At 73.1% G+C, this 51,235-nt stretch carries 51 protein-coding genes and 1 pseudogene (1 of these 52 running past the window's edge); 33 read left to right on the top strand and 19 right to left on the bottom strand.

Going from position 1 to position 51,235, the window contains the following annotated elements; all coding sequences use genetic code 11:
- The 6 genes and pseudogenes from IF47_RS31340 to IF47_RS0101735 all read left to right on the top strand — a co-directional run.
- Positions 1 to 187: pseudogene (locus IF47_RS31340) on the top strand (peptide ABC transporter ATP-binding protein); the annotation flags it as partial.
- A 243-nt stretch (positions 188 to 430) separates the two neighbouring features.
- Positions 431 to 1,393: an ABC transporter permease gene (locus IF47_RS0101755; RefSeq protein ID WP_245640950.1), complete on the top strand. Its 963-nt coding sequence runs from the start codon at positions 431 to 433 to the stop codon at positions 1,391 to 1,393.
- A gap of 43 nt (positions 1,394 to 1,436) precedes the next feature.
- On the top strand, positions 1,437 to 3,227 hold the full coding sequence (locus IF47_RS0101750) for an ABC transporter substrate-binding protein (RefSeq protein ID WP_051716789.1): 1,791 nt from the start codon (positions 1,437 to 1,439) through the stop codon (positions 3,225 to 3,227).
- A gap of 117 nt (positions 3,228 to 3,344) precedes the next feature.
- On the top strand, positions 3,345 to 4,322 hold the full coding sequence (locus tag IF47_RS0101745) for an ABC transporter permease (protein WP_031506110.1): 978 nt from the start codon (positions 3,345 to 3,347) through the stop codon (positions 4,320 to 4,322).
- Between the two features lie 14 nt (positions 4,323 to 4,336).
- Entirely contained in the window at positions 4,337 to 5,434 is a 1,098-nt protein-coding gene (locus IF47_RS0101740) for an ABC transporter ATP-binding protein (protein ID WP_051716786.1), read from the top strand.
- Positions 5,435 to 5,442: 8 nt separating this feature from the next.
- Entirely contained in the window at positions 5,443 to 6,564 is a 1,122-nt protein-coding gene (locus tag IF47_RS0101735; RefSeq protein WP_078591484.1) for an ABC transporter ATP-binding protein, read from the top strand.
- Positions 6,565 to 6,649: 85 nt separating this feature from the next.
- Here IF47_RS0101735 and IF47_RS0101730 read toward each other — a convergent pair whose 3' ends face one another.
- Positions 6,650 to 8,863, bottom strand: a complete 2,214-nt coding sequence (locus IF47_RS0101730; RefSeq protein ID WP_245640949.1) for a S9 family peptidase — start codon at positions 8,861 to 8,863, stop codon at positions 6,650 to 6,652.
- Positions 8,864 to 9,254: 391 nt separating this feature from the next.
- Between IF47_RS0101730 and IF47_RS0101725 the strand changes: the two genes are divergently transcribed.
- From IF47_RS0101725 to IF47_RS0101710, 4 genes are all read left to right on the top strand, one after another.
- Complete coding sequence (locus IF47_RS0101725) at positions 9,255 to 9,449, top strand: hypothetical protein (protein ID WP_031506105.1); 195 nt, start codon at positions 9,255 to 9,257, stop codon at positions 9,447 to 9,449.
- 28 nt (positions 9,450 to 9,477) lie between these two features.
- Positions 9,478 to 10,395: an N-acetyl-1-D-myo-inositol-2-amino-2-deoxy-alpha-D-glucopyranoside deacetylase gene (gene mshB, locus IF47_RS0101720; RefSeq protein WP_031506104.1), complete on the top strand. Its 918-nt coding sequence runs from the start codon at positions 9,478 to 9,480 to the stop codon at positions 10,393 to 10,395.
- Positions 10,392 to 10,775, top strand: coding sequence for a DUF6113 family protein (locus tag IF47_RS0101715; protein WP_051716785.1), 384 nt, complete (start codon positions 10,392 to 10,394; stop codon positions 10,773 to 10,775). Before mshB ends, IF47_RS0101715 begins: the two co-directional genes overlap by 4 nt.
- Before the next feature lie 227 nt (positions 10,776 to 11,002).
- Complete coding sequence (locus IF47_RS0101710) at positions 11,003 to 12,979, top strand: peptidoglycan binding domain-containing protein (protein ID WP_031506102.1); 1,977 nt, start codon at positions 11,003 to 11,005, stop codon at positions 12,977 to 12,979.
- Positions 12,980 to 13,102: 123 nt separating this feature from the next.
- On the opposite strand, the gene IF47_RS0101705 is transcribed toward IF47_RS0101710, so the two are convergent.
- Together IF47_RS0101705 and IF47_RS0101700 are read right to left on the bottom strand one after the other, a co-directional pair.
- A complete protein-coding gene (locus IF47_RS0101705; protein ID WP_051716780.1) occupies positions 13,103 to 13,969 on the bottom strand; it encodes a transglutaminase family protein in 867 nt (288 codons plus the stop codon).
- Between the two features lie 36 nt (positions 13,970 to 14,005).
- The gene (locus IF47_RS0101700; RefSeq protein WP_031506099.1) at positions 14,006 to 15,055 is read right to left on the bottom strand and encodes a GNAT family N-acetyltransferase; all 1,050 of its coding nucleotides are present in this window, start codon (positions 15,053 to 15,055) and stop codon (positions 14,006 to 14,008) included.
- Between the two features lie 144 nt (positions 15,056 to 15,199).
- Here IF47_RS0101700 and fdxA point away from each other — a divergent pair, with 144 nt between their 5' ends.
- Together fdxA and dapC are read left to right on the top strand one after the other, a co-directional pair.
- Positions 15,200 to 15,526, top strand: coding sequence for a ferredoxin (gene fdxA / locus IF47_RS0101695; RefSeq protein WP_031506098.1), 327 nt, complete (start codon positions 15,200 to 15,202; stop codon positions 15,524 to 15,526).
- Between the two features lie 89 nt (positions 15,527 to 15,615).
- Complete coding sequence (dapC, locus tag IF47_RS0101690; protein ID WP_031506097.1) at positions 15,616 to 16,713, top strand: succinyldiaminopimelate transaminase; 1,098 nt, start codon at positions 15,616 to 15,618, stop codon at positions 16,711 to 16,713.
- A 109-nt stretch (positions 16,714 to 16,822) separates the two neighbouring features.
- On the opposite strand, the gene IF47_RS0101685 is transcribed toward dapC, so the two are convergent.
- Entirely contained in the window at positions 16,823 to 17,314 is a 492-nt protein-coding gene (locus IF47_RS0101685) for a hypothetical protein (protein ID WP_031506095.1), read from the bottom strand.
- Positions 17,315 to 17,675: 361 nt separating this feature from the next.
- Positions 17,676 to 18,599, bottom strand: a complete 924-nt coding sequence (locus tag IF47_RS0101680) for a VldE C-terminal domain-containing protein (protein ID WP_031506094.1) — start codon at positions 18,597 to 18,599, stop codon at positions 17,676 to 17,678.
- Positions 18,600 to 18,692: 93 nt separating this feature from the next.
- On the opposite strand from IF47_RS0101680, the gene dapE reads away from it, so the two are divergent.
- Together dapE and IF47_RS0101670 are read left to right on the top strand one after the other, a co-directional pair.
- Entirely contained in the window at positions 18,693 to 19,844 is a 1,152-nt protein-coding gene (gene dapE, locus IF47_RS0101675) for a succinyl-diaminopimelate desuccinylase (RefSeq protein WP_078591482.1), read from the top strand.
- Positions 19,845 to 20,025: 181 nt separating this feature from the next.
- The gene (locus IF47_RS0101670) at positions 20,026 to 20,823 is read left to right on the top strand and encodes an LOG family protein (protein ID WP_051716778.1); all 798 of its coding nucleotides are present in this window, start codon (positions 20,026 to 20,028) and stop codon (positions 20,821 to 20,823) included.
- A 19-nt stretch (positions 20,824 to 20,842) separates the two neighbouring features.
- On the opposite strand, the gene folP is transcribed toward IF47_RS0101670, so the two are convergent.
- A complete protein-coding gene (folP, locus tag IF47_RS0101665; RefSeq protein WP_031506091.1) occupies positions 20,843 to 21,703 on the bottom strand; it encodes a dihydropteroate synthase in 861 nt (286 codons plus the stop codon).
- Between the two features lie 145 nt (positions 21,704 to 21,848).
- Here folP and IF47_RS0101660 point away from each other — a divergent pair, with 145 nt between their 5' ends.
- Both IF47_RS0101660 and IF47_RS0101655 read left to right on the top strand, forming a co-directional pair.
- Positions 21,849 to 22,226 carry a DivIVA domain-containing protein gene (locus IF47_RS0101660; protein WP_031506090.1) on the top strand — a complete coding sequence of 126 codons (378 nt, stop codon included), beginning with the start codon at positions 21,849 to 21,851 and terminating at the stop codon, positions 22,224 to 22,226.
- Positions 22,223 to 22,822 carry a DNA-3-methyladenine glycosylase I gene (locus IF47_RS0101655; RefSeq protein WP_031506089.1) on the top strand — a complete coding sequence of 200 codons (600 nt, stop codon included), beginning with the start codon at positions 22,223 to 22,225 and terminating at the stop codon, positions 22,820 to 22,822. The genes IF47_RS0101660 and IF47_RS0101655 overlap by 4 nt, the downstream gene beginning before the upstream one ends.
- A 111-nt stretch (positions 22,823 to 22,933) precedes the next feature.
- Here the strand turns inward: IF47_RS0101655 and chcB are convergent, their stop codons facing one another.
- Positions 22,934 to 23,722 (bottom strand): 2-cyclohexenylcarbonyl CoA isomerase, encoded by a 789-nt coding sequence (gene chcB / locus IF47_RS0101650; RefSeq protein WP_031506087.1) that lies wholly within the window; start codon positions 23,720 to 23,722, stop codon positions 22,934 to 22,936.
- Positions 23,723 to 24,000: 278 nt separating this feature from the next.
- Between chcB and IF47_RS29095 the strand changes: the two genes are divergently transcribed.
- On the top strand, positions 24,001 to 24,168 hold the full coding sequence (locus IF47_RS29095; RefSeq protein ID WP_014137929.1) for a DUF3117 domain-containing protein: 168 nt from the start codon (positions 24,001 to 24,003) through the stop codon (positions 24,166 to 24,168).
- A 161-nt stretch (positions 24,169 to 24,329) separates the two neighbouring features.
- Here the strand turns inward: IF47_RS29095 and IF47_RS0101640 are convergent, their stop codons facing one another.
- On the bottom strand, positions 24,330 to 25,019 hold the full coding sequence (locus tag IF47_RS0101640) for an O-methyltransferase (RefSeq protein WP_078591481.1): 690 nt from the start codon (positions 25,017 to 25,019) through the stop codon (positions 24,330 to 24,332).
- A 153-nt stretch (positions 25,020 to 25,172) separates the two neighbouring features.
- Between IF47_RS0101640 and sigE the strand changes: the two genes are divergently transcribed.
- The 5 genes from sigE to IF47_RS0101615 all read left to right on the top strand — a co-directional run bounded on the left by sigE (position 25,173) and on the right by IF47_RS0101615 (position 29,985).
- Positions 25,173 to 25,943: an RNA polymerase sigma factor SigE gene (sigE, locus tag IF47_RS0101635; RefSeq protein WP_078591480.1), complete on the top strand. Its 771-nt coding sequence runs from the start codon at positions 25,173 to 25,175 to the stop codon at positions 25,941 to 25,943.
- Positions 25,940 to 26,890, top strand: coding sequence for an anti-sigma factor family protein (locus IF47_RS28525; RefSeq protein WP_051716775.1), 951 nt, complete (start codon positions 25,940 to 25,942; stop codon positions 26,888 to 26,890). Before sigE ends, IF47_RS28525 begins: the two co-directional genes overlap by 4 nt.
- Positions 26,891 to 27,034: 144 nt before the next feature.
- Positions 27,035 to 28,561, top strand: coding sequence for a S1C family serine protease (locus IF47_RS0101625; protein WP_037731695.1), 1,527 nt, complete (start codon positions 27,035 to 27,037; stop codon positions 28,559 to 28,561).
- Positions 28,562 to 28,718: 157 nt separating this feature from the next.
- Positions 28,719 to 29,183, top strand: a complete 465-nt coding sequence (locus IF47_RS0101620) for a sec-independent translocase (protein ID WP_031506082.1) — start codon at positions 28,719 to 28,721, stop codon at positions 29,181 to 29,183.
- Between the two features lie 160 nt (positions 29,184 to 29,343).
- Positions 29,344 to 29,985: a hypothetical protein gene (locus IF47_RS0101615; RefSeq protein ID WP_031506081.1), complete on the top strand. Its 642-nt coding sequence runs from the start codon at positions 29,344 to 29,346 to the stop codon at positions 29,983 to 29,985.
- Between the two features lie 155 nt (positions 29,986 to 30,140).
- Here the strand turns inward: IF47_RS0101615 and IF47_RS0101610 are convergent, their stop codons facing one another.
- From IF47_RS0101610 to IF47_RS0101600, 3 genes are all read right to left on the bottom strand, one after another.
- Complete coding sequence (locus IF47_RS0101610; protein ID WP_031506080.1) at positions 30,141 to 31,307, bottom strand: Mrp/NBP35 family ATP-binding protein; 1,167 nt, start codon at positions 31,305 to 31,307, stop codon at positions 30,141 to 30,143.
- A gap of 128 nt (positions 31,308 to 31,435) precedes the next feature.
- The gene (locus IF47_RS0101605; RefSeq protein ID WP_031506078.1) at positions 31,436 to 32,035 is read right to left on the bottom strand and encodes a DUF1003 domain-containing protein; all 600 of its coding nucleotides are present in this window, start codon (positions 32,033 to 32,035) and stop codon (positions 31,436 to 31,438) included.
- On the bottom strand, positions 32,025 to 33,329 hold the full coding sequence (locus IF47_RS0101600) for a magnesium transporter MgtE N-terminal domain-containing protein (protein WP_051716773.1): 1,305 nt from the start codon (positions 33,327 to 33,329) through the stop codon (positions 32,025 to 32,027). Before IF47_RS0101600 ends, IF47_RS0101605 begins: the two co-directional genes overlap by 11 nt.
- Before the next feature lie 266 nt (positions 33,330 to 33,595).
- Here IF47_RS0101600 and IF47_RS0101595 point away from each other — a divergent pair, with 266 nt between their 5' ends.
- Entirely contained in the window at positions 33,596 to 34,360 is a 765-nt protein-coding gene (locus tag IF47_RS0101595) for a hypothetical protein (protein WP_031506075.1), read from the top strand.
- Between the two features lie 18 nt (positions 34,361 to 34,378).
- Here the strand turns inward: IF47_RS0101595 and IF47_RS0101590 are convergent, their stop codons facing one another.
- Positions 34,379 to 34,957, bottom strand: a complete 579-nt coding sequence (locus IF47_RS0101590; RefSeq protein ID WP_051716770.1) for a hypothetical protein — start codon at positions 34,955 to 34,957, stop codon at positions 34,379 to 34,381.
- Positions 34,958 to 35,112: 155 nt separating this feature from the next.
- Here IF47_RS0101590 and IF47_RS0101585 point away from each other — a divergent pair, with 155 nt between their 5' ends.
- Positions 35,113 to 36,093: a DMT family transporter gene (locus tag IF47_RS0101585; protein WP_425423542.1), complete on the top strand. Its 981-nt coding sequence runs from the start codon at positions 35,113 to 35,115 to the stop codon at positions 36,091 to 36,093.
- Positions 36,094 to 36,106: 13 nt separating this feature from the next.
- Here the strand turns inward: IF47_RS0101585 and IF47_RS0101580 are convergent, their stop codons facing one another.
- Positions 36,107 to 37,237: a magnesium and cobalt transport protein CorA gene (locus IF47_RS0101580; protein WP_031506071.1), complete on the bottom strand. Its 1,131-nt coding sequence runs from the start codon at positions 37,235 to 37,237 to the stop codon at positions 36,107 to 36,109.
- 466 nt (positions 37,238 to 37,703) lie between these two features.
- Here IF47_RS0101580 and IF47_RS0101575 point away from each other — a divergent pair, with 466 nt between their 5' ends.
- The 4 genes from IF47_RS0101575 (at position 37,704) to IF47_RS0101560 (ending at position 40,837) form a co-directional block, all read left to right on the top strand.
- Positions 37,704 to 38,306: a suppressor of fused domain protein gene (locus IF47_RS0101575; RefSeq protein WP_031506070.1), complete on the top strand. Its 603-nt coding sequence runs from the start codon at positions 37,704 to 37,706 to the stop codon at positions 38,304 to 38,306.
- Between the two features lie 208 nt (positions 38,307 to 38,514).
- Positions 38,515 to 39,168: a DUF6758 family protein gene (locus IF47_RS0101570; RefSeq protein ID WP_031506069.1), complete on the top strand. Its 654-nt coding sequence runs from the start codon at positions 38,515 to 38,517 to the stop codon at positions 39,166 to 39,168.
- 160 nt (positions 39,169 to 39,328) lie between these two features.
- Complete coding sequence (locus IF47_RS0101565) at positions 39,329 to 40,174, top strand: PHP domain-containing protein (RefSeq protein WP_031506068.1); 846 nt, start codon at positions 39,329 to 39,331, stop codon at positions 40,172 to 40,174.
- Positions 40,175 to 40,228: 54 nt separating this feature from the next.
- Complete coding sequence (locus IF47_RS0101560; RefSeq protein WP_031506066.1) at positions 40,229 to 40,837, top strand: MarC family protein; 609 nt, start codon at positions 40,229 to 40,231, stop codon at positions 40,835 to 40,837.
- On the opposite strand, the gene IF47_RS0101555 is transcribed toward IF47_RS0101560, so the two are convergent.
- Both IF47_RS0101555 and IF47_RS0101550 read right to left on the bottom strand, forming a co-directional pair.
- Positions 40,818 to 41,711 carry an alpha/beta fold hydrolase gene (locus tag IF47_RS0101555; RefSeq protein WP_031506065.1) on the bottom strand — a complete coding sequence of 298 codons (894 nt, stop codon included), beginning with the start codon at positions 41,709 to 41,711 and terminating at the stop codon, positions 40,818 to 40,820. The genes IF47_RS0101560 and IF47_RS0101555 overlap by 20 nt on opposite strands.
- A gap of 60 nt (positions 41,712 to 41,771) precedes the next feature.
- Positions 41,772 to 43,346 carry a DEAD/DEAH box helicase gene (locus tag IF47_RS0101550; protein WP_245640948.1) on the bottom strand — a complete coding sequence of 525 codons (1,575 nt, stop codon included), beginning with the start codon at positions 43,344 to 43,346 and terminating at the stop codon, positions 41,772 to 41,774.
- A 573-nt stretch (positions 43,347 to 43,919) separates the two neighbouring features.
- On the opposite strand from IF47_RS0101550, the gene IF47_RS0101545 reads away from it, so the two are divergent.
- Positions 43,920 to 44,657 (top strand): ferritin-like fold-containing protein, encoded by a 738-nt coding sequence (locus IF47_RS0101545; RefSeq protein WP_031506063.1) that lies wholly within the window; start codon positions 43,920 to 43,922, stop codon positions 44,655 to 44,657.
- Between the two features lie 45 nt (positions 44,658 to 44,702).
- Here the strand turns inward: IF47_RS0101545 and IF47_RS0101540 are convergent, their stop codons facing one another.
- The 4 genes from IF47_RS0101540 to IF47_RS0101525 all read right to left on the bottom strand — a co-directional run bounded on the left by IF47_RS0101540 (position 44,703) and on the right by IF47_RS0101525 (position 46,573).
- Entirely contained in the window at positions 44,703 to 44,981 is a 279-nt protein-coding gene (locus tag IF47_RS0101540; protein ID WP_031506061.1) for a hypothetical protein, read from the bottom strand.
- A gap of 160 nt (positions 44,982 to 45,141) precedes the next feature.
- Entirely contained in the window at positions 45,142 to 45,369 is a 228-nt protein-coding gene (locus IF47_RS0101535) for a DUF3107 domain-containing protein (RefSeq protein WP_031506060.1), read from the bottom strand.
- A gap of 171 nt (positions 45,370 to 45,540) precedes the next feature.
- Complete coding sequence (locus IF47_RS0101530; RefSeq protein ID WP_031506059.1) at positions 45,541 to 46,167, bottom strand: TetR/AcrR family transcriptional regulator; 627 nt, start codon at positions 46,165 to 46,167, stop codon at positions 45,541 to 45,543.
- 175 nt (positions 46,168 to 46,342) lie between these two features.
- Positions 46,343 to 46,573 carry a hypothetical protein gene (locus IF47_RS0101525; protein WP_031506058.1) on the bottom strand — a complete coding sequence of 77 codons (231 nt, stop codon included), beginning with the start codon at positions 46,571 to 46,573 and terminating at the stop codon, positions 46,343 to 46,345.
- Between the two features lie 123 nt (positions 46,574 to 46,696).
- Here IF47_RS0101525 and IF47_RS0101520 point away from each other — a divergent pair, with 123 nt between their 5' ends.
- From IF47_RS0101520 to IF47_RS0101505, 4 genes are all read left to right on the top strand, one after another.
- Complete coding sequence (locus tag IF47_RS0101520) at positions 46,697 to 47,671, top strand: alpha/beta fold hydrolase (RefSeq protein ID WP_031506056.1); 975 nt, start codon at positions 46,697 to 46,699, stop codon at positions 47,669 to 47,671.
- A gap of 399 nt (positions 47,672 to 48,070) precedes the next feature.
- Complete coding sequence (locus IF47_RS28520; RefSeq protein ID WP_245640947.1) at positions 48,071 to 49,090, top strand: DUF3152 domain-containing protein; 1,020 nt, start codon at positions 48,071 to 48,073, stop codon at positions 49,088 to 49,090.
- 263 nt (positions 49,091 to 49,353) lie between these two features.
- The gene (locus tag IF47_RS0101510) at positions 49,354 to 51,207 is read left to right on the top strand and encodes a DUF3492 domain-containing protein (protein ID WP_051716765.1); all 1,854 of its coding nucleotides are present in this window, start codon (positions 49,354 to 49,356) and stop codon (positions 51,205 to 51,207) included.
- Positions 51,204 to 51,235 carry the 5' end (the start) of a hypothetical protein gene (locus tag IF47_RS0101505; protein WP_051716762.1) on the top strand. Its footprint extends 1,114 nt past the window's final position, so 32 of the gene's 1,146 nt are visible here — the first part of the coding sequence; its start codon is at positions 51,204 to 51,206; the stop codon falls past the right edge of the window. Before IF47_RS0101510 ends, IF47_RS0101505 begins: the two co-directional genes overlap by 4 nt.

Here is a 51,235-nt window from a genome sequence, read left to right as displayed (position 1 = left end):
GGATCCGCCGTCGGGGTGTCGGTTCCGGACGCGGTGTTGGAAGGCGCAGGAGCGGTGTGCGCGGGAGGTGCCGGTGTTGGCGGTGCCGGAGCGGTTCGTCGGGCGGGACACGCCGGCCGCGCATCCGTCGGCCTGCCACTTCGCCGAAGAACGGGACCGTGTCGTGGCGGGGGAGACGGCGGGCTGAGAAACGGCCTTCGGACCCGGCCGAATCGCCCCGTCCGACACCGGCGCACATGATTCTTTCTGCGCTTATGTCGAGGTTTACGGAAAGCTGTCAAGGGCTTGTCCGGCCTTTTTCCGAGAATGCCTCGGGTAGCATATCAACAGCCAGTGGTCTACACCAGTTTTGCCTCTTGACCCGGGCTCGATCTATTGCGAAAGTCCCCGCATCCGAAAAGCTTTCCAGACGTCCGGGGGTGGGTGCGCGATGGCCGGTGCGCGGCGGACCGAGCCGGCCGGCAGGTCGCCGGGACAACTGATGTGGCGGCGCTTCAAGCGCGACCGCACGGGTGTCGTGTCCGCCTGCGTCGTGGTGTTCTTCTTCGCCGTCGGCCTGCTCGCCCCCGTCATCTCCTGGCTGTACGGAAAGGACCCGTACACCCGTTACGGACAGGAACGCGAGGGGCTTCTCAACGAGTACGGCTATCCCGTCAAGCCGAATGGGGGCATCGACGGGGAATTCTGGTTCGGGCTCGAACCCATCCTCGGCCGCGACGTGCTCACCCAACTCGTGTACGGCATCCGCACCTCGCTGTTCATCGCCGTCGTGGTGACCCTGGCAGCCGTCCTGACGGCCATGGTGCTGGGCGTGCTCGCCGGCTACCTCGGCGGCGTGGTGGACTACGCCATCGGCCGCGTCACCGATTTGCTGATGGCGTTCCCCAACCAGCTCTTCTTCGTGGCCTTCATGCCGATCGTGGTCGCCCTCTTCGTCGACCCCACCGACGAGACCCCCACCTACGTCCGGGTGGTGGCGCTGGTCCTGGTGCTCTGGTTCCTCGGCTGGATGTCCCTGGCCAGAATCCTGCGCGGAGCCACGCTGGCGCTGCGGGAGAGGGAGTTCGTGGAGGCGGCCAAGGTCAGCGGGGCATCACCCTGGCGCATCGTCCGCAAGGAGCTGATGCCCAACCTGGTGACCCCCATCCTGGTGCAGGCGACCTACATGCTCCCGAACTTCGTCACCACGGCCGCCGCGCTCTCCTACCTCGGCGTCGGCATCGTCGAACCCACCCCCGACTGGGGCCGGATGTTCGCCACCGGTGCCGAGGTCTACCAGGACGACATCACCTACATGTTCTTCCCCGGCGGCGCGATGGTCCTGTTCATCGTGGCCTTCAACCTGCTGGGGGACTCGGTCCGGGACGCCTTCGACCCCAGGGCCGCACGTTGATCACGTTCCACCCGCGAGACGGACGAGCAGGGGGCACAGAACGATGAGAAGCCGGCGAATACGCAGAGCACGTCCCGTGGCCGTGACGCTCGCGGTGGGAGCGCTGCTCCTGGGAGGGTGCAGCGCGGGCGGGGGCGGCGCGTCGGACGACCGCGGCGGCGGCGAGCCCGCCGAGCAGCGGTCGCCGATCGAGTTCGCCGACGCCGAGGCGTCGACCGGCCCGGCCGAGGACGTCCCGGGCGCCCGGAAGGGCGGCACCCTGCGGGTCTACCAGCGCGACAGCTACGCCCACCTGGACCCGGCGCAGATCTACGTCCAGGACGAGATGGCCCTCGCCCATCTGATCCACCGCAAGCTCACCCACGTCAAGCTGGACAACGACGGCACCTACTCGGTGGTGGGCGACCTGGCCACCGACAGCGGCCGGCCCTCCGACGACGGGCGCACCTGGACCTACACGCTGAAGGACGACATCAGGTTCGAGGACGGCTCGCCGATCACCTCCAAGGACGTCCGGCACACCTTCGAGCGCCTCTTCGCCCCCTTCATCACCCAGGGGCCCACCTTCGTCCAGCAGTGGATGGCGAACAAGACCGGCGCCGCCTACCGCGAACTGCTGCCCGACGGCCCCTACGAGGGCGACCACCTGCCCGACTCCGTGCTGGAGACCCCGGACGAGAAGACGATCGTCTTCCACTTCTCCGAGCCGCGCAACGACCTGCCCTACGCCCTGGCCATGAGCGGCTACGCCGTGGTCTCCGCCGAGAAGGACACCCGGCAGAAGTACGACAAGGACCCGCTCGCCAGTGGCCCGTACAAGATCGAGTCCTTCCGGTCCGGCAAGTCGATGAAGCTGGTGCGCAACCCCGAGTGGGACCCGAAGACGGACGCCGCCCGCCACCAGTACGTCGACGGGTTCGACATCACCTTCAACCACCAGTACGAGGACTCCACCAAGCGGCTGCTCAACGACAGCGGCGAGGCGCGGACCGCCGTCAGCTTCACCAACGCCGTGGACGCGGGCAGTTACCAGCGGGTGATGCGCGAGGCGAAGGACCGCACCGTCTCCGGCTACCAGTCCTTCGTCGCCCAGTTGGCGATCAACACCGACCGCGTCGAGGACGTCAGGGTGCGGCAGGCCATCGCGTACGCCTTCCCCTCCAAGCCCTACCTGGCCCCGTACGGCGGACCGTCCGGCGGTGAACTGGCCGGTGGCCTGATCAGTCCGCTGCTGCCCGGCTACGAGAAGGACTACGACCCGTTCGGCAAGCTGAAGAAGCCGGGCGGCGACCCCGAGAAGGCCCGCGAACTGCTGGAGAAGGCGGGCAAGGTGGGGATGAAGCTCACCTACGCCTACCGGAACAGCAACGAGGAGCAGAAGGCGTCCATCGCGGTCGCGGACGCGCTGGAGAAGGCCGGCTTCGACGTCCAGCGCAAGGAACTGCCCACGGACACCTACTACGACCTCATCGGCGACGTCGACAACGGATACGACATCTACGTCAACAACTGGGGCCACGACTGGTCCAGCATCTCCACCGTGATCCCGCCGCTGTACGACGGCCGGGAGATCCAGGACGGCGGGTCCAACTACGCGCACGTCGACGACCCCGAGATCAACTCCAGGATCGACGAGGTCCGCGGCATCGCGGACCCGGAGAAGTCGGCGAAGGAGTGGTTCGAGCTGGGCAAGTACATCCTGGAGGAGGTCACCCCGGCCGTCCCGATCTTCTACTACAAGCACACCCAGATCGCCGGTTCCAAGGTCGGCGGGCTGGTCTACAACAACGACATGAGCAACCTCGACGTGACCAAGCTCTACCTCAAGCAGTAGTCGCGTCCCACCGCGGGGCGTGCCGGGACACACGGACCGGACACGCCCCGCCTCCCCCCGCGGCCGTGCGCCGCGCCGCGTCGCCTCCCTGCCTCCCCGCGTGAGGGCCACCCGACCATGCTGCGCTTCCTGATGCGCCGGACACTCGGCGCCGTCGTCATCCTGCTGATCATCAGCGCCTGCACGTTCTTCCTCTTCTACGCCATCCCGCGCGACCCGGCGCTGCTCCACTGCGGAAAGACCTGCGACCCCGAGTCGCTGGAGATCATCCGCAGGAACCTGGGCCTCGACAAGCCGCTGACGGAGCAGTACTGGGCGTACATGGCGGGCATCTTCACCGGCCGAGACTTCGCCGTGGGGCCCTGTCCGGCGCCGTGCTTCGGCTACTCGTTCGCGAGCAACGAGCCGGTCTGGGGCACCATCCTCGACCGTCTCCCCACCACCGTCTCGCTCGCCCTGGGCGGCGCCGTGGTCTTCCTCCTCCTCGGTCTGGGCGCCGGGATGCTCGCCGCGTGGAGGCGCGGCGGGTTCGTCGACAAGTTCCTCAGCTCGGTGTCGCTGGTCCTCAGCTCGCTGCAGATCTACTTCGTCGGCCCGCTGGCCATCGCCCTGCTGGTCTACCAGTTGGACCTGTTCCGGCAGCCCGAGTACGTGCCGATCACCTCCAGCCCGGTCGACTGGTTCGCCGGACTGCTCATCCCCTGGGTCGTGCTGTCGCTGATCTTCACCGCCCAGTACACCCGCATGTCGCGCTCCACGCTGATCGAGCAGCTCGGCGAGGACCATGTGCGCGCGGCCAGGGCCAAGGGGCTGAGCGGCCGCACGGTGTTCTTCCGCTACGCCTGGCGGGGCTCGCTCATCCCCATCGTGACCATCTTCGGCATCGACCTCGGAGCGCTGTTCGGCGGGGCGATGGTCACCGAGTTCACCTTCACCCTGCCCGGGCTCGGACGGCTGGCCGTGGACTCGGTGCTCGACACCGACCTGCCCATGCTGATGGGCGTGATGCTGTTCGCCGCCACCATGATCGTCCTCTTCAACATCCTGGTGGACGCGGTGTACGCGCTCATCGACCCCCGCGTACGACTGTCCTAGGAGGAGTTCGACCGGTGAGCACCTGGACCGAGACCGCGGGCTTCGAGGCCCCGCCCGACGGGGACGCCTTCCTGTCCGTGCGGGACCTGCGCGTCCGCTTCTCCACCGAGGACGGCACCGTCCACGCGGTCGACGGGATCTCCTTCGACCTCGCCCGCGGCCGGACCCTCGGCATCGTCGGCGAGTCCGGCTCGGGCAAGTCGGTCACGGGCCTGTCCGTCCTGGGACTCCACGACCCGCGCACCACCGAGGTCACCGGGCGCGTCCTGCTGGACGGGCAGGAGGTGATCGGCGCCCGGGAGAAGACGCTGGAGAGGCTGCGCGGCGACACGGTGGCCATGGTCTTCCAGGACTCGCTGACCGCGCTCTCGCCCTACCACACCGTGGGGGAGCAGATCGCCGAGCCGTACCGCAAGCACAAGGGCGCCTCCCGGCGCGAGGCCCGACGCCGGGCGATCGAGATGCTCGACCGGGTCGGCATCCCCAACCCCCGGCTGCGGGTCGACGACCACCCCCACCAGTTCTCCGGCGGCATGCGCCAGCGGGCGATGATCGCGATGGCGCTCGTCTGCGACCCCGACCTGCTGATCGCGGACGAACCCACCACCGCGCTCGACGTGACCGTGCAGGCGCAGATCCTCGACCTCCTGAAGGACCTCCAGCAGGAGTTCGGCTCGGCCATCGTCCTCATCACCCACGACCTCGGGGTGGTCGCCGAGACCGCCGACGACGTGCTGGTGATGTACGCGGGACGGGTGGTCGAGCGCGGCCCCGCCGCCGAGGTGCTGCGCTCCCCCCGACACCCCTACACCCGGGGGCTGCTGGGCTCCGTGCCGCGACTGGACGGCGACGTCGAGGAGGACCTGGTGCCCATTCCCGGTTTCCCGCCGAACCTGCTCGACCCGCCGACGGGCTGCGCCTTCCACCCGCGGTGCGCCTTCGTCGGGGAGGTCGGCGGAACGCGCTGCGTCGACGAGCGGCCCACGCCGCCCGCCGGGCGCGGCGCCGCCTGCCACCTCACGGCGGACCGGCGGCGCGTCCTCTTCGCCGAACAGACCGACGAGCAAGCCGCCGAGCAAGCCGCCGAACAGACCGAGCCCCGACCGAGGTGAGGCAGTCCATGACCGTGGAGACCGGAGCCGGCCCGCGTCCCGCCGCGTCCCGCGAGGGCGGCGAACCGTTGCTGACCGCCGAGGGGTTGACCAAGCACTTCCCGATCAAGGGCGGCTTCCTCTTCGGGCGGCGGGTCGGCACCGTCCGGGCGGTCGACGGGATCGACCTCACCGTGCACGAGGGCGAGAGCCTCGGCCTCGTCGGGGAGTCGGGCTGTGGGAAGTCCACCACCGGACGGCTCCTCGCCCGGTTGCTGGAGCCCTCCGGCGGCCGGATCACCTACCGGGGCCGGGACATCACCCACGCCTCCCGCACACAACTGGCGCCGATCCGGACCGAGATCCAGATGATCTTCCAGGATCCGTACTCGTCGCTGAACCCCCGCCAGACGGTCGGCACGATCATCGGCGGGCCCATGGAGATCAACGGGATCGACCCGCCCGGAGGCCGCGAGCGGCGCGTGCGGGAACTGCTGGAGACCGTGGGCCTGGGCGCGGAGCACTACAACCGCTTCCCGCACGAGTTCTCCGGCGGCCAGCGGCAGCGCATCGGGATCGCCCGGGCCCTGGCCCTCGACCCGAAGCTGATCGTGGCCGACGAACCGGTCTCGGCCCTGGACGTCTCCATCCAGGCGCAGGTCGTCAACCTCCTGCGGCGGGTGCGGCGCGAGATGGGCATCGCGTTCGTCTTCATCGCCCACGACCTGGCGGTCGTCAGGCACTTCTCCCAGCGCGTCGCGGTCATGTACCTCGGCAGGATCGTGGAGACGGGCGACCGCGACTCCATCTACGCCAACCCGCGCCACCCGTACACCCACGCCCTGCTCTCCGCGGTGCCCCGCGTCCGCCCGGAGGACGGCGGGCGGACGCGCATCCGCCTGACCGGCGACGTGCCCTCCCCGGTCGACCCGCCGTCGGGCTGCCGCTTCCGCACGCGCTGCTGGAAGGCCCAGGAGGTGTGCGCCGAGCGGGAACCGCCGCTGGCGCGGCTCGACGGGAACCGCGAGGGGCACCTGACGGCGTGCCACTTCCCGGAGGACGGGCCGCCCGGGCCGCCCCGGCCGCCCGGGGGAGACGGCGGGGACGGCGGGGACGGGGCCGGACGCGTGAAGCGGGCCGAATCCGACTGAGCCCCGGACACCGAACGTCAGGCACCGGGCACCGGACGCCGGGGAGGGCGCGGGCAGCCGTCCGGACGGCTGCCCGCGCGGCTTCTCAGGCCACGCCCAAGGCCCGCTTGAGGAACGCCACCTGGAGCAGCAGCAGGTTCTCCGCCACCTGCTCCTGCGGGGTCATGTGCGTCACCCCGGACAGCGGCAGCACCTCGTGCGGGCGGCCCGCGGCCAGCAGCGCCGAGGACAGCCGCAGGGTGTGGGCGGCCACCACGTTGTCGTCCGCCAGACCGTGGACGATCATCAGCGGCCGGTGCCGGTCGGCGGGCGCGGACAGCCCCTCGTCGGTGACCAGGGAGTTGGCCGCGTACACCTCGGGCCTCTCCTGGGGCAGCCCCAGGTAGCGCTCGGTGTAGTGGGTGTCGTACAGCCGCCAGTCCGTCACGGGCGCGCCCGCCACGGCCGCGTGGAAGACGTCCGGGCGGCGCAGGACGGCCAGCGCCGCCAGGTAGCCGCCGTAGGACCAGCCGCGGATGCCGACCCGTCCCAGGTCGAGCGGGTGGGTCTCGGCGAGCGCGTGCAGCGCCTCCACCTGGTCGTCCAGGGTGACGCCCGCCAGGTCGCCCGCGACCGCCTTCTCCCAGGCGGGGGAGTGGCCGGGGGTGCCGCGACCGTCCGCGACCACCACGGCGAAGCCCTGGTCGGCGAACCACTGCGAGGTCAGGTGCGGGTTGTGGGCGGCCACCACGCGCCGGCCGTGCGGCCCGCCGTAGGGGTCCATCAGGACCGGCAGCACCCCGTCGCCGTCGCGGTAACCGGTGGGCAGCAGCACGGCCGTGGGGATGCGCCGTCCGCCGACCCGCGACAGTCGGGGGCGGGCGGTCAGCACGGGCGTCTCGGCGTGGGACTCGATCACCGCCCGCGACTTCGGGGCGCCCTTGCCGCTCTCGGGCAGGCGCAGCGCCTCCACACGCGCGCCGGGACGGTCCGGGACGGCGGTGGAGAGCACCACCGTGTCCCCGCCGCGGACGGCGGAGGCGACGTGCGGGACGTCCTCGGGGGAGACCCGCTCCCAGCCGCCCTGGTCGCCGCTGCCGCGGAACCAGGCGCGGTAAACGGCGATCTCGCCCACCGGGGCGTCCTCGGGCGCCTCCGGCCCGGCGGAGGCGGAGAACAGCACGTCCTCCGCGCCGATGTCGAGCACCGCCTCCACGTGCAGCGCGGCGGAGGTGAGCGGGCGGTCCCCGACCATCAGGACCCGCGCCCCGCCCTCGTCCGCGATCCGCACCAGACGCCCGTCGGGCGTCCACGCCGGCACGCCGTGGAACAGCTCCAGCCACGCCGGGTCCTCGTCCGCGTGGAGCGGCGCGGTGCGGCCGGTGGCGGTGTCCACGGTCAGATGGAGCTGGGAGCGCTGGTCGCGGGACTGGACCAGCAGCAGGGGCGGCCCGGCGGCCGACCAGTGGACGCGCGCCAGGTACGGGTAGCGGTCCCGGTCCCAGACCACCTCGGTGCGGCCGGCGCCCGCCCCGTCGGCCCCGTCGGCTCCGTCGGCTCCGGCGTCGAGGTCGATCAGATGGAGCGTCACCTCGGCGTTGGGCGTGCCGGCGGCCGGGTAGGCCACCTCGGCCGGCTCGCTGCCGGGATGGGCCGGGTCGGCGATCCACCAGCGGCGCACGGGCGTGTCGTCCACTCGCGCGGCCAGCAGCCGGGTGCCGTCGGGCGACCACCAGAAACCGCGGGAGCGGTCCATCTCCTCGGCCGCGACGAACTCCGCCAACCCCCAGGTGACACGGCCGCCGCCCGGCGTGTCCTCGGGCTCGGCGAGCGCCCGGTCGGCCCCGCCGTCGACGTCGACCACCCGCAGGGCGCCGTGGACCGTGTAGGCGACACGCCGTCCGTCCGGGGACGGTCGGGGGTCCACCACCGGGGTGGGCGTGGGGATCTCACGCGAGACGGCCGCGCGCAGGTCGGCGGTGAACAGCCGTCCCGACAGGGCGAAGGCCGCCGTCTCCACCGCGGTGTCCGTCGCGTAGCCGACCACCCCGGCCGACCCCTCGCGGCTCCGCTCGCGCCGGGCGCGCTCCTCCGGGGACAGCTCCTCGTCCGCGCCGCCGAGCAGCGCCGCGGGGTCGGCCGCGGCACGCTCCCCGGGACCGTCCGGGGACAGCTCCCTCACCCACAGCAGGTTCGTCCGGTCGGTGCCGCCGCGGGAACGGAGGAAGACGATCCGGGAACCGTCCGGCGCCACGGTGAACGCGCGCGGCGCCCCCAGGGTGAAGCGCTGTGTCCTGGCGTGCTGGCGTGGAAACGACATGACCATGGCCCGAGCGTACGGCGTCCCGCCGCGCCGCCCCTCCCGATCCGCGCCGGGAGCCCTCCGCCGTGGTCGGGCGGCCCTCCCCGAGGCTCCGTCCGTGGCTTGTCCGTGGCTTGTCCGTCACCCGTCCGACGTCCGTTCCCCACCCACTCCGACACCCACTCCAACGCCCGTTCCGGGCCCGTCCCGACCGCCCGTCGCGCGTCGACGTGTCCAAGGTCACACGGGTGTGCGCCCCTCTTCTGCACCCGTGCACCGATCCATGCCGACTCACGGAAAGTTATGATCCGTTGCGCATCGTTCGCGATGGGGTATGTAGCTCCTGACAGACCCCGTCGTACAAACGTCCTGTTCCGTGTCGACCGCACGCTCTTGGAGGTGAACCGCCGTGGCACTCTCGATTTCGGCGGTGGTGCTGCTGGCGATCATCGTCTTCCTGCTGATCAAGAAATCGGGGCTGAAGGCCGGGCACGCCGTGGTCTGCATGCTCCTCGGCTTCTATCTGGCCAGTTCGTCCATCGCTCCCACGATCAGCGAGTTGACCTCCAGCGTCGCGGGCATGATCGGCGGCATCAAGTTCTGACGGCCGCGCGCGGCGTAGGCTCGGCTCCATGACCGAGCTTCCCGCGCGCCGCCTGATGCTGGTCCACGCGCATCCCGACGACGAGTCGATCACCACCGGCGTCACCATGGCGCGGTACGCCGCCGAGGGTGCGCTGGTCACCCTGATCACCTGCACGCTGGGCGAGGAGGGCGAGGTCATCCCGCCCGCGCTGGCGCACCTCGCGGCCGATCAGGAGGACGCCCTGGGGCCCCACCGGATCGGCGAACTGAGGCATGCCATGCGGGAGTTGGGTGTGGCGGACCACCGCTTCCTCGGCGGCCCGGGGCGCTACCGCGACTCGGGGATGTTCGGCACCCCCGCCAACGAGCGCCCCGACTGCTTCTGGCGCGCGGACGTCGACGAGGCCGCCTCCCACCTGGTGGCGGAGATCCGCCAGGTGCGTCCCCAGGTGCTCGTCACCTACGACCCGAACGGCGGGTACGGCCACCCCGACCACATCCAGGCCCACCGGGTGGCGATGCGCGCGGTGGAGCTGGCCGCCGACCCCGCCTACCGCCCGGGACAGGACGGACCGCACCGGGTCGGCTGCGTCTACTGGAACTGCGCGGCCCGTTCGGTGGTCGAGGAGGGGTTCGCCCGGCTGCGCGCCCGCGGCGACGGCCCCTTCCCCGCGTACGCCTCGGTCGAGGACGTGCCGGGCGTGGTGGCGGACGCCGAGGTGGCCGCCGTCATCGAGGGCGACGACACCGAGACGGCGGCCAAGGCGGCGGCCATGCGGGCCCACGCCACCCAGATCGTGGTGGCCGACTCCTCGACGGGGCCGCCCGAGTCCTTCGCCCTCTCCAACGGGCTGAGCCAGCCGCTGCTGCGCACCGAGCACTTCCGACGGGCCGACGGCGCCGTCCCGGCCGAACCGCTGCGCGACCTCTTCGCGTTCGCGGAGGTGGCGGGAGGCCCCCGGTGAGCGGGCGGACGGGACGGATCGTCGCGTACGCCGTGCTGGCGGTGCTCGGTGCGGTGGTGGCCCTGGCGGGCGCGCTCGTCCAGGCCGGCTGGTTCCCACTGGGGTTGCTGCTGGCCCTCGGCGGGACCGTGGCGCTGTTCATCGGCGGCGCGCGGCTCACCCGCACGAGGGCGGGCGCGGCGGCACCGGCGGGCGGATGGGCGCTGATGACACTGCTGTTGACGCCCGCGCGCCCCGAGGGGGACTTCCTCTTCGGCACGGCCGTGGGCAACTACGTCTTCCTGCTGGGCGGCATGTTCGCCGCTGTGATCTGCGCCACGTTCGTACCGTCCGAACACCTGTCCCAGGGTGGACGCGTCGATGTGGTGAAGCGGTTGTGAAGCGGTCGGCGGTGACCGGTCGGCGGTCGACAACAGGCCCGGACATGGCCCAGAATCCGCCGGGTGGTACGCCGGTATGACCCCGCCACGGGCCGCGTCGGGATGGTGATTCGGCACTCCCGGGGCCCGTGGCCGCGGCCCCCAGTAAGGTGGTGCGCGCCGGCGAGCCGCTCGTACGAGCCCATCGGAACCATGGCGGGCGGCGAATCCAACCGGGAGATCCTGCTTTGAGTCGTGAAACTGACAGTCCGTCCTCCGGCCCTCAGGCGCGGGGCGGCACCGCGTACCCGACGGGGACCGAGCCGTACGGCACACCGGCCGACGGCGTGTCGGGCGACCCCGCCGAGCGGGGCGTCGCGCAGCCGGGCGAGCCGAAGACAGAGACCACACTGACCACCCGCGTCCGGATCAACATCCCGGGTTCCCGGCCCATCCCCCCGGTCGTCGTGCGCAAGCCCGTCGGCGAGGACGCCACCGGCTCCGGGGAGAAGACGACGGGAGCCGGCGGCGCGGCGGCACCCGCCGCGAAGGCCCCGACCCCGACCCCGAACCCGAACCCGACCCCGAACCCGGCCCCGGGCGGTGCGAACGCCGCGGGCACGGGCGCGGGTCCGTCCGGATCGAGCGAGTCCGCCAACGGTTCCGGCGGCCGGCCGACCAGTTCCTGGTTCGCCCCGCGCAAGCCCCCGACGAGCGGCTCCTCCGGCACCCCGGCCTCCGGCACCCCGGCCTCCGGCACCCCGGTCGGGCCGCCGAGGCAGCGCACCGACACCCCGCCGCAGGGCTCGCCCATCAGCGCCCTGGCGGGCACCTCCCCGCTCGCCGCCGACGCCCCGGCCCGGAACGCGAACGGCACCCCTCCGGGACCGGGACACACCCCGCCGCAGGGCACCCCCGCCGTGGGCGTCCCCGGCGGCCCCACCACCGGGCCGGCCACCGGCGACATGCCGCTGCTGCCGCCCGGCTTCCGGCACCCCGGAAGCGCGCCGTCGCGGTCCGCGGAGACGTCCTTCCCGGCGGAGAGCGGTTCGCGGCCCACCGTGCCCGGGCCGGCAGGCGCGTCCGAGCCCCCGCGGACGGGCGGGCCGGCGTCCGACCTCGCCGGTCCGACCCGGACCGGCGACCGGGTCTCCGGCGACACCCTGGTCAGCGGCATCCCGCGGGTGCCGGCGGCCGACGACGACGGCCGGGCCGCCTCGTCCGCCGGAAGCGCCGGCGCCCCGGTGCCCCCGCCCGCGCAGGCCTCCGCCAAGCGGGGCCGCTCCAAGCTGGTCCTGGTCGGGGTCGCCGCCTTCGGGGTGCTCGGCGTCGCCTACGGCGCCGGGCTGCTGCTCGACCACGCCGACGTGCCCAACGGCACCACCGTGCTCGGCGTGGAGATCGGCGGCACCGACAAGCGGCAGGCGGTGGACAAGCTGGACGCCGTCCTCGGCGAGCGCGCGGGCAAGCCGCTGGTCCTCGACGTCGAGGGCGAGGAGAAGACGCTCAAGCCCAGCGTCGCCGGCCTGGCGCTCGACACCGAGACCACCGTGCGCAACGCCTCCGGTCGGGACTACAACCCCATCTCCGTCATCGGCTCGCTCCTGGGCGGCGCCCGCCACGCCGAACCGGTCTTCGTCGTCGACGAGGAGAAGCTCACCGCCGCGTTGAAGGACCTGTCCGCCGGGGTCTCGAACGGCGAGGCACAGGACGGCATGGTGAAGTTCGTCAACGGCGAGGCCGTCGGCGTCCCCGGCAAGCCGCACAAGAAGGTCGACCTCGCCAAGGGCGCCGACCTGGTGGAGGACGCCTACCGCGAACAGGTCGCCACGGGCGGGAAGGAGGCCGTCGCCCTGCCGGTCTCCCTCCAGCAGCCCGAGGTGGACCAGCAGGAGATCGACCGGGCGATCCGGGAGTTCGGCGAACCGGCGATGTCCGGGATGGTCACGGTCAAGGCCGGCGACAGGTCGATCCCGTTCAGCCCCACCGGGTCGCTGCCGAAGTTCCTGTCGATGAAGCCGGTGAACGGCAAGCTCGTGGACACCTACGACCTGAAGGTGCTCGAGGAGCTGTACGGCAGCACCTTCGACGGCGTCCTGATCACCCGTGGCAACGGGAGCAAGACCCCGGTCACCCCCCAGGACGTCGCGGGAGCGCTGCGCGAGGCGCTCCGGGAGACCGACCCCGCCAAACGGATCGGCGTCATCGAACTCGACCCGCAGTAACGGCCCTTGGGGACGGTCCCGGACGAGCGGCCCCGGCCCGGCACTTCCGACCCGGCGCTCTCGATCCGGTACTCCCGATCCGGCAGTCCGGGCCCCACACCGTCACCGGCGGCCCGCAACCGGCTAGTTGAGCCGGGCGCGGGCCGCTCGTGCCTGACGGCGGATGGCGTCGGCGGCGCTGGGCTCCATCGCGGCGACCGTGTCGGCGTACCGCTCCATCTCCCGGGCGCCGCCGACGAAGTCACCCCGCTCGACCAGCAGCCGCGCCCGCTCGTAGCGCAGCCGGGCCGGATGGTGCGGCAGCAGGAGCGACAGCTCCACCGCCCACAGTTGGACGTCGGTGTGCTCGGGACGGGCCGCCGCCCAGGCGCGGATGTTGTTCAACACGCGCAGCACGATCTCCAGCGGACCGGCGGGCTGGAGCATCGCCTCCGACAGGGCCGTGCCCGTGGAGCTCGCCACCAGCAGCTCCACGTCCCGCTCGTCCAGCAGCCGTCCGCCCGCGAAGGGATCGACGACGACGTGCTCGCCCGCCGGCTCCCCGAGACCCACGACGAAGTGCCCCGGCAGCGCGAGCCCGTAGACCGGCGCACCCGCCCGGCGCGCGACCTCCATCCACACCACCGACAGCAGGATCGGCAGGCCGCGCCGGCGCTTCAGCACCTCGCCGAGCAGCGAGGACTCCAGCCTGCGGTAGTCGTCGGCGGTGCCGCGGAAGCCGTGCTTCTCGCCGAGGAGGACGGCGAGGGCACGCGCCCAGTCGCGCGGGTCGCGCGCGGGTTCGTACGGCAGCAGCCCGGTGAGCCGGTCCAGCTCGATCTGCGCGGCGTCGATGCCCTCCTCACCCGACGCGGGGTCGGCCTCGGCGCCGATGAGGAGGCACAGCAGGGCCAGGTCGGGCCGCTCGGCCCGCGCGGCCTCCGCGAAGCGCTCCCGCACCGTGCGGCCGTCCCCGCCCTGTGCGGTGTCCCGGTTGTCATCGCTGTCCATGTGCCCTCCGTACCCGGGCTTCCGCGCCCACACTTCTCACGTTCGCGCTCGGTCGCGCGGAGCCCGGCGGTAGTGGTAACCGTGGTGGTCGACGAAACCCAGCCGGTCGTACAGAGCCAGGGCGTCCGTGTTCCCCGACTCGACCTGGAGGTACGCCGCCGAGGCGCCCTCCGCCAGCGCGGCGCGGGCCAGCTCCGCCATCACCGCCGTCGCCAACCCCTCGCGCCGCCGCTCGGGGGAGACCTCGACGGCGGCGAACCCCGCCCACCGGCCGTCCACCACGCACCGGCCGATGGCGGCCGGCGCGGCGCTCCCACCGTCCGCGCCCCCGTCCCCGCCGTCCCCGTCCCCGGGCACGGTGGCGAACCACACCGACGGGCCGCCGGCCAGCACCTTCAGGGCGTCCTCGGACGATCCCGCCGAGGAGCCGCGGCGGTAGGCGTCCAGCCAGACCTCGTCCGGCCGTCGCGACAGCCGCACCCGCGGATCGGGCTCCCGGTCGGCCAGCGGCGCGAGCGCGGCCGTGCGGAGGACGGTGAACCGCTCGGCCGTCCACCCGCGCCGCTCCAGCTCGGCGGCGAGCATCTCGTCGGTGTCGGCGCCGCCTGTGGCGACCTGCACCAGGGCGGGCAGCCCGCGTTCGCCGTACCAGTGGACGACCCTCTCCAGGGCCGTGTCCGGCGCCACGCCGGGGTCGCCCAGCGGCAGGACCGAGTTGGCGCGCCCGGTGAAGCCGCCGGACGCGCGGAGCGTCCACTCGCCCAGTCGGGCCGTCTCCACCGCGGGCCACCCCCGCGCCGCCACCTCCCGCAGCTCCCGCGTGGTCGCGGCCGGGCCCCTGCGCCTGGCGGGCGCGGCGGGCACGACCTTCCCGGCGACCAGGGCGGACTCCTCCAGCCGTACGCTCTGGCCACCGCGCCGCGTGATCGAGAGCACACCGTCCGTCCACGATGTGAGAACGCCGACCGTGTCGGTGAAGGTCGGCCCCGTGCCGCCGGAACCGGTCAGACTGCGCACCGAGACACGTTTGCCCACGTCATCGGCGCTGATGCGAAGTTCGAGTCGTCCGCCCATGGTGAACTCCACGGCCCTTGCCACCCCTCCTGTTCGTCTCCTGCCCGAGAACGGAGATACTAGGGGCGGGCATCGACGACGCCGCGCTCCCGCGCGCTTTCGCGGACCAGCCACAACCGGACCGGCTGCCGCGCCCTACCGAGGAGGAACGACAGCGTGACCTACGTCATCGCGCAGCCTTGTGTCGATCTGAAGGACAAGGCATGTATCGAGGAGTGCCCCGTCGACTGCATCTACGAGGGCCGGCGGTCCTTGTACATCCACCCGGACGAATGCGTCGACTGCGGGGCCTGTGAGCCGGTCTGCCCGGTCGAGGCGATCTTCTACGAGGACGACGTCCCCGAGGAGTGGAAGGACTACTACAAGGCCAACGTCGAGTTCTTCGACGAGCTGGGCTCGCCCGGCGGGGCCAGCAAGCTCGGCCTGATCGAGCGCGACCACCCGTTCGTCGCCGCGCTCCCGCCGCAGGAACACGACGAGTGATCCGACGGCGGCCCCAGAGCTGACCCCGGTCCCGCACGGCTCCGCGCCGTGCGGGACCGGGTTTTTTCCCGGAAAGAGAGCGAAGACACGTGCCACCCCTGTCCTCCCGTCTGCCGGTCTTCCCGTGGGACCGGCTGGAGCCGTACAAGAAGACGGCGGCCGCGCACCCGGACGGCCTCGTGGACCTCTCCGTGGGGACCCCGGTCGACCCGGTGCCGGACGTGATCAAGAAGGCGCTCGCCGCCGCCGGCGACAGCCCCGGCTACCCCACGGTGTGGGGCACCACCGAGCTGCGGGACGCGATCGTCGGCTGGAGCGAGCGACGGCTGGGCGCGCGCGGCCTGGCCCACACCCACGTCCTGCCGATCGTCGGTTCCAAGGAACTGGTGGCGTGGCTGCCGATCCAGCTCGGCATCGGCGCCGGGGACAAGGTGGCCTTTCCGCGGCTGGCGTACCCGACGTACGAGGTGGGGGCGCGGCTGGCGGGCGCCGAGCCGGTCGTCTACGACTCACCGCGCGAGGTGGACCCCGAGGGCCTGCGGCTGCTGTGGCTGAACTCCCCCTCCAACCCCACCGGCCGGGTGCTGCCGAAGGAGGAGCTGAAGGCCACCGTCGAGTGGGCCCGCGAACACGGGGTGCTGGTCTTCAGCGATGAGTGCTACCTGGAGCTGGGCTGGGATGCCGAGCCGGTCTCGGTCCTCCACCCGGACGTCTGCGGCGGCGTCCACGAGGGCATCGTCGCCGTCCACTCGCTCTCCAAGCGCTCCAACCTGGCCGGCTACCGCGCCGCGTTCCTGGTGGGGGACGAGGGCGTCCTCGCCGAGCTGCTGCGGGTGCGCAAGCACGGCGGGATGATGGTGCCCGCCCCGGTCCAGGCCGCCACGGTGGCGGCGCTCGGCGACGACGCGCACGTGGCCGAGCAGCGCGCGCGCTACGCGGCACGGCGCTCGGCGCTGCGCACCGCGCTGGAGGCGAGCGGCTTCCGCATCGAGCACAGCGAGGCGTCGCTGTACCTGTGGGCGACGCGGGACGAGCCCTGCTGGGACACGGTGGAGGAGCTGTCCCGGCGCGGTGTGCTGGTGGCGCCCGGCGACTTCTACGGACCGGCGGGGGAGCGGTTCGTACGGGTCGCCTTCACCGCGACGGACGAGCGGATCGGGGAGGCCGTGCGGCGTCTCACCGCGTGAGCCGTTCCGCAGGCGACCGGTGCGCGAGGCCGGTGCGTGAAGGGGCCCGGGGACCGTACGGTCCCCGGGCCCCTTCACAGCGGAAAGAGGAACGCGGCGCGGGCCGGTGTCAGCCCAGCGGCAGGTCCTTGAGCGGCAGCTTGTCGACGCTGGGCAGGACGTCCGTGGGCAGGGAGTCCGACTTCGTCAGTTGCTGGGTGGAGGGGAGCTTGCCCTTCCCCTTCTTGCCCTTCTTGCCCTTGGCGGCGGACTTGGCGGTGTCGCCGACGAGGGAGCCGGTGGCGCCGGTCGCGCTGCCGGCGGTCTTCTGCGCGGCCGGGAGGACGGACTTGCCCGTGGAGCCGACGGTCTCACCGGCGGCCGGGACGATGTTCCTGACGGCCTTGCCGCCGGTCTTGCCCGCCTGGTTGCTGATGTCGCGCGAGGTGTCGTCGATGGCGTCGCCCAGGTTCGCGCCGTCCAGGTTGCTCAGTCCGCCCAGGTCCTTGGTGGGCAGGAGCTCGGCGGCGTTCGCGGAACCGGTCGCACCGACGGCGGAAGCGGCGCCCGCTGCGAGCAGCAGCGCGGTCCGTGCGATCCGGCGCGAGAGGGGGAGGGACATGTTGCTCCTTCGACGGAGAAGAGGCTTGCGGATTTTTCCTACGGACTCGCGGGTCCGAGAGGCGTCGTGCGCATCCGGTCGGGGCGGCGCCCCCCGGACGCTGTGCCTATCGCGCCGGAAGCCTCGGAGGTTGCGGTCGCACGGGTAAAGGATTGGCAATGCGCGGTGCGCTCAGGAGGGGGCGAGAGCGGACAATTCGGCCAGAAGGAAGGGTGCCGGAAAAACCCCGGAACCCCGTGTTCCCAGGGGAGACGGCGGATTCTCCGCACCGTGGCGCGAGGCGTTCCCACAGCCCCGCACGGGCATGCCACGGCCCCCCGTTCGGGTGATGCCGGGGCATGCCGTGAGATGACGTCGGACGCTACCGGGCGGTGACGATGACGACCTCGGAACGGTGCGATTCCCCGGACGCGCGCCAGCCCTCCCGCGCCCGTGTCGCCTCCCAGACCCGGTCCCCGTAGGAGACGCGTTCGATCCCCAGCTCGGAGGAGTGGGCCACGGCCCAGTGCGCCACCTCCCACCCCCGTCGGTCGGCGTCCGCGCCGGTGCCGCGCGCGGGGGTGCGGACGGGAACGGAGAGGACCGGGTCGGGCGCGCTGCGACCGACCCCGCCGCCCACCCGGGCGGACTCCGGCAGGACGTCCTCGCCGAACTCGCGGATCAGCTTCTCCCGCACCCGCACCGGATCGCCCGCGGTCACGCTCTCGCCCCGGCCGGGGACACAGGTCAAGGACGCGGCTTGGCGGCCGGTGAGCGCGGCGGTGAGCAGCGCCGCCCTGGACTCGTGCTTGGCGTAGGCGTCGGGGAAGCCGCTGCGCTGCACCCGCTGCGCGGCCACGGTCAGCGGCAGGCGGGAGTAGCCGGGGATCTCCACCAGGTGGTCGTAGAACTTCCCGGCCGAGTACACCGGGTCCATGATCTGCTCCGGCGTCCCCCAGCCCTGGGAAGGACGTTGCTGGAACAGACCGACGGAGTCCCGGTCGCCGTAGTCGATGTTGCGCAGCGCCGATTCCTGCATGGCGGTGGCCAGGGCGATGGTGACCGCCCGCTCGGGCAGGCCCCGGGCGGAGGCGACGGCCTCGATGGTCGCGGCGTTGGCGGCCTGTTGGGGCTCTATCACGTACGGCTCGCCGTCGCCGGACGCGGTCACGACGCATCTGGCCGGTCCGGACCCGCCGGGATCGTGGCGCACCAGCAGATACCCGGCGAGTCCGAGCAGCACGACGCTCGCGGCGACGAAACGCAGCAGTCGGCCGCGACGTGGAGTGGAAGCTCGCTCGGACACGCGACAAAGGTACCGGTGTCCGCCGCGGATGTGGCCGGGCTGTGGAGAAGACCGGGTGCACGACGCGCCACGGGGACGGATAGGGTCGACGGCATGGAGCGTGTCCCCCTTGCCCCCGCCACCGGAGCCGACGTCGGAGCCGAAACCGGAGCCACCGGCACCGGCGCCGGAACCGACGTCGTCCTCGACCTGACGCAGGACGCGGCGCGGCTGACCGCGCGGCTCGTCGACGTCCCCTCGGTCAGCGGCGGCGAGAAACCGCTGGCGGACGCGATCGAGACCGCGCTGCGCGCCCTGCCGCACCTGCGCGTGGACCGGTACGGCGACAACATCGTCGCCCGGACCGAACTGGGCCGCGCCGAGCGGGTCGTCCTGGCCGGGCACATCGACACCGTGCCGATCGCCGACAACGTGCCCTCCCGGCTGGAGGACGGCGTGCTGTGGGGCTGCGGCACCTCCGACATGAAGTCGGGGGTCGCCGTCCAGTTGCGGATCGCCGCCACCGTCCCCACTCCGAATCGGGACCTGACCTTCGTCTTCTACGACAACGAGGAGGTGGACGCGCACCTCAACGGCCTCGGACGCCTCGCGCGGGCCCACCCCGACTGGCTGGCCGGGGACTTCGCGGTGCTGCTGGAGCCCTCCGAGGGGCAGGTCGAGGGCGGCTGCCAGGGCACGCTGCGGGTCAAGCTGCGCACCACCGGGCAGCGCGCGCACTCCGCCCGGGGCTGGATGGGCGAGAACGCCGTCCACGCCGCCGCGCCGATCCTCGCCCGCCTGGCCGCGTACGAGCCCAGGCGGCCGGTGATCGACGGGCTGGAGTTCCGCGAGGGACTGAACGCCGTGGGGATCGAGGGCGGTGTCGCCGGCAACGTCATCCCCGACGAGTGCACCGTCACCGTCAACTACCGCTACGCGCCCGATCTCACCGAGGAGCAGGCGCTGGAGCACGTCCGCGAGGTGTTCGCGGACTGCGGGGTGGCCGAACTGGTGGTGGACGACAGCTCCGGCCCCGCGCTGCCGGGCCTGTCGCATCCGGCCGCCGCGGCCTTCGTGGCGGCGGTCGGCGGCGAGGTGCGGCCGAAGTTCGGCTGGACCGACGTCTCCCGGTTCAGCGCCCTGGGCGTGCCCGCCGTCAACTACGGCCCCGGCAACCCCAACCTGGCGCACCGGCGCGACGAACGCGTCGAGACCGCGAAGATCCTCCACTGCGAGGAGCGGCTGCGCGCCTGGCTTACCGCCTGACCGCCGGGTATCCGTGGCACGGGCCCCTTTGGCGGCCCGGTCGCCGGAACGCGGTCGCGAGTTCCGCTCCGCGTCACCCGGACCTGCGTACCCTGGCGGCCGGTACGTCATCGACAGTCGAACGTCGATGACAGGGACAACGTCGACAACAGGGACAATGTCGGCAACAGGGAGGACACGTATGGGCAGTGCCGAGGAATTCGAGCGGGGCGAGCCGCGGGAGCGCCGGCTGGGACCGGTGGTGCGCCGGCGCGGCCAGATCCAGTCCAGCACCACCGACCAGCGGCTGCTGGACACCGCCGGCCCCTCGGACTGGGTGCACCAGGACCCCTGGCGGGTCATGCGCATCCAGTCGGAGTTCGTGGAGGGCTTCGGAACCCTCGCCGAACTCGGGCCCGCCATCAGCGTCTTCGGTTCGGCGCGCACCCCCGAGGGCACGTCCGAGTACGAGGTGGGGGTGCGGATCGGCCGGGCCCTGGCGGAGGCCGGGTTCACGGTGATCACGGGCGGCGGTCCGGGCGCGATGGAGGCGGCCAACCGGGGCGCGAGCGAGGCGGGCGGCGTCTCGGTCGGCCTGGGCATCGAGCTCCCCTTCGAGCAGGGGCTGAACCGGTACGTCGACATCGGCGTCAACTTCCGCTACTTCTTCGTGCGGAAGATGATGTTCGTCAAGTACGCGAGCGGCTTCGTCGTCCTGCCCGGTGGCATGGGCACGCTGGACGAGCTGTTCGAGGCGATCACCCTGGTCCAGACGCGGAAGGTCACCCGCTTCCCGATCGTGCTGTTCGGCACGGAGTACTGGCAGGGGCTGGTGGACTGGCTGCGCGACGCCGTCGTCGCGGGCGGCAAGGCCGGCCGGCACGACCTGGAGCTGTTCCACGTCACCGACGACGTGAACGAGGCGATCGAGCTGGTCACCAAGGAGATCGCCGCGCCGAACCCGATGGTGGAGCGGGAGCTGCCGGAGGAGCCCGCCTGACCGGCGGGCCCGCCGGGGCTCAGGCCAGGCCGCGGCGGGCGACGGCCGGCGGGCGCCGACCCGCGATGGAGGCGACCATGTCGAGCACCTGCCGGGTCTCGGCCACCTCGTGGACGCGGTAGACCCGCGCGCCCAGCCACGCGGAGACCGCCGTCGTGGCCAGGGTGCCGGTCAGCCGCTCCTTGACCGGCTTGTCCAGCGTCTCCCCGACGAAGTCCTTGTTGGACAGCGACACCAGCACCGGCCACCCGGTGGCCACCATCTCCTCCAGGCGGCGGGTGACCTCCAGGGAGTGCCGGGTGTTCTTGCCGAAGTCGTGCCCGGGGTCGATCAGGATCGCGTCCCGGCGCACCCCGAGCCCGACCGCGCGCTCCGCCAGGCCGACGGTGGCCCGCAGCACGTCGGCCATGACGTCCTCGTAGGCCACCCGGTGCGGCCTGGTCCGCGGCAGGGAGCCGCCGGTGTGGGTGCACACCAGGCCGACGCCGTACCGCGCCGCCACCTCGGCCAGCTTCGGGTCCACACCGCCCCAGGCGTCGTTGAGCAGGTCGGCGCCCGCCTCGCAGACCGCCTCGCCCACCTCGTGCCGCCAGGTGTCCACGCTGATCACCACGTCCGGGTGACGCCGTCGCACCTCGGCGACGAAGCCGGCGGTGCGCCGCAGCTCCTCCTCGACCGACACCTCCTCGCCGGGGCCGGCCTTCACCCCGCCGATGTCGACGATGGCGGCGCCCTCCGCCACCGCCCGCTCGACCCGGTCCAGCGCCGGACCGTCGCGGAAGGTGGCGCCCCGGTCGTAGAAGGAGTCAGGGGTCCGGTTCACGATGGCCATGATCACCGTCTCGTGCTCGCCGAACTCGCGCCGTCCCAGCCGCAGCATCGCTGTCCTCTCCTCGCGGCCCGTGTGGCCACTGCACAGATGTCCCTCCGCCGACCCTAGCCCCCGGTGTCTCGTGGCACGATCACAGGAGACGGTCACGGAGCAGCCGTGCCCGTCGTCGGTGTGACGGACTCGGGGAGATGGCGTGTTCTGGTTTCTGCTGATCGCGTTGATCGTGGTGGTCACCGCGGTCGCGCTGGCCGTGGTGGGCGGCGGTGACGGCCCCGGTCGCACCGCGACGGGAGGGCTCGCCGACGCCCCGCCGGACCGGATCGAGGCATGGCTGCCCCCCGACCGTCCCGTGCACCGCGCGGACCTGGAGGCGCTGCGGCTGCCGATGGCCGTGCGCGGCTACCGGATGGCGGACGTCGACGACGTCCTCGACCGGCTCGGCGCCGAACTGGCCGAGCGCGACGCCCGGATCGCCGAGCTGGAGGCGTCCCTGGCGGGGGAGCGGGCGGCGGCGATGGGCCGTCCCGGCATGTTCGAGAAGCCCGGCGAGGCGCCCGAGGAGGCCCGGTGACACCCGCCGGCACGGCCCTGCCCGGACCGGACGGCCTGCTCCGCTGCCCGTGGGGCCTGGCCACGGAGGACTACACGGCGTACCACGACACCGAGTGGGGCCGCCCGGTGCACGGCGACGACGCGCTGTTCGAGCGGCTGTGCCTGGAGGCGTTCCAGTCGGGCCTGTCCTGGCTGACGATCCTGCGCCGCCGCGAGGGCTTCCGGGCGGCGTTCGCCGGTTTCCGGATCGCCGAGGTGGCGCGGTTCACCGAGGCGGACCGGGAGAGACTGCTCGCCGACCCCGGCATCATCCGCAACCGCGCCAAGATCGACGCGGTCATCGCCAACGCCCGGATCGCCGCGGAGTGGGGGCCGGGCGAGCTGGACGCCCTGGTGTGGTCCCACGCTCCCGATCCGGCCGGCCGTCCCGTCCCGCGCACGACCGCCGAGGTCCCCGCGATCACCCCGGAGTCCACGGCGCTGTCGAAGGCCCTCAAGAAGAGGGGGTTCCGCTTCACCGGCCCGACCACGGCCTACGCCCTGATGCAGGCGTGCGGCCTGGTCGACGACCACCTGGCGGACTGCTGCGCCCGCACCCGGCGCCCCGCGCCCTGACAGCGCCCTGACGGCGGCCGGTTCGACGGGCCGGTTCGACGGGCCGGTTCGACAAGCCGGATCGGCGGGGCGGGTGGGCCGGGGCGCGGGCGCCGGGTGCGGCGGAGGGCGTCAGCGGCCTCGGAAGACGGGCTTCTCCTTGTTGACGAACGCCTCCACCGCCGTCCTGTGGTCCTCCGAGGCGCCGGCACGGGCCTGGAGCTCGGCCTCCTTCTCCAGCGTCTCGGCCAGGGAGTGCGACGAGCCGTGGGCGAGGGACTCCTTCAGCGCGGCGTAGGCGGCCGTCGGCCCCTGGGCGAGCCGGCGGGCCACGGCCTCGGCCTCCTCGGCCAGCCGGTCGGCCGGCACGACCCGGTTGGCGACGCCCAGCTCCAGCGCCTCCTGCGCCGTCACGCTGCGCGGGAAGAACAGCAGGTCGGCGGCGCGGCTCGGGCCGACCAGCCGCGGCAGCGTCCAGGACACCCCGGAGTCGGCGGTGAGCGCCACGCCGGCGAAGGAGGTGTTGAAGGAGGCGGTGTCGGCGACCACACGGTAGTCGGCCGCGAAGGCGAACCCGGCGCCGGCGCCGGCCGCGACGCCGTTGACGCCCGCCACCACCGGCTTGGGCATGGAGGCGATCGCGAGGGTGATCGGGTTGTAGTGCTCCCGCACGGTGTCCAGGGCCCCGCCGCCGCTCGCGCGCAGTGCCTCGACGTGCTCCTTGAGATCCTGCCCGACGCAGAACGCCCGCCCCCTGCCGGTCAACAGCACCGCGCGCACGGCCGGATCGTCGGCCGCCTCCCGCAGGGTGTCCCGCAACTCCTCCTTGAGCGCGGTGTCGAGGGCGTTCATGGCGTCGGGACGGTTGAGGACGACGCTGGCGAGGCCCTCGGACACTTCGTAGAGCACGTTGTCTGCCATGGGGCCAGCATGGCAAGGACCGGCGGCTACCGATACATGGCCGCACATGTGAGCTGCGTCAAACAAACCCGAGCCGACAAGGGAAAGAAAAGCACGCAGTATCGCAGCTTGATCGCCGAATTGGGTGGTTTTGTGCGAGCGCGTTGCGCAAGGGATACGGAACGATGTTGGTCACGCGGTCATGTGATGCGGGATAATGGGAGGGAAGCAATGTGTTCGACGCCGATGACACCTGGGTTGTCGGCTGAGATCAGCTGGTTTCAGGAAGGGGAACGAGCATGGCGGCCATGAAGCCGCGGACGGGCGATGGCCCGCTCGAGGTGACCAAGGAGGGGCGGGGCATCATCATGCGCGTTCCGCTCGAAGGCGGTGGACGACTCGTCGTCGAGCTGACCCCTGACGAAGCGGATGCACTCGGCGAAGCTCTGAAGAAGGCCTGCGGCTGAGGAAGCCCTCGGCGCCGTTCTCGCCGTCACCGCCTTCGACCGAGGCCCCCGGAGCGCGACGCCCGGGGGTTTCGGCGTGTCCGGAGCACGTGCCCCGGACGCCGGGCGGCCGAAGGACCGCGAGGGGCCGAGGGGGCGTTCCGGGCCGGGAGAGCGGGCTCTCAGCGGCCCCGTTTGACCGCGCACAGCAGCCCGTCGCCCACCGGCAGCAGCGAGGGCAGCAGGGCGGTGCTGTCCCGGACGGTGCGCAGCAGCTCGCGGAGCCTGAGGACCTCGGCGGGCTGGGCCGAGGTGTCGACGGTGCGGCCGTCGGCGAAGACGCCCTCGAAGCAGACCAGCCCGCCCGGACGCAGCAGGCGCAGCGACTCGCCCAGGTACTCCAGGCACTCCATCCGGTCGCCGTCGCAGAACACCAGGTCGTACCCGCCGTCCGCGAGCCGCGGCAGCACGTCCAGGGCCCGGCCCGGAATGAAGCGGGCGCGGTTGGCCGCGAAGCCCGCGGCGCGGAACGCCTGGCGGGCTATCTGCTGACACTCCGGCTCGGTGTCCACGGTCGTCAGCACGCCGTCCGGCCGCATGCCGTGCAGCAGGTGGATTCCCGACACCCCGGTCCCGGTGCCGATCTCGGCCACGGCCTTGGCGTCCACGGCGGCGGCCAGCAGGCGCAGCGCCGCGCCCGTGCCGTCCGACACCGGGCGCAGCCCTGCCTCCCGGGCACGGTCACGAGCCCAGCGCAGTGCCGCGGAGTGCTCGACGTGCTCGACGTGCTCGGCGCCGTACGCGTCGGCGAACGCCCAGCTCGTCTGCCGGTTGCCGGTAATCGCCCTCTCCTGTCGCCGTGGTCCACGCAACCGTGACTGTATCGGCTGCCCTCGGGAACCCGCAGATGGGACCGCGCGTTGGTCAAGGACGGAACCGTGTGACGGGCGACGAGGGAAACGAGCGCGGCACAGGACCGAAAGACGGGCAAAGAAACTTATCCGGAGCTAACGGGCGAGGTGGCTATGGTAGGGGCTCCACTGGACACCACCAGAGCCGACAGGGGAGGTGCGGCTGCAGCCGGCGACCGAAGAGTGCCGAGGCGCTTTCGCGGGTCCCCCGGCGAGCCGAAATCCGTGAACGACACCGCTGACCGCCGCCACGCCGCCGACTCCGCGACCACCGCGACCTTCGCCACCGACGCGGGCGCCCCGGCGTGGACGCCTCCCACCTGGGAGGAGATCGTCAGCACCCACAGCGCACGGGTCTACCGGCTCGCGTACCGTCTGACCGGAAACCAGCACGACGCCGAGGACCTGACCCAGGAAGTCTTCGTCCGGGTCTTCCGCTCCCTGTCCACCTACACCCCCGGCACCTTCGAGGGGTGGCTGCACCGCATCACCACGAACCTCTTCCTGGACATGGTGCGGCGCAAGCAGCGCATCCGCTTCGACGCGCTCGGCGACGACGCGGCCGAGCGGCTGGCCAGCCGCGAGCCCTCCCCCCAGCAGCACTTCAACGACACCCACTTCGACGCCGACGTCCAGCACGCCCTGGACACCCTCGCCCCGGAGTTCCGGGCGGCGGTGGTGCTCTGCGACATCGAGGGGCTGTCGTACGAGGAGATCGCCGCGACGCTCGGCGTGAAGCTCGGCACGGTCCGCAGCCGCATCCACCGCGGCCGTTCCCACCTGCGCAAGGCGCTCAGGCACCGGTCGCCCGAGGCGCGCGCCGAGCAGCGGGCCCTGGCCGGGGCGGTCCCCGGCGTACCGAGTAGGGAGGGCGGCATCGAGTGAGCGGCACATACGACTCGCCCCACGGAGCGGAGCCGACCCCGGCCGAACAGCACCTGGGGGACCGCCTGGCGGCCCTGGTGGACGGCGAACTGGGGCACGAGACGCGCGAGCGTGTCCTCGCCCACCTCGCCACCTGCCACTCCTGCAAGGCCGAGGCCGACGCGCAGCGCAGGGTGAAGAGCGTCTTCGCCGACACTCCGTCCCCGCTGCCCTCCGAGAGGCTGCTCGCGAGGCTCCAGGGGCTGCCCGCGGGGCTGGAGGACGATCCGGGGCCGGACGGGCCGATAGGCCCGTCCACGTCCCCCTGGGACTTCGAGTACCTGCCGTCCCGCAGCGCGCTCACCCCCGAACGCGGCTTCCGCATCCACGAACCGGACCGGGCGGCCTCGCGTGGTCGCCGCTTCGCTTTCGCCGCCGCCGGCGCCGTGTCGCTGGCGGCCTTCGCCATCGGCGGCGCGCTCACCTCCACCACGACCGGCGGCTCCACGTCGGTGGCGAGCGGGGACGGCGCCACCGCTGGCGCCCCGCGCACGGCCACGGTCGGCGTGGTACGGGACGGCGGGCGGTCCGGCGAGGGGGAGCGGGGCGACACCGGCCCGACGGGCGAGCCCACGGCGGTGCCGCCGCCGGTGCCCTCGCCCGCGCAGTCCGTGTCGCGGCTGGAGGCCGATCACGCCGCCCGGCAGTACGGGCTGATGACGGCGCCGGTGCTGGACGTGGTCTCCGCGCTGCACCCGCCCCTGATACGCCCGACGTACTACACCCCCCGGCCGCTGGACATGGGGTCGCCGATGACGTACGGGCCGGTGGAACGACCGCTGCCCGGCGCGACCCCCTCGGCCACGTTCACCGCCCCGGTCCCCGCGGCCGACCCCGCGACCGACCCCTCGGTGTCTCCTCTCACGCTCCCCTCCACCTCCCCCGCCGGGTCGCGGATCGGTCACTGACCGGCTGCGTCCGCCCGGTGGACGCCCGGTGGGGCGCGGACGGAACGGCGGGTCTGCCCGCCCCCGAGGTACGGACCTGGTTGAATCGTGGGGATGTGGTGCGAGTCCGCGCGTGAGGACGGCGCGGGCGAATGTGGGGAGAGCATGGACGAGGGGAAGGCCGCCAGGCCGCAACCGACGTGGTGGAGCCGTCCACGCGGGACCTCCGCCCCGCGCCCGGTGGGAGGCGTCCAGGCCGCCGGCCCCGTGCCGAGGCCGTTGCACGGGGAGGACCCGTACGGCACGCCCCCCTACGGCGGTCCGGGGCCCTGGGCCCCCGCTCCGCCCGTCCAGCGCCCCGTGCCGACGCCCGCGCGGGGCACCCGACTGCCGGCGCAGGCCCAGCCCCCCGCTCCGGAGAGCGCGGCGGCCCCGAGCGGGCCGTTCGCGCGGTACGACCCGTGGGCGCCGCCGTCGCCCCCCTCGGCGGTGCCGCCGCCCCCGCCCGCCCCCGACGCACCGCTCTCCCAAACCCTCCCGGACCTCCCGGCCCCGCGGACCCCGTCCCCCGCCGGGCCGCGCCGGGTCCGTCGACGGACGGCCGCCGCGCTCGCCGCGCTGGCACTGGCGGTCGGCGGCGTGGGCGGGTGGGTCGGATCCCACCTGGAGCGCACGGCCGGATTCGGCACCATCGAACTGTCCCAGGCGCCCGTCGAGGACACGGAGCGCGATCCGGGCAGCGTGGCCGGGATCGCCGAGCGCGCCCTGCCCGGCGTGGTGACCATCCACGTGCGGGGCTCCGGCGAACAGGGCACCGGCACCGGCTTCGTCCTCGACAAGCGCGGCCACCTCCTGACCAACCACCATGTGGTGGAGCCCGCCGAGGGCGGCGGGGACATCAGGGTGACCTTCCACGGCGGGGAGACGGCCGCCGCCGAGATCGTCGGCACCGACAGCGGCTACGACCTCGCCGTGCTGAGGGTGAAAGGCGTCCACGGACTGCACCCGCTGCCACTGGGCAACTCCGACTCCGTGCGGGTGGGCGACCCGGTCGTGGCGATCGGAGCGCCGTACGACCTGGCGGGCACGGTCACCGAGGGCATCATCAGCGCCAAGGAGCGCCCCATCACGGCGGGCGGCGACAGGGGCGGCGCGGGGAGCAGCGACATCAGCTACGTGGACGCGCTGCAGACCGACGCCCCCATCAACCCCGGCAACTCGGGCGGCCCGCTGATGGACGCCAGGGGTCGGGTGATCGGCATCAACAGCGCGATCCGCGCCGCCGACAACGGTCTGCCCGGGTCCGGCCGCGGCGGCAGCATCGGTCTGGGCTTCGCCATCCCCGTCAACCAGGCCAAGCGGGTGGCCGAGGAGCTGATCAACACCGGTCGGGCCACCCACCCCGTGATCGGCGTCACGCTCGACATGGAGTACACCGGGGAGGGCGCCCGCGTCGCCCTCGGTTCCGGCGGGGAGGGCACGTCCGTCGTCCCCGGCGGGCCCGCGGACCGGGCGGGCATCGAGGAGGGGGACGTCATCACGGAGGTGGACGGCACACCGGTCCGGGGCGGCGAGGAGCTGATCGTGAAGATCCGCAGCCACCGGCCCGGCGACCGGCTGGAGCTGACGGTCGAACGCGGCGGCCGGGAGCGGACGGTGGAGGTCGTGCTCGGATCGGCGACCGGGTCGTGACGCCCGGGACGGCGCTCGGGACGGCGCTCGGGCGGCGGTGGGGACGGCGCCCCGGGCGACGGCTGTTGTTCGCGTCGCCGACTCCCGCCCCGGGGGTCCGGGCGGGTACCGTGACTGTGGCCGGACGGGCCGTGGACGTATCTGAGGGAGCTGCACGGTGTTCTTCGACATAGGACCCCTCGAGCTGGTCGCGCTCATCATCCTCGCGGTCCTTGTCTTCGGGCCGGAGAAGCTGCCGAAGGTGATCCAGGACGTCGCGGGGTTCATCCGCAAGGTGCGGGAGTTCTCGGACAACGCGCGCGACGACATCCGCAAGGAGCTGGGGCCGGAGTTCAAGGACTTCGAGTTCGAGGACCTCAACCCCAAGAACTTCGCCCGCAAGCACCTGCTGGACAACGACGACCTGGGTCTGAAGGAGATCCGCAACAGCTTCGACCTCCGCCAGGAGCTCGCCGAGGTCACGGACGCGGTCAACGGACGGGAGATCACCTCCGGCGGCACGTCGGACGGGTCCGACGTCACCCCCGCGAAGGCTTCGGAGAGCGCCACTCCCGACCGGCTCCGCAAGGCGGACCCGGCGCCCCGGCACGATCCTCCGCCGTTCGACGCCGACGCGACCTGAGACACTCCTCGCCGGTGAACCGTGAGGGCCACCTCCCGTAGTGCACACCCGGTTCTGTCCGGTTCGGGGTACGGGGCCGGCTATTCTCCCTGTGTCCGAGGTCGGGCCCCAGGGGGGCGGGTCCGCCACGACACGGGGCACACGAGGAGGCGTCGCGCAGATGGAGACGACGGGCCGGGCAGAGCCACAGGACGCGACCGCGTCCGGGGCGGACCGGGGGATCGACGGCTACCTGATGGCCGATTTCCCCTGGTACGGCCTCGATGAGGCCTTCACCGGCCCACGCTGGCTGACGCGGGTGGGGAGGGCGGCCGACGGCACGGTCGAACACGGCGCGACCGGACACGGGGACGAGCCCTCCTACCGCTCTGAGGCCGGCCCGGACCACCAGCGCTTCGCCATCGTGGTGACGGTCGCCGACCGTCCGGTGCGCAGCAGTCCGGACGGCACGGGCGTCCTGGACGCCACCTCGGTCTCGTCGGCCGCCTGGCTGGCCGGATCGGGGCTGCTGTCGTGCACCTGGCCCGCCCGGATGGAACGCGGGCTCAGGCAGCAGTGGCTCGACCAGCAGACGGCGATCGCCTGGGAGCTGGCGGACGACCTGGAGAACTCCGCCTGGACCACCCTGACGCTGCCGGTCGACGGCATCCCGGCCGAGTTCCGCTACCGGGAGTCCGAGTACGGCTGGGTCCTGGCGGGCCCGGCCCACGAGAACGTGCACATCGGCGCGTACGGGCGGGGGATGAGCGCCTACGGACTGGGCTTCTCGGTGATCAAGGACATCACCGCCTACCGCCACTGACGGCGGGGCCCGCCGCGGCCGGAACCGCGCGAAGGCCGTGACCGGATACGACGGACCGGATACGACGAACCGGATACGACGGAAGGCGGCGCGCCCGCGAGCACACCACCTTCCGTGTGGGAAGCCCACGGGGCCTCGGAGCCCCGAAGGCCGCCTCAGAACTTGTTGCGCGGGGTGATCCCCAGCGACATCCCGGCCAGTCCCCGCTGCCGTCCGCCCAGCTTGCCGGCGATCGAGCGGATCGCCGCGCCCGCGGGGGACTCCGGGTCGGTCAGCACCACCGGCCTGCCCTCGTCACCGCCCTCGCGCAGCCGCACGTCGATCGGGATGGAGCCGAGGACCGGGACGCCGGTGCCGGTGGTCCGGCTCAGCCCGTCGGCCACGCGCTGACCGCCGCCGGTGCCGAAGACGTCCACCATCTCGCCGCAGTGCGGGCAGGGCAGCCCGGACATGTTCTCCACGACGCCCACGATCTTCTGGTGGGTCTGCACGGCGATGGAACCGGCGCGCTCGGCGACCTCGGCCGCCGCCTGCTGCGGGGTGGTCACCACCAGGATCTCGGCGTTCGGGACGAGCTGTGCCACCGAGATGGCGATGTCGCCCGTGCCCGGCGGCAGGTCCAGCAGCAGCACGTCCAGGTCGCCCCAGTAGACGTCGGCGAGGAACTGCTGGAGCGCGCGGTGGAGCATCGGCCCGCGCCACACCACCGGGGCGTTGCCCGGGGTGAACATGCCGATCGAGATGACCTTCACGCCGTTCGCGGACGGCGGCATGATCATGTTCTCGACCTGGGTCGGCCGGCCCTCCGCGCCCAGCATGCGCGGCACCGAGTGGCCGTAGATGTCGGCGTCCACGACGCCGACCTTCAACCCGTCGGCCGCCATCGCCGCCGCCAGGTTGACCGTCACCGAGGACTTGCCGACACCGCCCTTGCCGGAGGCGATCGCGTACACCCGGGTCAGCGAGCCCGGCTTGGCGAACGGGATCTCGCGCTCGGCCTGACCGCCGCGGAGGGTGGCCGCCAACTCGCGGCGCTGCTCGTCGCTCATCACGTCCAGGGACACCGTCACGTCCGTGACGCCCGCCACACGGCGGACCGCCTCGGTCACGGAGGAGGTGATGGTCTCGCGCATCGGGCAGCCGGCGACGGTCAGGTAGACCGCGACCGCGACCGCTCCGTCCGCGCCGATCTCCACGGACTTCACCATGCCGAGATCGGTGATCGGGCGGTGGATCTCCGGGTCGTTCACGGTCGCGAGCGCGGCGCGGACCGCTTCCTCGGTGGGGGCTCCGCTGCGTGCCGCGGACGTGTCAGTAGCCATGCCCCGATGGTACGGCGCGGCGGCTGCCGTGCCGAAGGCGGCGGACGAGACACGGATCACCGCACTCCTGTGGGCGGATCGCGGGCAAGGCGTGGGTGGATCGCGGGCGGATCGCGGGTGGGGGGACGTCAGCGCTCCCGGTCGGGGGAGGGCTCCACGGCGCCGCGCTGCTCCAGCTCCTTCAGCAACTCCTGGAGCTCCGAGCGGATCCAGTCCCGGGTGGCCACCTCGCCCAGGCCCATCCGCAGCGCGGCGACCTCACGGGTGAGGTACTCGGTGTCGGCGATGGAGCGCTCGTTGCGCTTGCGGTCCTGCTCCAGGTTGACCCGGTCCCGGTCGTCCTGCCGGTTCTGGGCCAGAAGGATCAACGGGGCCGCGTACGACGCCTGGAGCGACAGCACGAGCGTCAGGAAGATGAACGGGTACTCGTCGAAGCGCAGCGCTGGCGGGGCCGCGACGTTCCAGACGACCCACACGACGATGGTCACCGTCATCCAGACGAGGAACCGTCCCGTGCCCAGGAAGCGGGCGATCCGCTCCGACAGCCGCCCGAAGGCCTCCGGATCGTACTCCGGCAGCAGACCGCGGCGCGGCACCATCGGCTGGTCCAGCCGGGTCCGGCGCTCCCGCCCGGTGAGCGGCGGCAGGCTCCGCTCACGTTCCCGGCGCTCCCTGCGCCGTTCCCGGCGCTCGTCCCGCTCCCTGCCGGTCGTCGGCCTATCGGTCACCGGCGACCCCCCGGGCGTCCTCCAGCAGGTCGCCCCTCCCGATCGCCTGTCGGGCGGCGGCCTCGCGCCAGTCGTCCGGCAGCAGGTGGTCCAGGACGTCGTCGACCGTGACGGCGCCCAGCAGCGAACCGCTCTCGTCCACCACCGGCACCGACACGATGTTGTACGCCGCCAGATAGCTGGTCAGGGTGGGCAGGGGGGTGTCCGGCGGCAGCGGCCGCAGATCGGTGTCCACGACCGAACCGACCAGCGTGCCGGGCGGCTCCCGCAGCAACCGCTGGAAGTGCGCCAGGCCCAGGTACTTCCCCGTCGGGGTCTCCTCCGGCGGCCGGCACACGTACACCTGCGCGGCCAGCGGGGCCGGCAGGTCCTCCACGCGCACCCTGGCCAGGGCGTCGGCCACCGTGGCGTCGGGGCGCAGCACGATCGGTTCGGTCGTCATGATCCCGCCCGCGGTGTGTTCCTCGTACGTCAGCAACCGCCGCAGCGGAGCGGCGTCCTGCGGCTCCATCAGGCGCAGCAGCCGCTCCATGTCCTTCTCCGGCAGCTCGGAGAGGAGGTCGGCGGCGTCGTCGGGGGCCATCGCCTCCAGCACGTCCGCGGCGCGCTCGTCCTTGAGCTTGCGGAGGATCTCCACCTGGTCGTCGTCCGGCAGCTCCTCCAGCACGTCCGCCAGTCGGTCGTCGTCCAGCGCGGCGGCCACCTCGCCCCGGCGCTTGGCCGACAGGTGGTGGAGCACGTTGGCGAGGTCGGCGGGGCGCAGCCGGTCGAAGACGGCCAGCAGGTTGGCCGCCCCCTGTTCCTCCTCCTCCAGCGAGAAGCCGGTCACCGCCGACCACTCCACGGTCAGCGTCTCCCCGCGCCGCCGCAGCGCACCGCCCCTGCCGCGCCGCACGAAGACCTTGTCGATCAGCCAGTCGCGGCGGGACGGCAACCGGGTGAGGCCCACGTCGAGCACGGTGACCTTCTCGCCCGTCTCGACCAGCGTCACCTGCCGGTCCAGGAGTTCCCCCAGGACCAGGGTCTCGGCGGGGCGCTGCTCGAAGCGTCGCAGGTTGACCACGCCGGTGGTGATCACCTGTCCCGACTCCACGCCGGTCACCCGGGTCATGGGGAGGAAGACGCGCCGCCGGCTGACCACCTCCACGACCAGCCCGAGCACGCGCGGCGGCAGGTTGCCGACGCGCAGCATCGCCACCACGTCCCGTACGCGTCCCACCTGGTCCCCGACGGGGTCGAAGACGGCGATGCCGGAGAGGTGCGAGACGAAGACCCGCGGGGCACCCAGCGCCATGCCCGTCCTCCGCTCCTCGCTCGTGCCGTTCCGTGTCTCGTGCGTCGTGTCTCGTGTGTCGTGCGTCGTGCGTTGTGTCCGTCGTGTTCGCGTGTACCCGCGCGAGGCCGAGTGCAGCACGGTGACATGGCCCGAAAGTGTCCTTCAGGCTAACGCGCCCACGTCCGCGCCCCCTGCGCGCCGTCGGCCGGACGGCCGCTTTCCGTCCGGGGCCGGTACCCCCGGTAAGGTGCGATCCTGCCTCGACTTCAGGAGGAAGAGCGGACGTGACTGTGTGGGTCCACGGTGTTCGTGCCCGGAGCGCGACGGTGGTGGGGGCGGTACTCACGGCGCTGGTGGTCGTGCTCGCGGGATGCGGCTCGGAGGACCCGGACGCGGGGACCAACGGGATCGGCAAACTCCCCGCCGCCAAGATCGAGGAGAGGGCGCGCAAGGCCGCCGAGTCGGCCGAGTCCGTTCGGCTGTCGGGCAGCGTGATCAGTCAGGGCCGCACGTACCGGCTGGACATGCGGCTGAAGGACAACGGCGGTCTCGGCGAGGTCTCCGCCAAGGGCGGCCCGCACTTCGAGCTGCTGCGGGTCGACGAGGACCTCTACCTCAAGGCCGACGCGGGCTTCTGGGTCCGGCAGGAGCAGGGCGACGAGGAACCCACCGAGAGCGACCTGGCGGCGGCCCGCAAGCTGGAGGGCAAGTACGTCAAGGTCCCGCCGGACGACCCGGCCTACGGGCAGCTCAGCGGTTTCACGGACAAGGACGTGCTGCTGGACGGGCTGCTCGCCCTCCAGGGCGAGCGGGAGACCGGCGACCGCGGCGAGGTCGAGGGCGTGCGGACGATAGAGGTGCGGGCCGCGCAGGGCAACGGCGGGGTCCTCAGCGTCGCGCTGATCGGCAGGCCCTACCCGCTGCGGCTGGAGCGCGGCGGCGACGCGGGCGTGGTCGAACTGCTGGAGTGGGACAAGGAGTTCACCCTGCGGGCCCCGCAGGACGACCAGGTCGTGGACTACGGCAGGAAGCTCGCGGTGACGGAGTAGGACGGACCCGCCCGCCCCTCACCCCTCCCGCCGGCCCTTCCGGCGGCCCGTCCCACCGGCCCGCCGCGCCAAGAGCTTCGGCAGCCCGGCCGGAGCCGGCCGCCGCGTGGTCGCCGCCGTCGGCAGCGGGACGGCGGCCCGCGAACCGTCCGGCATCGAGCCGGGCCCCTCGACGAGCGCCCCGGCGGGCTCCAGCCGCACCACGCGGCACTCCCGTGCCCAGCGCTCGGCGATCGTGGTCGCGTCCGGCGCGTTGAGCCGCTTGCCGGCCAGCTCGGCCACCGCGGATCGCCACTCCTCCCCGCCGGGGGAGAGTTCCACCACCCGAGCGGGCCAGACGACCAGCCGCCCGCCCTTGTCCTTGCTGCGCGCGGTGACCGTGGCGGTGCCGCCGTGGACGAGCCCGAGGCCGTCCAGCGGCTGCTCCCCGGGGCCGTCGCCCACCACGCAGACGGCCCCGTCGTGCCAGACGTGCCACAGGGGACGGTCCGGCCCCTGCGGGCCGCGCACCCACACCAGGGCGGACTTCTTCGCCGACTCCTCGATCAGCGCCCGATCGAGCGCGGGGGTGGACACGGAGGTGGAGGATGTGGCCATACGCCGACCCTACCGCCGTCCCTCCCCGCCGAGGGCGCCGAAGGCCCGGCGCCCGGAGGGTCAGTACCGCGACCGGTCCACGCGCCTTACGCTGGACGGGTCGCGCCCGTACCCGGCGGACGTCCCAGACCCCGAAGCCCAGGAGAGAAGCCCCCGTGCGCACCGCCGAGACACCCACCTCCCTGACGAACCCGGTGTCCGGCGCATCCCCGACCAGGCCCCTGGGTACCGGCCCGGACCTCTTCCTGCTGGCCGTGGCCGTCTCGGGCATCTCCCTGTCCGCGCCCCTGATCGCGGCCACCGCCGCACCGGCCCTGGCCATCGCCTTCTGGCGCAACGCGATGGCGGTCGGGGCGCTCGCCCTGCCGGCCCTCACCCGCCACCGGGCCGAGCTGCGTTCCATGGGCCGCCGGAACGTCCTGCTGGCCGTGGCCGCCGGAGTGCTGCTCGCCCTGCACTTCGCGCTCTGGCTGCCCAGCCTCCACATGACCTCGGTCGCCTCCTCGACCGCGCTGGTCACCACCACCCCGATCTGGACCACCCTGCTGCTGCGGCTGCGCGGACACCGACCGCCCGCGCTGGTCTGGGCGGGCACGGCGGTGGCCTTCGCCGGCGTGGTGCTCCTCACCGGCGTCGACCTGACGCTCTCGCCGCGCGCCCTGGCCGGCGACGCCCTCGCGCTCGGCGGCGGCATGGCGGCGGCCGGATACGTCCTGCTCGGCGCCGAGGTGCGCCGCACGGTCTCCACGACCGCGTACACCTTCGTCTGCTACACCACGACGGCCGCGATCCTGCTGGCCGCCTGCCTGGCCCTGGGGACGGACCTCGGCGGCGGCTACAGCGCGGAGACCTGGGTCAAGTTGGCCCTGCTCACCGTTACCGCGCAACTGCTGGGCCACTCGCTGATCAACCGGGTGGTGCGGGGACTGGGACCGTCGACCACCTCCACGGCGATCCTGCTGGAGACCCCGGGCGCGGCCCTGATCGCGGCGCTGTGGCTGGGCCAGACCCCGCCCCCCGCCGTCTACGCCGCGCTGGGGGTGATCGTGGTCGGTCTGGTCCTGGTGGTCCGGGCGAACACCAGGACCGGCGGGACCGCCGAGGCCGGGCCGACCACCGGCTCCCGCGCCTCCTGATGCCGACGCGGCGCTAGAGCCAGCCGTTCCGCTTGAAACCGCGGTGGATGGCGTAGCAGATGCCCAGGATCACGGCCATGACGGTCGGGTAGCCGTACTTCCACTCCAGCTCCGGCATGTACGCGAAGTTCATGCCGTAGATCCCGGCGATCATCGTCGGGACGGCGAAGATCGCCGCCCACGAGGTGATCTTCCGCATGTCCTCGTTCTGCGCGACCGTCGCCTGGGCGAGGTTCGCCTGGAGGATGGAGTTGAGCAGGTCGTCGAAGGACAGCACCTGCTCGTTCACCCGGGTCAGGTGGTCGGCCACGTCGCGGAAGTACTTCTGGATGTCGGGGTCGATCAGCCGCATCGGCCGCTCGCTCAGCAACTGCATCGGCCGCAGCAGCGGCGAGACCGCCCGCTTGAACTCCAACACCTCGCGCTTGAGCTGGTAGATCCGTCCCGCGTCGCGACCGCGGCGACCGCGGCCCGCGCTCTCCGAGAAGACCTGGATCTCCACCTCGTCGATGTCCTCCTGCACCGCGCTCGCGACCGCCAGGTAGCCGTCCACCACCTGGTCGGCGATGGCGTGCAGCACGGCCGAGGGGCCCTTGGCCAGCAGCTCGGGGTCGTCCTCCAACCGGTGGCGCAGCGTGCGCAGCGACCCCTGCCCGCCGTGCCGGACGGTGATGATGTAGTCCCGGCCGGTGAAGCACATCACCTCGCCGGTCTCCACCACCTCGCTGTTGTCGGTGAGTTCGTCGTGGTCGACGTAGTGGATGGTCTTGAAGACGGTGAACAGGCTGTCGTCGTACCGCTCCAGCTTCGGCCGCTGGTGCGCGTGGACCGCGTCCTCGACGGCGAGCGGGTGCAGACCGAACTCGCGTGCGATGCCCGAGAACTCCTGCTCGCTGGGCTCGTGCAGGCCGATCCACACGAACCCGCCGTTCTCCCGGCCGTCCCGCGCCCGCAGTTCGCGCAGGGCGTCGGTGGGGGTCGTGTGTCGGGACGCGCGACGACCGTCCCGGTAGACGGCGCAGTCGACGATCGAGCTGCCGGCGGCGGGGGCGTCGACCGCGCCGTGGGGGTAGGGGTGGAGGGGACGACCGCCCCGGCGGAGGGTGGGGCGGACCGCGGCGCGCAGGTCACGGATCATCGACATGCTGGGCTCCTTCGCGTGCCGAGCCGCCGCCGGACGGGCGCAGCGCTGCCCGGAATGGGGACCTACGGGCAGGGGGAAGGCCGGAGGTCTGCAAAGCGGGCACCACGCGAACCGCACGTACGAGCGGCAATCGTTGAGAACGACGGTCGAACGGGACTCACACGCTCTTCCACGCATCCGGTCCGCGGGGAGAAAGCCGGCCTACCGGGGTTTCACCGCTGGAAAGCGGGGGGAGGAAGGCCCTCAGACGCGGGGACGGAACTGCCGTACGGAAGAGCAGCCGGTACTGCACGGTCGACTCGGATCCATCGCAGCCCCACCTCCTCCGGCCGGTCCCCGCTGGGGGAAACCACGTACATGCCTTGACCAGCAGTCAACGGTAGCACTCGCGGAACCTCTTCCGGTCCACGCCAAGGCCTTTCGCGTACCCTCTTTGCCTGATCCATACACGATCTATGCTCGCCGTATGGCACACGTTCTCCAGTTGGTCGAGGCCAGGCTGCGTACCGCCCTGGGAGAGCCCGACGCACGGGCCGCCGTGACGTTCCTGGGCACCGACCGGATCGAGGTGTTGCGCTTCCCGGACTTCGACGGCGACGGGAACGGCGTGGTGAGGTACGCCACCCTGGGCATGTCCGCCGCGCCGATGGCCGACCCCACCGCCACCCTCGCCGACCCCGAGCGGGGCCCCCGCGCCGAACTGGTGCTGACGGTGCGGGCCGGGCTCGCCGACACCGACAAGGTGCTGCGCCCGCTCGCCGTGCTCGCCGCGTCCCCGCAGGTCGAGGGCGTGGTCGTGGCGCCGGGCGCCTCGCTGGACGTGGGCGAGCCGCTGTGGCCCGGGGCGCCCTTCACCTCCGTGCTGGTCGGCGAGCCCGGCGGCCTGGTGGAGGACCTGGAACTGGACGCGCCGATGGACCCCGTCCGCTTCCTGCCCCTGCTGCCGATGACACCCAACGAGGCCGCCTGGAAACGCGTGCACGGCGCGGCGGCGCTCCAGGAACGGTGGCTGGCGCACGGCACGGACCTGCGCGACCCCCGGCGCGCGTCCGTGCCGCTGGCGGACTGACCGACCGCCACATCCCCGATCGACCACCGACCGACCACCGACCGACTGCCGATCGACCGCCGGGGCGCCGGCGGAGCGGAACCCGCCGGGCAGGACCGGGCGGCGGGCGAAGGGAGTTGACGGGGAATCGGACGGAGAGCGGGACCGTACGATCCGTCCGAGTGATCGTCCTTGACGGAAGGCCGCCCGGGTAGGACCGTGGTGCTCCATGAGGGGCGAACCCAGTTGCCCGAAGTGCGGTGGCCGTGTCCGGGCACCCGGTCTCTTCGCCGACTCCTGGCAGTGCGGCACGCACGGCGCGGTGCAGCCGCTGCAACCGGTCCTCCCGCCGAGCGTCGAGGCGCTCGGCGTCGTCCTCCACCGGGCCCGGGTCCCCGTGTGGATGCCCTGGCCCCTCCCGATCGGCTGGCTGTTCACCGGGATCGCCCACGCGGGCGACGACCGCGGCGGCGGCCGGGCCACCACCGTGGCCTGCTCGGGACCGGGACCGCTGGGCGGCCCCGGCGAGCTCCTGCTCGTCGCCGAGGAACCGGGCATCGGACTCGGCGCGCGCTACGCCGGGGTGCCCGGCCCGGACCCCGGACCCCTGATGGACGTCGACAGGCCCCCGCACACGAAGGTCCTCGCCGCCGGCCGACCCACCCCGCTGTGGCACGTGGGCGGGGCCCCCGACGACCGCGCGGTGTTCGCGGGCGAGGCGTGCGGGCTGTGGCTGTGGGCGATCGCCTGGCCCGAACAGTCCGGGCTGCTGATGTACGACGAACTGGTGCTCACCGATCTGAGGGACGCGGGCGCCGAGGTGGAACTGGTGCCCTGCGGAGCGCTGTCCCCCCGGCTGTTGGACGGGCCCGCCCACGCCTGACCCGCGGTTCCCGTGGGAGGCTCCCACCGTCGGGCCGCGGTCGGGCCACCGTCGGGCCGCGATCGGGACGGACGCCCGCCGCCGAAGACGCCGGACGGCGGTGCTCTATTCTGAAGATTCTGAAGTGTCCGTTTCAGCCGTTCACCGTGGGAGCCCCGACGTGCGCATCGACCTGCACACCCACTCCACCGCGTCGGACGGTACGGACACCCCCGCCGAGCTGGTGCGGGCCGCCGCGGCGGCCGGACTGGACGTGGTGGCGCTGACCGACCACGACACGGTCGCGGGCCACGCCGAGGCCGCCGAGGCCCTCCCCGAGGGCCTCACCCTCGTCCCCGGCGCCGAACTCTCCTGCCGGCTGGACGGCGTGAGCCTGCACATGCTGGCCTACCTGTTCGACCCGGCCGAGCCCGAGTTGGCGCGCGAACGCGAACTGGTCCGCGACGACCGTGTCCCGCGCGCCCGGGGCATGGTGGCCAAGCTCCGGGAACTGGGCGTGCCCATCACCTGGGAGCGGGTCGCCGAGATCGCCGGGGACGGCTCCGTGGGCCGCCCGCACATCGCGACCGCGATGGTGGAACTGGGCGTGGTCGGCACCGTCTCGGACGCCTTCACCTCCGAGTGGATCGCGAACGACGGCCGGGCGTACGTGGAGAAGCACGAACTGGACCCCTTCACGGCGATCCGCCTGATCAAGGGCGCGGGCGGGGTCGCGGTCTTCGCGCACCCCCTGGCCGTCAAGCGCGGCCGGTGCGTGCCGGAGAGCGCCATCGCCGACCTGGCCGCCGCCGGACTCGACGGCATCGAGGTGGACCACATGGACCACGACGCCGCGACCCGCGACCGGCTCCGCGGCCTCGCCCGCGACCTCGGCCTGCTGGCCACCGGCTCCAGCGACTACCACGGCACCCGCAAGACCTGCCGGCTCGGGGAACACACCACCGATCCCGACGTCTACGCCGAGATCGCCGCCCGGGGGTCGGGCGCGGCACCCCTCTCCGCCTGACCCACCGTCCACGTCCCACAAGGCCCCGAGCAAGGCACCAGACAAGGCACCACCGTGTTCGACTTCGCTGTCTTCGGGTCCGTGTTCGTCACGCTCTTCGTGATCATGGACCCGCCCGGCATCATCCCGATCTTCCTCGCCCTCAGCTCCGGGCGTCCGGCCAAGGTCCAGCGGAAGATGGCCCTCCAGGCCACCGCCGTCGCCTTCGGGGTGATCGCGGTCTTCGGCCTGCTCGGCCGGCAGATCCTCGACTACCTCCACGTGTCGATCCCCGCGCTGATGGTCGCGGGCGGGCTCCTGCTGCTGCTGGTCGCGCTGGACCTGCTCACCGGCCGGAGCGACGAGCCCCAGCAGACCAAGGACGTCAACGCCGCCCTCGTCCCCCTCGGCATGCCCCTGCTGGCCGGGCCCGGCGCGATCGTCTCGGTCATCCTGGCGGTGCAGCGCGCGGACGGGGTGCCCGATCACCTCTCGGTGTGGTCGGCGATCCTCGTGCTGCACCTCGTGCTGTGGCTGGTGATGCGGTACTCGCTGCTGATCATCCGGGTCATCAAGGACGGCGGCGTGGTCCTGGTGACACGCCTGTCCGGGATGCTGCTGTCGGCGATCGCGGTCCAGCAGATCGCAGGCGGCGTCACGCAGTTCATCCAGGGAAACGGCTGACCGACCGGGCCGTGTCCGCGTCGGCCGCCCGGCAGTCGTGCCAGAAGGCCGCCAGGGCCTGTGCCGTCTCCTCGGGGCGCTCGGCGTTCGGGGAGTGCTCGGCCCCCCGGATCACCGTGCGCCGCGCGTCCAGCCGCCGCGCCATCTCGTCCATCAGCGACACCGGCCAGGCGTAGTCCACCGCCCCGGACAGCACGTGCTTGGGCAGGGGGACGGCCGCCAGTTCGGCGACCCGGTCCGGCTCGTCGAGCAGTTGGCGGCCGGTGGCCACGAGCTGTTCGGGGACGTTCGCCAGCCAGCGACGGTGCAGGAAGTCCCCGACGTCGGACGGGGTGGCGGCGTCGGCGGCCTCCGGCGGGTCCAGGTCGCGCATCGCCTGCCAGACCGCCTCCATGTCCATCACCGCCAGGGCGTCCATCAGCATCCTGGTACGGGCCTGCTGGGCGGGGGAGATGGCGGCGGGACCGGAACTCATGATGGTCAGGGACGCGAAGGGCGCCGCGTCCCGCAGCACGGCGGCGCGGGCGATCAGCCCGCCCAGGGAGTGCCCCAGCAGGTGGATGTCCCCGCCGAGCGCCTCGGCCTGGGCGAGCACGTCCCGCGCCAGCTCGTCCTGGGCGTAGGCGTCCTCCCGGCGCGGGCCGCCGGTCTCGTGCTGTCCGCGGCCGTCCACGGCCACCACCCGGAAGCCCTGCCGCGCCAGTGGGGCGAGCAGGGCGATGAAGTCCTCCTTGCTGCCGGTGAAACCCGGCACCAGCAAGGCCGTTCCGGCACGCGGCTCGCCCGCGTCGTGCACGGCGAAGTCGCCGCGCGGGGTCGCCAGTCGGTACGCCCGCGCGCCGCGGGGCAGGGTGAGGGTCGGCGGCTTGCTCATGCGGTGAGGCTAGCGACCCCGCGCCGACCCCGCGCCGGCGGCGTCCGGGGGGAGGCGCCGTCAGCCCTCCTGGGAGGTCTCCGCCGACACCGCCGAGCGGGCCGCACCACCGCGGGTACGGCGCCGACGGCGCGGCCTGCGGGGCTCGGCGGAGGACTCCGCCGGACCGTCCGCGGGCGCGCTCTCGCCGCCGGACGCGGTCCGGGCGCCCGCCTCCGGCTGCACGGGGGCGCCGGCACGGGTGCGGCGACGTCGACGCGGCGTGCGAGGCCCGCCCGAGGCGGCCTCGGCGCCGTCCACCGGAGCGGACCGCTCCGACGACTCGCCGGCGGCGGAACCGGCGGGATCCACGGCGGCGCCGGCCCGGGTGCGGCGACGTCGACGCGGGGCGCGCGCCGGCCGCTCCTCGACGGCCTTGGGGCCCCGGCCACGGCCGCGGCCTCCCGTCTCGCCCAGGTCCTCGACCTCCTCGGCCGCGAGCCCGGCGCGGGTGCGCTCCGCCCTCGGCAGCACTCCCTTGGTGCCCTCGGGGATGTTCAGCGCCTCGTACAGGTGCGGAGAGGTGGAGTACGTCTCCGGCGGGTCGTTGAAGTCCAGCTCCAGCGCCTTGTTGATCAACTGCCAGCGCGGGATGTCGTCCCAGTCGACGAGCGTGACGGCCGTACCCGTGTTGCCCGCGCGGCCGGTGCGGCCGATGCGGTGCAGGTAGGTCTTCTCGTCCTCGGGCGTCTGGTAGTTGATCACGTGCGTGACGCCCTCGACGTCGATGCCGCGAGCGGCGACGTCGGTGCAGACGAGCACGTCGATCTTGCCGTTGCGGAAGGCGCGCAGCGCCTGCTCGCGCGCCCCCTGGCCGAGGTCGCCGTGGACCGCGCCGGCGGCGAAACCGCGACGGGAGAGCTGATCGGCGACATCGGCGGCCGTCCGCTTGGTCCGGCAGAAGATCATCGCCAGTCCGCGGCCGGTGGCCTGCAGGATGCGGGCGACCATCTCCACCTTGTCCAGGGAGTGCGCCCGGAAGACGTGCTGCGCGGTGTTGGCCACCGTCGCGCCCTCGTCGTCCGGCGAGGTGGCACGGATGTGCGTGGGGTGCGACATGTAGCGGCGGGCGAGGGAGATGACCTGGCCCGGCATGGTCGCCGAGAACAGCATCGTCTGGCGCTTGGCGGGCAGCAGTTGGATGATCTTCTCGACGTCCGGCAGGAAGCCCAGGTCGAGCATCTCGTCGGCCTCGTCCAGCACGAGCGTGCGGACGTGTGCCAGGTCGAGCTTCCGCTGGCCCGCCAGGTCCAGCAGCCGGCCCGGGGTGCCGACGACCACGTCGACGCCCTTCTTCAGGGTCTCGACCTGCGGCTCGTACGCACGGCCGCCGTAGATGGCCGTCACCCGGACGTTGCGGACCTTGCCGGCGGTGAGGAGATCGTTGGTGACCTGCTGGCACAGCTCGCGGGTGGGGACGACCACGAGGGCCTGCGGGGTGTCGGTCAACTGCTCGGGCGTGGCCCGGCCGGCCTCGACGTCGGCGGGGACGACGACGGAGTCCAGGAGGGGCAGGCCGAAGCCGAGCGTCTTGCCCGTTCCGGTCTTGGCCTGTCCGATGACGTCGGCACCGGAGAGGGCGACCGGCAGGGTCATCTCCTGGATGGGGAACGGGGACGTGATGCCGACGGCTTCCAGGGCCTCGGCGGTCTCGGGAAGGATCCCGAGCTCTCGGAATGTGGTGGTCAGGATGCTTGCCTCTTCCGTGAGACGCGGGACGGGAGGGAGCGAGGGCGCACCCCAGCGGAGCAGGGCGGGTCGTACCGCGCCGGACGCCGTCGGCCCAGAGGGCTGCCGGCCGGCCTCGCGGCGCGGGACCACGGGCTCTCGCTCAAGCGCTCGTACCGCGCGAGCGGGCCCCTCACCACGGTCCGAACGGAAGATCGCGGCTCGGTGCCGTGCTTCCGTGTCCGGTCCGCGCGGAGGGCGGTCGTGTCGGAGCCGATCGGGCCACCGACCGGGCATCCGCTGCGTGGGCCCGGGGAACGTCCCGAGGGCCCGGGGAACACACTGTGCGTCGAACCCGCTCTCGGTGAGCGGGCCAATATCACTGTACCCCCAAACCGTGCATGTGTACCTGGGCCTTCGCGGTCCGACGGCGTGCCGAGGGCCCTTCGAGGGCCGCCCTGAGCGCCTCCGGGGCAGGTCGGGCGGACTATTGTGCGCACTATGGAGACGTCTGACACATCCCCCGCCGAATCCGAGGGGCCCGTGGGCATCGCCGCCCAGGACTGGGCCCGGGCCTCGGCCGATCCCCGGTACCGGGCGGCCGTCGTGGACCTGCTGGGCGTGCTGGCCTACGGCGAGCTGGCCGCGTTCGAACGGCTCGCGGAGGACGCCAAGCTGGCCCCGACCCTCGAGGACAAGGCGGAACTGGCCGCCATGGCGTCGGCGGAGTTCCAGCACTTCGAGCGGTTGCGGAACCGGTTGTCGGAGATCGACGAGGACCCGACGGCGGCGATGGAGCCGTTCGCCGCCGCGCTCGACGACTTCCACCGGCTGACCGCGCCGTCGGACTGGCTGGAGGGTCTGATCAAGGCGTACGTCGGCGACTCGATCGCCTCGGACTTCTATCGCGAGGTCGCGGTCCGGCTGGACTCCGACACCCGAGCCCTGGTGCTGGGGGTGCTGGACGACACCGGACACTCGGGCTTCGCGGTGGAGAAGGTGCGCACGGCCATCGAGGCCGATCCCCGGGTGGGCGGCAGGCTCGCCCTGTGGGCCCGCCGGCTGATGGGCGAGGCGCTCTCCCAGGCCCAGCGGGTGGTCGCGGAGCGCGACGCGCTGTCGATGATGCTGGTGGGCGGGGTCGCCGAGGGCTTCGATCTGGCGGAGGTGGGTCGGATGTTCTCCCGGATCACCGAGGCCCACACCAAGCGCATGGCGGCGCTGGGGCTGGCGGCCTGACGGGACCCGAGACGAGCCCCGACGGACCGGCGCGGGCGGCCGGGATCAGACCGCGCCCACGCTCGGAGCGCCGGGGGCCGAGGCGCCGCGCGGGCGGATCAGCAGGGAGAGCAGGGCGCCCGAGACCAGGATGGCGACGGTCAGTGTGGGGAGCGGGTGACCCGGACCGAGCACCACATGCGTGATCACGCCGCCGGCGAGGGCGGCGGCCGGCCCCGTGGCCAGCACCAGGGAGCGGTCGCGGAACCGGTCCGCGAATCGGTGGGCGGCGACGAGGGCGATCGCGAGGCCGAGGAGCGCGGAGCCGAGCACTTCCCAGATCACAGAGTCCTCCCGCGGGCCGGTGGGGTGTGTGCGCATCGGGCTATCCGGTCCTACCCCGTGGGAGCGGAGGACCAAACGGCGACCGGACGGGAATCCCGTCCGGTCGCCGTTTCTCCGAATCTCCACGGGACCCTCACCGGTCCCGGACGCCGCGCTCGCCTCAGATCGCCCCGAAGCCGACCTTGCGGCCGCTCGGCTCGCCGATGTCGACGTAGGCCAGCCGGTCGGCCGGGACGACGACCCGGCGACCGCGCTCGTCCGCCAGGCTGAGCAGCCGCGACTTGCCGGTCAGAGCCTCGGCGACGGCGCGTTCGATCTCCTCGGCCGTCTGCGCGCTCTCCAGAACGATCTCGCGGGGCGCGTGCTGCACGCCGATCTTGACCTCCACGGCTATGTCCCTCCGAACGATGTGTGATTCCCCCTGGCGGAGCCGGGGCGGAGTGCGCGGTCGGCCGCGCCGTACCCAGCCACATTAGCCCGCACCGGGACACGGAACCGCCCGGAGCCGCACGCCGACAGCGAACACCGGAGGACCGGCGCCGTGTTCCCCGCCCGAGGTCTAGTCGTGCTTGGGGAAGCCCGCGATACCCCGCCAGGACAGCGACGAGATGAGCTTCGCCGCGGCGTCGCGCGGGATCTTCTGCCCGTCGCTCAGCCAGTACCGCGCGGTGATCTGGGCCATCCCGCACAGCCCCATGGCGAGCAGCATCGCCTCGTTCGGGGGCAGGTCGGTGTCCTCGGAGATGACCTCGCTGACCGCCCGCGCGCAGTCCACGCTGACCTTGTCCACGCGGTCGCGCACGGCGGGCTCGTTCGTCAGGTCGGACTCGAAGACGAGACGGAAGGCCCCGCCCTCGTCCTCCACGTACCGGAAGTACGCGTCCATGGTCGCCGCGACCCGCTGCTTGTTGTCGCTGGTCGAGGCGAGCGCCGCGCGCACGGATTCGACCAGCGCCTCGCAGTGCTGGTCGAGCAGGGCCAGATAGAGGTCGAGCTTGCCGGGGAAGTGCTGGTACAGCACCGGCTTGCTGACACCCGCGCGCTCGGCGATGTCGTCCATCGCCGCGGCGTGGTAGCCCTGGGCGACGAACACCTCCTGCGCCGCACCGAGCAACTGGTTGCGTCGGGCCCGGCGCGGCAGGCGTGTGCCACGCGGGCGTGCCTCGGTCTGCTCGATGGCTGTCACGCTCGCCTCCTGGGTTTCCCTGGGGACACCTTCCGGCCGGGACCCGAGCGGGGTCGCGGAGGATGGGGTCGCTCCGCGCGCGGTGTGCGCTGCGTCCGCCATCGTACTTTTGGGTAAACCTCCCGTGCGCGGGATGGGCACGGAAATCCGGCCCTCGAACGCGCGATATGACGGTTTAGCGGTAATCGTCCTCGTCGAGTTCGACCACGCGCGCCTGCTCGGCGGCGTCCGCGGGGTCGACTTCCGGCGAGTCGGAGCCGAGCAACGGCGCGTCCTTGTGGCGGAACACGTCCGCGCGCTGTTCGGCGGCGTCCACCTCCGGGGCCTCGACGCCGAACAGCTCGGCCGCGGGCCGCTCGACTTCCTCGTCCTCGAAGGTGTCCGGGTCGGTGGGGTCAACGGGCATGACGGACCTCTTTCCACGGTGAGGGCGTTCCACACGAGCCTAGGAGAGATGATTTCCGGAAGCGAAGCGGGTGTGGTCCCGGGCACGTGAGGGTGACAGTGATCGTCTCGTAACATTGCCTCCATGTCGTCGACCGAGCAGTCGGACGCGCATGCCGCGGCCCCGATCGAAGTGCCCCCCACCGGACCGTCGTCGCGGGCGGGGGAGGGCGAGACCCTGCGGTCGGTGTCGCTGCCCGGCCTGACGCTGGCGGTGCGCGGGCGCCCGGCGACACGCGCGGGCCTGCCCCCGGCGCTGTACGTCCACGGCCTGGGCGGTTCCTCGCAGAACTGGTCCCTGCTGATGAGGGAGCTGGCCGACACCGTCGACGGCGAGGCGGTCGACCTGCCGGGCTTTGGTCACTCGCCGCCCCCCGACGACGGCAACTACTCGATCTCCGGGCACGCGCGGGCCGTCATCCGCCACCTCGACGCGAGCGCACGCGGTCCGGTGCACCTGTTCGGCAACTCCATGGGCGGGGCGATCGCCACCCGGGTCGCGGCCGTCCGCCCCGACCTGGTGCGCACCCTGACCCTGGTCTCGCCGGCCCTCCCGGAACTGCGTCCGCAGCGCACCGCGATCCCCACCGCCCTGCTGGCGGTGCCCGGGGCCGTGGCGCTCTACGAACGGCTCACCAGACACTGGACCGCCGAGCGGCGCACCCGCGAGGTCCTCGCCCTGTGCTACGGCGACCCGGCGTCGGTGTCGGCGGAGGACCTGGAGGTGGCCGTGGCGGAGTACGAGCGCCGGCTGGCGCTGCCGTACTTCTGGGACGCGCTCACCCGGTCGGCGCGGGGCATCGTGAACGCCTACACCCTCGGCGGCCAGCACGCGCTGTGGCGCCAGGCCGAACGGGTGCTGGCGCCGACGCTGCTGGTGTACGGCGGACGGGACAAGCTGGTCGCCTTCCGCATGGCGCGCAAGGCGAGCGCGGTCTTCCGCGACTCCCGCCTGCTGGCACTGCCGGAGGCCGGGCACGTGGCGATGATGGAACAACCCGAGGCGGTGGCGGGCGCCTTCCGGGAGCTGCTGCGGGACACCGAGACGGTCAGGGGGTGACGAGGGGTGGGACGTCACAGCCGCCGGGGCCGACCGAAGGCCGACAAGAAGGCCGACAAGAGGACCGAGGAGCCGACGGCCACGACCGGGGCCACGACCACCACCACGGGGGGCCGCCCCGACGTCCGGGAGGAGGTCCCGCGGCCCCGTCCGGCGTACGACGCCCCCCGCGGCGCCGTCGCGCCGCCTCACGAGCCGTATGAGCCGCCGTACGAGCCGTACGAGGGGACGGGGGTTCGCGGCGGGCACCCCGAACAACGCGAACCGGGCGGCGCCTGGGGAGTCCCGGCGCAGCGCGGGGGCCCTCCGGACGCCACGCGGAGGCCGTCGGCCGGAGCCCCGGCCAGGGCCTCGAACGGGCCGCCGCGGGACGCGGTGCGCGAAACCGGGCCTCCGCGGATGCCGCGGCAGGAGTACATCGACGCCTTCGACGACGACGTCTTCGGCACGGCCGGCGTGCCGACCGGCGCCGCCGTCGCGCCCCCCACCGCGGCAAAGCCCGAGGGCGCCGGTTCCCCGCCGGACCCGGACGGCGGCGCCGGCCGCGAGGTCGGCGGGACCGCCGGCGAGGACGACGGGCGCGGGAGGAAGGACAGGGGCGGCCGGGGCCGCGCCTTCACCGGGGTCGCCGCCGCGGCCGTGACCACCGTCCTCGCCGTCGTGGTGGCCGGACAGGTCGCCGATTCCCGCGGTGACGTCCGGGAGCGGATCGAGGCGGACGGGAAGGGCGAGCGCATGAGCGCCCAGGACTCCTCCCGCTCCGACGCCCGCCCCACCCCCGAGCGGACGCGGGCCCCCTCGAGCAAGGCGACCACCGCCACGTACGACGATCTGATGAGCCGGCTCTACGACCTGGCGCCGGACGAGGGCGGCTCGGGTGAACTCGTCACCGTCCCCGGGCGGGACGAGGCGCCCGGGGAGGGACCGGTCATCCGTTACCGGGTGGACGTCGAGAAGGGACTTCCGCTCGACGGGAGGCTGTTCGCCGAGGCCGTCCACCGCACGCTCAACGACGACCGCAGTTGGAGCCACGCGGGCGCCCGCGCCTTCGAGCGGGTCTCCGAGGGCGAAGTCAGGTTCGTGATCACGCTCGCCGGCCCGGCCACCACCGCCCACTGGTGCGCCAAGTCGGGCCTGGACACCACGATCGACAACGTCTCGTGCGACTCGGCCGCGACCGAGCGCGTCATGATCAACGCCTATCGGTGGGCACGGGGCTCGGAGACCTTCGGTCCGGAACGGATCCGGGAGTACCGGGAGATGCTCATCAACCACGAAGTGGGCCACCGGCTGGGCAAGGACCACGTCGGCTGTCCGAAGGACGGCGCCCTGGCGCCGGTGATGATGCAGCAGACGAAGTACCTGACCACGGGCGGGGCGACGTGCCGCCCCAACGCCTGGCCCTTCCCCGACGCATAAGGACGCCGGGGCGCCGGACGTCCGGACCCTCGAACGCCCGGATCTCCGGACGCGCGGCCCGCCCCGGAACGCGGGACCCTCGGGTGCGCGAGGCCGCTCGATAACCGGTCGAACGTCCAATCGCGCCGAAAGTCACGCTGGTTCACCCCTTCCGGTGGTGTGACGGACAACCGTCCATCATGCCGCCCTTTCCCGCGCATAACGTCTTTCCGCAACGCCACGGGGACGACCGGTGGCCTGGAGGATGGAGCGGGGGTGAACGCGTGCGCATCGCACTCCTCACGGAAGGCGGTTATCCGTATCCGGACGGTGATTCCGTCGTGTGGTGCGACCGGCTGGTGCGTGGGCTGGGAGGCCACGAGTTCGAGGTCTACGCGCTCGGCCGAGGCGAGCGACAGCGGGAGGGCGTCTGGCCTCCGCTGCCGGAGAACGTCGTGCGGGTGCGCACCGCGCCGCTGTGGGGTCCCGTCCCTTGCGCGGACGGACGCCACGGGAGACGCGGGAGCGGGTACGGGCGGCGTGAACGACGGCGGTTCGGCGAGCACTTCGCGGAACTGCTCGGTGCCGTCTGCGCGGATCCGGGGGACGAGGGGCACACCCTCCAGGCGGACCGTTTCGCCAACGGGCTCCACGGACTCGCCGACCTCGCCCGGGAACGCGGCGGGCTCCCCGCCGCCCTCCGCTCCGAACAGGCGGTCCGCCTGCTGGAGAGCGCCTGCCGCGCCCACGGCTCGCTCCGCGCCGTGCGCACCGCCGCGCCGACCGACCTGCTCACCGTCACCGAGCAGTTCGAACGGCTGCTGCGTCCGCTCTCCCTGGACTGGTACGGCGAACCGGGGCGGGCGGCCGGTCCGCGGCCCGCGCGCCGGCCCGGCCGCGGGCTGGCGGCGGTGGACGTCTGCCACGCGGTGGGCGGCGGACCGGCCGCGCTGCCGGGACTGCTGGCCGCGCGCCTCTTCGGGACACCGCTGCTGGTCACCGAGTACGGCGTGCGGCTGCGCGAGCACTACCTCACCAGCGCCGCCCACGCCGTCGCCTCGGACGCCGTGGGCGCACCCGTGCGCGCCCTGCTCGCCTCGTTCCACGCCCGCCTGACGCACGAGGCGTACCGCCGGGCGGAGCTGATCACGTCCGGCAACACCCACACCCGGCGCTGGCAGCTCAGGTGCGGGGCGGAACGGGACCGGCTGCGCACCGTCCACCCGGGGATGGACGCCTCGCCGTTCGCCGAGATCGAGGAGGACGCCGGGGAGGAACGGCCGCACCCGCTGCTGGTGTGGGTCGGGCGGATCGAGCCCGCCAAGGACCTGGTGTGCCTGCTGCACGCCTTCGCCGAGGTCCGCAGGGCCGTGCCCGGCGCCCGACTGCTGATCGCCGAGCGCCCCGACGGCCTCGACGCGCCGGCCGGCCGGGACCCGGAGGCGGAGGCGTACCTGGCGCACTGCCGGGCCCTGGCCGCGCAGCTCTTCCCCGACGAGGCGGCGGACCCCCTCAGCGTCGGCGACAACCCCGTCTGCTTCGCGCGGATCGGCGACCCCGAGGTGCCCCGGCTCTCCGACGCCTGGGCCGCGGCCGACGTCGCCGTGCTCTCCAGCACCGTGGAGGGCTTCCCGGTCCCGCTCGTCGAGGCGATGCTCTCCGGGCGGGCCACGGTCTCCACGGACGTCGGCGCGGTGTACGAGGCCATCGGGGGCACGGGACTCGTGGTGCCGCCGCGCAACCCCCGGGCGCTGGCCGCCGCCTGCACGGCCCTGCTGGGCGACCCCGCCCGGCGCGCCCGGCTGGGCGCCGCGGCCCGGGCCAGGGCGCTGGAGCTGTTCACCACCGAACAGAACGTGGCGGCGTTCCGCGGCATCTACCTGGAGCTGCTCTCGCACCGTCCGGACCCGGACGAACGGCCCGCCGAGCCACTGCCCTTCACCCGCCCGCCCGAGGCGCACCTCCCCGGTCGCCGGGCGTCGGCCACGGGCCGGCCGGCGACCGGCTCGCGGCCCCACGGGCGGCCCGCCCGAAAACCGAGCTGGGCCGACCCGGGCACCGCGCCCGGCACGACCGCCGCCGGCCCGTCGGGGGTCCCGGTGGGCGTGCCCGCCGGACCGGGGGAGGGACGCCGATGAGCCGCCCGCCGGGACCGTACCGGTCCGC

It is taken from the genome of Streptomyces megasporus (assembly GCF_000718985.1).
Taxonomy (GTDB): Bacteria; Actinomycetota; Actinomycetes; order Streptomycetales; family Streptomycetaceae; genus Streptomyces; species Streptomyces megasporus.
The sequence above is the reverse complement of the archived record's forward strand: the minus strand, read 5'-3'. Positions and strand labels throughout refer to the sequence as shown.

Bases quoted from the DNA above. Each gene is read 5' to 3' on its own strand.
- IF47_RS0101755 (WP_245640950.1), top strand. From the start codon at position 431: ATGGCCGGTGCGCGGCGGACCGAGCCGGCCGGCAGGTCGCCGGGACAA.
- IF47_RS0101750 (WP_051716789.1), top strand. From the start codon at position 1,437: ATGAGAAGCCGGCGAATACGCAGAGCACGTCCCGTGGCCGTGACGCTC.
- IF47_RS0101745 (WP_031506110.1), top strand. From the start codon at position 3,345: ATGCTGCGCTTCCTGATGCGCCGGACACTCGGCGCCGTCGTCATCCTG.
- IF47_RS0101735 (WP_078591484.1), top strand. From the start codon at position 5,443: ATGACCGTGGAGACCGGAGCCGGCCCGCGTCCCGCCGCGTCCCGCGAG.
- IF47_RS0101730 (WP_245640949.1), bottom strand. From the start codon at position 8,863: ATGTCGTTTCCACGCCAGCACGCCAGGACACAGCGCTTCACCCTGGGG.
- mshB (WP_031506104.1), top strand. From the start codon at position 9,478: ATGACCGAGCTTCCCGCGCGCCGCCTGATGCTGGTCCACGCGCATCCC.
- IF47_RS0101705 (WP_051716780.1), bottom strand. From the start codon at position 13,969: ATGGACAGCGATGACAACCGGGACACCGCACAGGGCGGGGACGGCCGC.
- IF47_RS0101685 (WP_031506095.1), bottom strand. From the start codon at position 17,314: ATGTCCCTCCCCCTCTCGCGCCGGATCGCACGGACCGCGCTGCTGCTC.
- dapE (WP_078591482.1), top strand. From the start codon at position 18,693: ATGGAGCGTGTCCCCCTTGCCCCCGCCACCGGAGCCGACGTCGGAGCC.
- IF47_RS0101670 (WP_051716778.1), top strand. From the start codon at position 20,026: ATGGGCAGTGCCGAGGAATTCGAGCGGGGCGAGCCGCGGGAGCGCCGG.
- folP (WP_031506091.1), bottom strand. From the start codon at position 21,703: ATGCTGCGGCTGGGACGGCGCGAGTTCGGCGAGCACGAGACGGTGATC.
- chcB (WP_031506087.1), bottom strand. From the start codon at position 23,722: ATGGCAGACAACGTGCTCTACGAAGTGTCCGAGGGCCTCGCCAGCGTC.
- IF47_RS29095 (WP_014137929.1), top strand. From the start codon at position 24,001: ATGGCGGCCATGAAGCCGCGGACGGGCGATGGCCCGCTCGAGGTGACC.
- sigE (WP_078591480.1), top strand. From the start codon at position 25,173: ATGGTAGGGGCTCCACTGGACACCACCAGAGCCGACAGGGGAGGTGCG.
- IF47_RS0101625 (WP_037731695.1), top strand. From the start codon at position 27,035: ATGGACGAGGGGAAGGCCGCCAGGCCGCAACCGACGTGGTGGAGCCGT.
- IF47_RS0101615 (WP_031506081.1), top strand. From the start codon at position 29,344: ATGGAGACGACGGGCCGGGCAGAGCCACAGGACGCGACCGCGTCCGGG.
- IF47_RS0101610 (WP_031506080.1), bottom strand. From the start codon at position 31,307: ATGGCTACTGACACGTCCGCGGCACGCAGCGGAGCCCCCACCGAGGAA.
- IF47_RS0101600 (WP_051716773.1), bottom strand. From the start codon at position 33,329: ATGGCGCTGGGTGCCCCGCGGGTCTTCGTCTCGCACCTCTCCGGCATC.
- IF47_RS0101590 (WP_051716770.1), bottom strand. From the start codon at position 34,957: ATGGCCACATCCTCCACCTCCGTGTCCACCCCCGCGCTCGATCGGGCG.
- IF47_RS0101580 (WP_031506071.1), bottom strand. From the start codon at position 37,237: ATGTCGATGATCCGTGACCTGCGCGCCGCGGTCCGCCCCACCCTCCGC.
- IF47_RS0101575 (WP_031506070.1), top strand. From the start codon at position 37,704: ATGGCACACGTTCTCCAGTTGGTCGAGGCCAGGCTGCGTACCGCCCTG.
- IF47_RS0101570 (WP_031506069.1), top strand. From the start codon at position 38,515: ATGAGGGGCGAACCCAGTTGCCCGAAGTGCGGTGGCCGTGTCCGGGCA.
- IF47_RS0101555 (WP_031506065.1), bottom strand. From the start codon at position 41,711: ATGAGCAAGCCGCCGACCCTCACCCTGCCCCGCGGCGCGCGGGCGTAC.
- IF47_RS0101550 (WP_245640948.1), bottom strand. From the start codon at position 43,346: ATGACCCTGCCGGTCGCCCTCTCCGGTGCCGACGTCATCGGACAGGCC.
- IF47_RS0101545 (WP_031506063.1), top strand. From the start codon at position 43,920: ATGGAGACGTCTGACACATCCCCCGCCGAATCCGAGGGGCCCGTGGGC.
- IF47_RS0101525 (WP_031506058.1), bottom strand. From the start codon at position 46,573: ATGCCCGTTGACCCCACCGACCCGGACACCTTCGAGGACGAGGAAGTC.
- IF47_RS0101520 (WP_031506056.1), top strand. From the start codon at position 46,697: ATGTCGTCGACCGAGCAGTCGGACGCGCATGCCGCGGCCCCGATCGAA.
- IF47_RS28520 (WP_245640947.1), top strand. From the start codon at position 48,071: ATGCCGCGGCAGGAGTACATCGACGCCTTCGACGACGACGTCTTCGGC.